We start from the raw sequence: 57,009 nt of genomic DNA, 5'->3' as shown, positions 1-57,009 counted from the left end.
GCCTGCCGAAGGCGTCGCCCTCGGAGTCGATCGGCACCACCCCGGTCTCGGGATGTTTGACCTCGGCGCCGAGGGCGTAGGAATACGGAGCCAGCCGTTGCGGCGGACGGATCGGGGCCAGCTCGATACGGGGATGCACAGTTGCGGTGCCCATCGCCTCGACCGCGGCACGAAAGGAAGCTGGTTCGCCGTCGGAGCCCTCGGTCGATGCGGCGCCGTCGCGGTAGTCGAGCGGTGTCACGAGAGGTGACGGTAGACCTACCGCCCCCGGCGCAGTCGGAGGCGCGCCGCTACGGGTCCGGTGACGCGCCTACGATGACGATGGTGAGCACACAGACGCGCCGCCGGTTGACCGATGCCCCCTTCCTGGCCGCCGCCACCGGCGCCGAGCCGAGCCGGCGTCCGGTGTGGTTCATGCGCCAGGCAGGACGGTCGCTGCCGGAGTACCGGGAGCTGCGCGCGGGCATCGGCATGCTGGAGTCCTGCTTCGATCCGGAACTCGTCTGCGAGATCACCATGCAACCCATCCGCCGCCACGGCGTGGATGCGGCAATCCTGTTCTCCGATATCGTCGTTCCGCTCAAGGCGGCTGGTATCGACCTCGATATCGTGCCCGGTGTCGGCCCTGTCGTCGCCTCGCCGGTGCGCACCACCGCCGACGTGCGCGCGTTGCCGCGGCTGCGCCCAGAGGAGGTCGGGGCCGTGACCGACGGGGTGGGGCTGCTGCTGAATGCCCTGGGTGACACGCCGCTGATCGGGTTCGCCGGTGCGCCGTTCACTTTGGCGTCGTACCTGGTCGAAGGTGGTCCGAGCAAGCATCACGAGCGGACCAAGGCGATGATGCACGCCGATCCGCAGACCTGGCACGAGCTGCTGGGTGTCCTCACCGACATCACCATCGCCTTCCTCCAGGCCCAGCTGGCTGCGGGAGTGGACGCGGTGCAGGTCTTCGACTCGTGGGCCGGTGCCCTGTCCCAGGCCGACTACCGCAGGTTCGTGCTGCCGCATTCGGAGCGGGTCTTCGCCGAGGTCGCCGCGGCCGGTGTGCCGCGCATCCACTTCGGAGTCGGGACCGGTGAGCTGCTCGGTGCGATGGGGGAGGCGGGAGCCGACGTCGTCGGCGTCGACTGGCGGGTACCGCTGACCGAGGCGGTGCGCCGCGTCGGTCCCGGAAAAGCATTGCAGGGCAACCTGGATCCGGCGATCCTGTTCGCCGGGTGGGATGCGGTGGAGGCGGAGGCCCGCCGGATCGCGGCTGAGGCCGATGAGGCGATCACCCTGGGTGCGAGCGGTCATATCTTCAACCTCGGGCACGGTGTCATGCCCGACACCGATCCGGGTGTGATCACCGCGTTGGTCGACCTCGTCCACCAATTGTGATATCGGCCGCATCCGCCGCCGGGCTGTCGAGTCTCGGGCGGATGCGGAATGTATTTTCTCGGCATCGATTCCACGGTGTGACAGCAATTCCCGAACCATGTGTTGACGATGCCGCGTGCCCTTTTCTCGCCTCGAAAAACCGCACGAAACCGCGTAATTAAGAACACCTGCTCGGAATTGGATGACCGGGTCTTCGGCTCGGTAGCTTCGATGTCATGCAGCTGACGCGCTTCACCGATATCGGCCTCCGGGCCCTTATGCGGTTGGCGGTGAGTGACGAGGCCGACAACCGAGTGACCACCCGGTTGATCGCCCGGCAGGTCAACGCATCCGAACATCATGTGTCGAAGGCAGTGACGCAACTGGTTGACCTGGGTTTGGTGGAGGCGCAGCGGGGTCGCTCCGGTGGGCTGTTCATCACCGAGGCCGGGCGTAGCGCGTCGGTCGGTGGACTGGTGCGTGTCCTGGAAGGCGACCGCGAAGTTGTTCTGTGCGAGGGCGATCACCCCTGCCCGCTCGCCGGTTCCTGCCGGTTGCGTCGAATTCTGGCCGATGCCAAGGAAGCGTTCTATCGGGAATTGGACCGGTATACCGTCACCGATCTCGTCACCGGACCGGCCGTCGAATTGCTGCATCTGCTCACCATGCCGTCGGTGAGCGGTAGTTCCGATGTGGAGGAAGATCAATGAACACCGACAGCGTCGTCCGTGCCGAACCCGAACTCGAAGCCGAGTATGCCGAAACGATCCGTGCCACATTGCCCTTGGTCGGCGCCCATATCGATGAGATCACCACGGCGTTTTACCGGCGGCTGTTCGGCAATCATCCCGAATTGATCCGTGACCTGTTCAATCGCGGCAATCAGGCGCAGGGTTCCCAGCAGCGTGCCCTCGCCGCCTCCGTCGCGGCTTTTGCCACCTACCTGGTCGACCCGCAGCTGCCGCACCCAGCGGCGATGCTGTCGCGGATCGGGCACAAGCACGCCTCCCTCGGTATCACCGCCGATCAGTACCAGGTGGTGCACGACAACCTGTTCGCCGCGATCGTCGAGGTTCTCGGCGCCGACGTTGTCACCGAGCCGGTGGCGGCTGCCTGGGATCGCGTGTATTGGCTGATGGCCGACGCGCTGATCGACCTGGAGAAACAACTGTATGTCTCCGCCGGTGTCGAGCCCGGTGACGTCTTCCGGGACGCGGTGGTCGTTGGGCGCGAGGACGATCCCGCCGGCGCCGTGATCTTCACCGTCGAATCGGCCGACTCCGCGGCGCCCTTCCCTGAATTTATGCCGGGACAGTACGTTTCGGTCGGTGTTCGCCTGCCCGACGGCGCGCGCCAGCTGCGCCAATACAGCCTGGTGAACAATCCCGGCGGCGGGCAACTGGCGTTCGCGGTCAAACGCGTTGAGGCCATCGGAGGCTGCCCCGCCGGTGAGGTGTCGAGCTGGTTGCACGACAACCTCGCCGCCGGGGACCACCTCGAGATCACTCTGCCGTTCGGCGATCTGACCGTCGACACCACCACGACCACCCCGCTGGTCCTGATCTCCGCGGGTATCGGCATCACCCCGATGATCGGCGCCCTCGAATACCTGGCCGCGCACGGATCGCCCCGCACGATCCTGGCGCTACACGCAGACCGCACTCCGCGCACCCATCCGCTGCTGGACCGTATGCGCGCCCTGGTCGACCGCCTGGACTCGGCGACCCTCGACCTCTGGTACCAGGACGAGGCGGGCGCCGCGCATCAGGGCCTGCTCGACCTGTCCACGGTCACCCTCCCTGCGGATGCCGACATCTACGTCTGCGGCGCCGACGGATTCCTCGACGCGGTCCGGGTGCAGCTCATCGCGGCGGGCGTATCGGGGGAGCGGGTGCACATCGAACAATTCACGCCGACCGACTGGCGGACGGGCGCCTGCCCGGTGTGAGCCGACCCCGTCGAGCCCTGCCGTCGACCGAAACCGATGGCGGGCGAGGGGTTTCATCCGCGCTCGGCGGTAGGCCGAATCTGTCGGTGCTCGCCATCCGCCTGCGGCCGGTCCTGCCGTGGTCGACCATGGCCAGGGCTCGGACCGCGGACCGCACTCGCTGTGACACCTACCGCATCGCGCACGGTGTGTCCAGCGGATTCGCCAACCGCTACGAGGGCATGACGTGCACAGGGATTACCGTCGGGGTATGAGAATCGCGGTCATCGGCGGTGGTATCAGCGGGTTGGTCTCGGCATACCGGTTGCGTGGGTTGCTCGGGCCGGATGCGGAGATCGTCGTGGTCGAGCGGGGGGAGCGGCTGGGGGGAATTCTCTACACGGGGGAGATCAATGGTGATCCGGTCGATCTGGGCGCCGAGGCATTCGTTGGGCGACGGCCCGAAGTCATCGGACTGCTGTCCGAGCTGGGGCTCGATGATCAACTGGTGCATCCCGCCGGGCTGCGTCCGGTCATCTGGGCCGAGGGCCGCACACACGATATGCCGGCTCGGACTCTGATGGGCATCCCTTCCGATGCCGAATCGCTGCGCGGGCTGGTGTCCGACGAGACCATCGATTGGGTCGCTGCCGAACCCAAGCGCCCCTTCGCCTGGAATCCCGGCGCGGACATCGACGTCTACAGCCTGGTTGCCGACCGGTTCGGCGTCGAGGTGGCCGAACGTAGTGTCGACCCGCTGCTGGGCGGAGTATACGCGGGCAGTTCCCGCTCCATCGGCGTGCGCGCAGCCCTGCCCACCCTTGCCGCCGCCCTGGACAACGGCGCCCCCAACCTCATCCACGCCGTCGCCGCGGCACTTCCGCCGCCATCCGATGCCCCGGTGTTCGGCGGCATCCGGGACGGCTATCGGGTGTTGCTCGAAGCGCTGGCCGAACAATCCGGGGCGAAGTTCGTCACCGGCGCGGCAGCCGATCTCACCAGGTCCGCTGATGGTTGGCGGATCGACCCGCTGGGTGAGGTGGACGCCGTCATCCTCGCCACCCCCGCCCCGGTGACCGCCAGTCTGCTCGACGACGCCGTACCCGCCGCGGCCTCCGCGCTCGCCGACATCGAGCTGTCCTCCTCGGCCGTGGTCGCTTTGGCCTTGCCCCGTGACACGCCACTGCCGCAGAACTCCGGCATCCTCGTCGCCACCGGAGAACCGCTGAGCGCCAAGGCATTCACGCTCTCCAGCCGAAAATGGCCCCACCTCGCCGAACGCGAGATCGCCCTCGTCCGGGCTTCGTTCGGGAAATTCGGTGACGATGCGGTCCTCGCCTGGCCCGACGGTGAACTCGTGGCCGCAGCCGTCGCCGACCTCGCCACCGTCACCGGGGTCCCCGTCTCGCCCCTCTCGGCCACCGTCCAGCGCTGGCCCGGCGCTCTGGCCCAATACGCCCCCGGCCACACCACCCGCGTCGCCGACATCGAATCCGCCACAGCCGAATTCGACACCTTGGCGATCACCGGCGCCTACCTCCACGGCGTCGGTGTCCCCGCCTGCGTGGCCTCCGCTACCGCCGCCGCCCACCACATCGCGGCCGCACTGACCTGACCGGGAGCACGTTCCTCAGGGTGTGCGGTCGAGTTCGATACCGATGGCCTCGGTGAGGAGTTCGCGGGCGCGGTCGAAAGTGATCGACCCGCTGTGCCAGCGTTCGCTGAGTCCTTCGACCAGCGAGGTGAGGCGTTCGGCAGCGGCGGATGAGTCGATCCCGGGATGGATGGTGGAGGTGTCCTTGGCTTGCCGGATCAGGGTTTCGATATCGGTGTTCCACGCCCGCGTGGTGGCGTTCAGGGGTTCGCGCAAATCGGGGTTGAAGACCGCGCTGGCGCGTAGTTCGCCCCAGGCGATGCTCGTTTCGCGGACGTCGTCGGTGTTCTGCAGTTCCAGTAGCAGCATGTGCTCGACCTGTGCGCGCGGGGCGGTGTCGGCGAAGGCCTGATCGGTGTAGGTCTGGGCGCGGTGGTTGATGTGTTCGAGGGCGGCGTGCAGTACGCCCCCGCGATCTTTGAAGTGGTAGTAGATCAGTGCGGTGGACACCCCCGCCTCCGCGGCGAGTTTTTCGATACGAAGTCCGCGCACGCCGTCCTGGGCGATGACGCGGACAGCGGCCTCGAGGATCTGGGTTCGACGCGGTGACACGAGTCCTCACAGTAGGGCGGAGCGCCGCCGACCCGACAGGGTGGTGCCTCGGACCGGCGGCGCGGGTCGGCGAGCCGCGGTTCCCGGACGGGTCAGGCGGCAGGTTCCTGCTGGGTGGTGCAGTGGATGCCACCACCGCCTGCGGCAATGCCATCGATGTTGATCTGGACGATCTCGCGGTCGGGGAACAGTCGTTGCAGGGTGTCGCGGGTGGCCGGATCGGTGTCGGGATCACCGAATTCGGGTGCGATGACCGCGCCGTTGCAGACGTAGAAGTTGATATAGCCTGCGGCGAAGTCGTCATCGGCGAAGGTCTCACGCACCGTGGACGGGCCCTCGAGCACCTCGACTCGGAGCGGGCGGTCGTGCACGTCGGTGGCCTGGTGCAGGATCTCGAGGTGACGACGGGTGACGTCGTAGTCGAAGGAGTCCGGATCGTTGTCCAGCCCGGCCACCACCACGCCGGGGCTTGCGAAGCGGGCGTAGAAGTCGGTGTGGCCGTCGGTGATGTCCTCGCCCGCGATACCGGGTAACCAGATCACCTTCTCGATGCCGAGTAGATACGCCAATTCCTCTTCGACGTCCGTCTTCTTCCAGCCCGGGTTGCGATTGTTGTTGAGCACACAGCTCTCGGTGATGAGCGCGGTGCCCTCGCCGTCGACCTCGATGCCGCCACCTTCGAGCACCAGGTCGGTCTCCAACCGCTCCACCCGAGCCCGATCGGTGACGAATCGGGCCACCTCGGCGTCGCGGCGGTGCTCCTGTTTGTCGCCCCAGCCGTTGAAGTTGACATCGACGCCGGCGCGCCCGCCGCTGCCGTTCACGAACACCGGGCCGGTGTCGCGCATCCACAGATCGTCGATCTCGGTGGGAATCAGCTCGACGTTCGCGTGACCGATGAGGCTCTGCGCCAGCCCCATCTCATCGGGGCGCACCAGCATCGACACCGGTTCGAACCTGGCGATCGTGGTGGCGATGGTGGCGAGATTGCGCTGCACCTCCGGCAGCAATTCCGCGCCCCAGATCCGCTCACTGGCACCGAAAGCCATCCAGGTCCTGGCATGCGGTTGCCCTTCCTCGGGCATCATCCACTGTCTCCCATCGTCGTAGGCGCTACTGGAACCGCTACCGCTGAAGGGCAGTTTCTCGTCGGTGCAACCGGCCAGCAGAAAGCCGCCGAGCGCAGCCATCGAGGTCTGTACAAAGGTGCGTCGCCGCATATCGTCTGCTCTCTTCTCCTGGCTGATGTGCGATGCGCCGAGCGTGGCTCGTCGGATCTCGGCAGCCTCGTCTGGTCGAAGTCGCGTCGCTGATCAATGGGCGACCCTGTCGATCCACACTGTAGGTCCTGACTAAAAATTCAGTCAAGTACGGGACGATGCCGACCTGCTTCGGTCGAACGCGCCTCGTTCGTTCTCGATGGCTGCCCTCGCACCGTTGGCGATGTGGTGGGGATGACGGCGGAGCAAGAAGAGCCGAGTGGCACGATGGGGGTATGGCGCGACTCGATTACCAGGCTCTCAATTCGACCATTCGGTATCTGATGTTCTCGGTGTTCCAGGTGCAACCCGGTGCGCTGGGCGACGATCGGGAAGCGGCGATCAAGGAGGCGCGAGCCTTCTTCGACGGTCTCGCCGACCGCGGGGTCGTGCTGCGCGGCATCTACGACGTTGCGGGCCTGCGCGCCGACGCCGACTTCATGCTGTGGACCCACGCCGAACGGGTCGAGGACCTGCAGGCGGTGTACGCCGACTTCCGTCGCACCACCGCCCTCGGCAAGGCCAGCGCGCCGGTGTGGAGCAATGTGGCCATCCACCGGCCCGCCGAATTCAACAAGAGCCACATCCCGGCGTTCCTGGCCGGCGAGGACGCGGGCAACTACATCTGCGTCTACCCGTTCGTTCGGTCCTACGAGTGGTACCTGCTGCCCGACGACGAGCGCCGCAAAATGCTCGCCGACCACGGCAAGGAAGCCCGCGGCTATCCGGATGTGCGGGCCAATACGGTCAGCTCGTTCGCCCTCGGCGACTACGAGTGGATCCTCGCCTTCGAGGCGCAGGAACTACACCGCATTGTCGATCTGATGCGTGACCTGCGCGCCACCGAGGCACGGCTGCACGTGCGGGAGGAAGTGCCGTTCTTCACCGGCCCGAGGGTCGAGGTGGAGCAGCTGATCACCGCACTGCCCTGAGCTCTGAACGCGCCCGGGTTCTGAGCATGCATGCCCCGAACTTTCGGGGCATGCGTCATCGGCGCGTGGTTGCGTACCGTTTGCGCACGGCGCGTCGGGTTTACTGAGGCGTTGCGGTGTCCGAGGGGTGCAGCCGCAGCGCAATGGAATTGATGCAGTAACGCTTGTCGGTGGGTGTCTGATACCCCTCGCCTTCGAAGACGTGCCCGAGGTGGCTGTGGCAGTGTCCGCACAGCACCTCGACCCGGCGCATGCCGAGCGAATCATCGGCTCGCAGGATCACCGCGTCGGAGTCGGCCGGATCGAAGAACGACGGCCAGCCGCAGTGCGAGTCGAACTTTTCCGTACTGCGGAACAGTTCGGCACCACACGCACGGCAGGCATACACGCCTTCGGTCTTGGTGTCGGTGTATTCGCCGACGAAGGGCCGCTCGGTGGCCGCTTCGCGCAGCACCGCGAACTCTTCGGGCGTCAGCTTCGACCGCCATTGCTGTGGTGTCAGCTGAATCCGCGGGACGGGCAGGGAGGTGTCCGATTCGGAGCTCATCACTCCACGGTAATGCGCTTGTCCTCCGCCGTCGCGGAACCATTGTGCGGTTCCGTGGTGAGCGGGGTCCGTGACGTCGCCTGATCGCCGTCGTCGGCCGTTTCTGTCACCGTCACGGGTGCGGCAGGACCGCGGGGGTCCGGCGCGGTCGCCATCCACGCCGGGTCGATGCCGAACTTCAGTCGTCCCTCTCGTCGCGCGGCCAGATAGCGGTCACCGAGGACACAGAAGACCACGATCAGTAGCAGACTCCAGCCGAAGGTGATGCGCAGGTATTCGAGGTTGCGGCCCAGGCTCTGCCAGCGGTCCGACAGCCATTTGTCGTAACTCATGAATGCGAAGATCGCCAACCAGGCCGGCCAGTTGCGCAGCACCGAATTGCGCAGCACCACCGTCATGAGGAACGGGAACAGCATCATCGAGTAGTACATCTGGCCCAGCGACGACAGGGCGAACAAGGCCGTCAGCAGGACACCGGAGCTGGTGCAGACAAAGAACAGCTCGTCGTGGCGGTAATAGCGGTACAGCAGCCAGAGCGTGATCGCGACGATCACACCGAGGCCGAGACGCATAGTCCAGGTGAGCCATGGCGGCAGGCCGTAGTACTCGGCGTTGCCGGCAATCGCGCTGTTGAAGTAGTCGCGGGTCTCCATGATGTAGGGCCCGGTTCGGCGCAGGAAGTCGCCGGGATCCTTCATCAACGGCCAGGCGATCGCGTTGAGCACGAGCGGCACTCCCAGTGCGGTGATGAACACCTTCCACTGGCCCCGCGCGGCCGCTATCAGCAGTAATGGCACGAGTGTCGGTTTGACCGCGATCGTCAGGCCGAGTATCGCCCCAGACCACAGGTCCCGCCGTTGCAGTAGCAGCATGATGAACAGCAGCTCCGCCAGCAGCAGGCAACCGTTGACGTTGGTGAAGACCAGAGTGTTGATCACCGTCTCGGACATGAACATCGCCAGCAGCAGGGCAGGCGCGGCGATCGACTTCACCGTGTACTTGAACAGACGCAGCAGCAGGTACCAGGCGATCAGGATGGCGACCGCGTTCAGCAGGATGAACAGCCAGCGCGACTTCTCGTAGTCGATGATGGCGATCGGCGCGAAGATGAGGGTGCCGCTCGGCGGATACAGATAGTGCGGGTCGACCGAATCGAAGTTGGCCGTGTAGACCGGACGTCCATTGAGGAAGTCCAGAGAGGCCTGGTAGACCGGCCTGTAATCGTCTGTGACGAAACCATTGACAGCCTTGATGAAGACCCGGTTCAGCACGGTCATGACCGCAAGGGGCCACAGTGCGAACTTGATCACCTCGGCGGTGGTGCGAGCTGTTCGGGGCTCGAGCTGTCGAAGTAACACTGGGGCACGGTACACCGGATCGTGCCCAGATGGTTGCCCGGACCCGCCCTTGCATGCCCCGGACGCGGTGTCCGAGGACGCATCAGACCCCTGCACCCCCATGCCGCTGAGGGCTCTCGATCAGGCCGGGCACGCGGTGCCGTCGGCGGGCAGCTTCGCGCCTTTCAGGTACTCGACCACCGCCCGCTGGGCACATCCGGAGTGATTCGACACCGGATGGCCGTAGCCCTGCCAGGTAAGCGTGGCGTTACGGGCGCCCGCGCGGCCCAGCGCGCCGGTCACCGAGGCCTGTCCGCTACCACTGACCGGATCGGCCACCCCGGCGAGCACCAGCACCGGCAGATCGAGCTTCTCCGGTGGCGCGGGCGGGGTCAGCACGGGCCAGGCCGAGCAGGTCAGCAGGGAGATCGCCGCAGCGCGGCCGAAGACCGGGTACTTGGCACCCCAATCTTCGGAGACCTCGGCGGCCTTGCCCGCGGTGGGCGGCTGCTGGGTGTCGGTGCAGCCGTTGACGAACTGGCCGTCGTCGGCGGTAGCCGAGGTCGCGCGCTGTACCTGGGTCTGTAGTGGCGCCAGATCGCCGCGGTCGGCCGCCGACAGCGCGTCGGCGAGTTCGGTTACCCGGCTGGTCTGGTCGCTGCGCGGACTGCCGAGGAACCCGGTGATCGCCGTGAGCAAGGCGTTTGCCGAAATGTCGCCGAGGTCGCCTGCCGTGGCCTTACCGAGGAGCGAGGTGACCATCGCCCGCGGATCGGGCCCCAGCGAGCACCCGACGCCGACACAACGCTGCGCGAACGCGGTCAGTGCCGCTTCGGCGCCCTGTACCTGCTGTTCGCTCCTGGTCACCGCGTCGACGTCGACCGCATGCGGCGAATCGAGCACCAGCCGTGCCAGATGGTCACCGAACTTGCGGGCGTAGGCCATGGCGACCAGCGCACCATTACCGGTGCCGAGCAGCGAAATGCGTTCGACCTGCCATTGTTTGCGCAGCTGCTCGATATCGTCGGCGGCGTGGGCGGCGTCGAAGGTGCCGTCGTACGGCTGGAGGAAGTCGCGGCAGGCGATGGTGGCGTCCTGGCTCAGCTCGGCCATGGTGGCGATCTGGTCGGTACCGCCGGGCGCGAACTGGGCGTTGTCGTGCATGGCGGTGCGGATCTCGGGCGGCAGACAGTCGATCGGCTGCGAGCTGCCGATGCCGCGCCGATCCACCGCGACGATCGGGCGTTGCGCCAGGATCGCATTCGCGGGCCCGACGGCCAGCCCGGCGAGGGTCGCGGTGGAGGACCGGTCCGCGCCGGAGGTCAACACCAGCGGGGCGGCATCGGCGGGGGTCTGCGGCAGTCGGGCGCGGATGGCGCCGTTGCGGAAGGAGCCGAGAATGGCGCCGGAAGCATCGATGGGCGTCGAATATTCGGCGCATTCGAGCAGCAGACCCTCCGGCGCCGGTCCGAGACCGAGCAGATCGAGGGTCGGTGTGGTGCATTCGCGCCAATTCAGATCCGCCTTGGGCACTTCTGCCTCGGGTGGCGGCTCGGCCGCACCCGAGGTGGTGGCCTCGCCCGCGACAGGCGGACGTTCGATGGCCACGCCGGGACGATCCGAGGGTCCGGCCCCGCATCCGGCGATCATGATCGAAAGTGTCGAGGCCAGCACCACGGCCCGAGTCCAGCGCATGCGTTACACCCTGCCAGGTCTCGTGCCGCGTTTCACAGAGACCCTCAGGTCCGCACCCACCGAGTGAGCATCGTTCCGTCGTCGTCGTGCAGGATGTGGGCCGGCTTCATCGCGGTGCGGAACTCCTCGCCTGACAGCGAGATTCGCCGTGCGGTGCCGCCGATCAGCACGGGCGAGGTGGTCAGGCACAGTTCATCGACACAGCCCGCTTCCAGCAGGTCACCGAACAGGTGCGGTCCACCCTCACACAACACCCGCAGCAGGCCGCGGTCGGCCAGCACGGCCAGGGCGTCGTGCGGTGCGACCGCGAGGTCGCCGGCTTCGATCACCTCCGCACCCGCGTCGGCGAGTAGGCGTTTGCGATCGGCAGGCGCCGCCGCGGTCGTGATGACGAGTGGCGCGCGGGTCGCTGCGCCGGTGTCGTCTGCTTCGGTGAACAGCCGCCCCGCCGCGTCCAACGCGGCACTGGCGGTCACCACCGCGATGGGCGGTGGCGTGCCCTCCCGATTCCCGCCGATCCCGAGATCATGCAGGTGGCGGCGACGAGCCGGATCGGTCTTGGCCGGGCCGTAGTTTTCGGCGCGTACGGTGCCCGCCCCGATCAGCACGACATCGGCCAATTCGCGCAGCATCGCGAAAACCTTGTGGTCGGCATCGGTGCCCAAACCACCCGACACGCCGTCGCTGGTGGCGGCGCCATCGATACTGGAGACGAAATTGGCTCGCACCCAGGGACGGTCGAGCCCGCTCGGATAGCCGTAGAGCCGGGCGAGTTCGTCGTCGGTCAGTCCTGTGAGCTGGATCGCATTGTGGATACGCTGCATGAACACAGATCACACCACGTCATTAGGCTTCGCCCATGCAAGAACGCCTCGTCGATCGCCATCCTGAGGTTCCGGCGGATCAACTCGTCGCCCAGATGGTCCCACCACCCATGTTCGACGAGGTCAGTTTCGCCTCCTACATCCCCGATCCGAACGAACCGAGCCAGGCCGCCGCGGTGAGCAAGGCCGAGGAGTTCTCCTGGCAGGTCGCCAAGATTCACAAGACCGCCTCGAAGAAGGGCCTGTTCGGTAAGAAGAAGCAGGTCGACGGCGCCGGGCTCTACCTCGACGGCGGATTCGGCGTCGGCAAGACCCACCTGTTGGCCTCGATCTTCCACAGCGCGCCCGCGCCCAAATCGTTCGGCACCTTCGGAGAGCTCACCAACCTGGTCGGCGCGCTCGGATTCACCAATGCCGTCGAGCGACTCAGCGCCAACAGCGTGCTGTGCATCGACGAATTCGAACTCGATGATCCGGGTGACACCATGCTGGTCTCGCGCCTGCTGACCGAGCTGTCGGCCAGCGGCGTATCCATTGCGGCGACCTCCAACACCCTGCCGGGCCAACTCGGCGAAGGCCGGTTCGCCGCGCAGGACTTCATGCGCGAGATCAAGAAGCTCGGCGCGATCTTCCAGGCCGTACGCGTCGACGGCCCCGACTACCGTCACCGTGATCTGCCGCCCGCGCCCGAGCCGACCTCGCCGGAGGAGCTCGCCGAACGCGCCGCCGCCACGCCGGGGTCGACGTTGGACGACTACGACCAGCTGCTGAAGCATCTGAGCACCCTGCACCCGTCCAAGTACGGTGCGTTGATCTCCGGAGTCTCGTCGGTCTACATCGGCAACGTGCACCCGGTGACCGATCAGGCCGTGGCGCTGCGCATCGTCGTGCTGGCCGACCGCCTCTACGACGCCAGCGTGCCCGTCACCGTGTCCGGCGCCAAGCTGGATGAGATCTTCTCCAAGGAGATGCTCGATGGTGGCTACCGCAAGAAGTATCTGCGTGCTATTTCCCGGTTGCTGGCGTTGTCGCGGTTCGAAGTGACCGCCTGAACGGCGACGACTCGCCGAAACGGGTTGACCGCACGGTATCCGGCTTGGTTTGCTGGGCGGGAATTGCCGTGGGTCCGCGCGTCGTCGCCGGGGTACCGCGAGCCGATGAGGGGAGCTTCGCGATGGTCAACCGTTCCACCACGGCCGGTCACCGACTGCGTGTCCCGGTCGCACTGGTTGCGGGCGCGGCCATCGCGTTCGGCCCCGCGGCCGGTACCGCGCCTGCTGATCCGCCGGTCGCGTCGGGGACCGTCGCCTTCGACCGCTCCCTGCACCTCGAGGGCGCCCGCAACGCGCGCGATCTCGGCGGCTACCGCACCGTCGACGGCCGGACGGTGCGCACCGGGCTGGTGTTCCGCACCGATCAGCTCGATCACCTCACCCCCGCGGACCTGGCCGAGCTGACCAGGCGCAACGTCCGCGACGTCGACGATCTACGCACCGTCTACGAGCGCGCGCTCGCCCCGGACCGCATCCCGGAAGGCGCGCGGGCGAACTGGTACGACGTGATCGGCGGCGCGCCCCTGCCGGACCTGGTGTCCAGCCTGGCCGGCGGTGGAGACATGTATCGCGCGTTCATCACGACGCCCGGCGCGAACGCGGCCTTCGCCGCGGTGATGCGCGATGTGATCGAGAACGCGCAAGCCGAAGATGGTGGCGCCGTGATGTTCCACTGCACGGCGGGCAAGGATCGCACCGGCTGGACGGCCGCGGTGCTGCTCACCATCCTCGGCGTCGATCGTGCCACCGTGACCGAGGACTACCTGCTGTCGAACGAATATCGCGGCGCCGCACCGGGTGATCTGCTCAACGGTGTCGAAGCCTCCTGGCTCGACGCGGCCTTCGACCAGGCCATCGCCGAATACGGCAGCTTCGACAACTACGTCCGCACCGGCCTCGGGCTCACCGATGCCGAGATCGCGACCCTGAAGGCGCGCATGCTCGCGTGACCGCGGCGATCAGAACACCAGCCGCATCACGTAGTCGTGGTGTACCTGGTTGCCGACGGTGAAAGTCTTGGTGCCGACTCGTTCGAAACCGTGCTTGGCGTAGAAACGCTGCGCGCGGGTGTTCTCCTGATTGACCCCGAGCCACATCCCCGGATAGCCGTCCGCGCGGGCGCGGTCGAGCGCCGCCAGCATCAATGCCGTGGACACACCGGCTCCGTGATGGCCCGGCAGCACGTACATCTTGCTGATCTCCACCACTGGATGCAGATCGACGGCGGTCGCCACCTCCGGGTCGGCCGGCTCACCACCGAACAACATCGCGTAACCCACGATTTCGCCACCCGAGACCGCCTTGAGCACCGTGCGCGCCGGGTCGGTCAGGTATTCGCCGAACCGTTCCCCGGACAGCACCTCGGACAGGAAGATCTCGATATCGTCGGCGGTCGCCCCGGGCGGGCAGGCAAGCGGGAACGTGGCGGCCGCGACGTCGCTGAGGGCTTCGGCGTCCCACAGCCCGGCCTGGTCGACGATGACCGATGTGTTGCTCATGTGTCCAGTATGCGCACGGACCGCATCGAATGCCGGGAGTTCGCCGGGCACGTCAGGGGATCGGCGCTCGGTGTATCGCTATGGCTCCGACCACCGTGTACCGAGTCCTCGAGTCCGCCCGAGCAGGCTTGTCAGCGAGCCCGGCGGACGTCGTGACCGGGGCTCCGCTTTGCTCGCGGGCCGCGGCGACGTAGTCTCCTGCGCATGAGGAGCGGGAACCGTATCGGTATCGTCGGTGCGGGTATCGCAGGTTTGGCCTGCGCGAAAGTGCTGAGTCGGGCGGGCTTTTCGGTCGAGGTGTTCGACCGCACCCCGGACGTCGGCGGGGTGTGGAGCACCACGAGGCATTATCCGGGCCTGCGTGCGCAGACGAGCAAAAACACCTACCACTTCTCCGACCATCCGATGCCTGCGGAATGGCCGCGCGTGCTCGACGGGCAGCAGATGCAGGAGTACCTGGCCGGATACGTGCACCGGTTCGGCTTCGAGAGCGCGCTGCGGCTGCGTACCGAGGTCGTGGCCGCCGATCCGGTGGACGGTGGTTGGCTGCTCGAGATTCGCGACGGCGACGGCATCCACCGCACCTCCTGTGATCACCTGGTGATCGCCAACGGCGTGGCCAGTGAGCCCGCGATGCCGTACTTCCGCGGTGAGGACGCCTATCAGGCGGGTGGCGGCGCGCTCGGGCACGCGTCGCAGTTCGTCGACGTGGAGGCCGTGCGCGATCAGAACGTCGTCATCGTCGGCTACGGACGGTCGGCCTGTGATCTGGCCGAGGCCGTCAGCCACGTCGCGGCCTCGACCACGGTGGTGGCGCGCCGATTGACCTGGAAGGTGCCTCGCAAGCTTGCGAAAGGCATCGACGCCGAGCAGCTCATGCTGACCAGGGCCGGCGAGGCCCACTTCCGTCATCAGGAACCCGGCCGCTTCGAACGGTTCCTGCACGGTCCCGGCCGCTCGTTCCGGGAGAGCAACCTGGATCTGGTCCAGGCACTGGCGGCAAAACGCCTGCGGCTCGACGAGCTCGGGCTGATGCCTCAGAGCCGCATCGAGCACATCGCCGACCAGTCGGTCAGTGTGGCCACCGAGGGCTTCTACGAGCAGGTCGCCGAGGGCCGGATCAGTGTTCGACGCGAGTCGACGATCGCCGAACTGCATATCGGGCAGTCCGGTCCGACGGCGATCCTGTCCGACGGCGAACGGAAACCTGCCGATATCGTCGTCTGCGCCACCGGTTTCCAGCAGCGGGTGCCGTTCCTGACCCCCTACATCCAGCGGCAGCTGACCGACGACAACGGTAACTTCCGCCTGTACCGTCATATTCTGCCGCTCGGTGTGCCCCATCTGACCTTCGCCGGGTACAACTCGTCGCTGATCAGCGCGCTCGGCGCCGAGGTCGGCGCGCACTGGACCGCCGCGCTCTTGGCGGGTGACCTGACGCTGCCCGGCGACGAGGCCATGGCCGAACACACCGATCGTCGTCTGGCCTGGCTGCACGAGCGCACCGGCGGCAAGCATGCGCACGGCACCGCCATCGAACCGTTCGCCATTCAGAATCTCGACGACATGATGGCCGATATGGGAGTGAAGCTGCCGCGAGGTGCTCGCGCCGCGCAGTGGGTGCGCCCGATCCGCCCTGCCGCCTATCAGGTGCTCGGCAACCGCCGTTCCACCGCGTCGGCGCATACCCAAGCGAGCGCGCCGGTGGCCGAGGCCTACGCGGGAGACGCCTGACTCGGCATGCCCGCCGTTTGTGTGTAGCCGAAGCGGTCACACGGATACCGATCTCCCGCGTCCTGGGCGCCGGGTTGCCGTGAGCGGCAAGTTTGCTGATGGCTGCTTGCACTGGTGATAATCCGCCGGTGGAGTCGTTGGATATGAATCTGCTGGTGGCGCTGGACGCGTTGCTGGAGACCAACAGCGTGACGCTGGCCGCCGAACGGCTGCACACCTCCGCGCCCGCGATGAGCCGGACGCTGGCGCGCCTACGCCGGGTGCTCGGAGACCCGCTGCTGGTCCGGGCCGGACGCAACCTGGTACCCACGCCGCGGGCGCTGGAGCTGCGCTACGACGTGAGCCGGCTGGTCGAACAGGGCCGCACACTGCTCACCCCGCGCGCAGCCCTCGATCCCGCGACACTCAAGCGGGGATTCACCATTCGGGCAGGCGATGGTGTGCTCGTCGAACTGTCGGGACCGCTGCTCGCCGCCGTCCGTGCCGAGGCACCCGGTGTCACCGTTCATTTCCTGCCCGACACCTTGGACGGCGCAGGCGCCCTGCGAGAGGGGCGCGCCGATATCGAGGTGGGCGTCATCGACCAGACCGACCCGGAGACCGTCGTGCAACACGTTCTGGTCGATCGATGGGTCGGGGTGGCGGCGCCGGAACACCCGCTGATCACCGACCGGGTCACTGTCGCGGCCTATGCCGGCGCGGCACACCTGAGCATTTCCCGGGTCGGTCGAGCCCGCGGGCCGATCGACGACCGGCTGGCCCTGCACGGGCGCACCCGCCGCGTCGTCGCCACCGTTCCCGACCTCATCACGGCTCTGCTCGCGGTCCGCGCGGGCACGCTGGTCTGCCCGGCCCCGGCCCGCCTCAGCGCGACCCTGCTGCCGCCATTGGGCCTGTGCGCCTTCGATATTCCCCTGCCGCTGCCGGATATTTCGCTCGGCATGGCATGGCATCCACGCAACACAGCCGACGGCGGACATCTATGGTTGCGGGAGCTTATTCGCTCGATCGTGAAACGTGACCCGGCCGCAGAATCCGGCGCGGTCGCGGTCGACATCTCACCGCGGCGGCAGGCGAGTCGCGGGCGAGTCGCATCTGGATAACGCCTGACGGTGAAAGGGTGGCGGGGATCGGCCGGTTGCCGCACCCTGGAAAGTGCCGGTCTGTGCCGGGCAGGTCGCTATGGGATGGGTTAGGTGGGTGGACGCGTGCAGACGAAGCAGCGGACAGACAGTGCGTGCGGGCGCCGGGCAATCCTTGCCGACCTGGGTATATCGGACGGACCTGGGAAAACGCGCCAGGCGCGCGAGTCGCCGGCTGGTTACGGTTGTGGGTGCGCACGGTGTGTAGCCGCGCAGTGGGACGTTCAGCGACTGAAGTTCTGGCTGGCCGCGCGGATGCTCGCATTCGGCGCGGATGAGGCCGTGGTCGACTGCCGTATCGGCTCGATGACCGTCGACGTCTACTGGCGTAAAGGTGACAGCCGATACGCCATCGAGGTGCGCACCGGCCCGCTCACTCAGGAGCTGGCCCAGGCACACACGGATCGGTTGCGCGCCATCGGTTTCACCGGTGTGCTGTGGTTGTGCGCGCCCGGTTTCTGGGTGGCGCAGCTGCCGGCCCTCGGTATCGAGGACCTCGAACCCAATGCCTGCGACTACCGCACCGTGTCGGGTCTGTTGGAGATGGGCTCCGGCCCCCTGGTGACGCCGCGCCAGGAGCCCTACGAGTTGCGCGAGTTCCTGCGTCAGTGGGTCGATGGCGAAGTCGCATGGGGCTACCGCGACGAATTGAGGAAGGGATGGGCATCGGTGACCGATTGGGAGCAGCACACCAAGACGCAGGCGATGATGATCGCCCGGCAGCGCCAGGAGCTGGTGAACCAGCGCACGGCGCTGGCGATGTCACGGAAATCGGTGCGGGACAAAACCAAACAGATCTCCAAGCTCACCCATCGGATGGAGCGCACCGAGCACAACGCCCAGGAGCACGCGGACGCCGTCGCGGAGGTCAACCGCAAGCTCATCGACCAGCAGCGGACCGATCGGGCACTACGGGCTGCGATCGGCAGGCTGCATCAAACCATCAACCATTGGCAGCTGATCACCATTTTCGCGATGATGCTGCTGGTGACGTTCATGACCGCGGCATTGGTGATGCGCTGAGCCGGAACGAGTCACGGTCCACGGACCAGTCGTGGCGGACCACCAGGGCCGTCAGGGTCAACGGATCGAGACCGATCTCCGCACGCAGCTGCCGGATCGCAGGCCAGGACGCCACGCCCTGTTCGACCAGCTCGTCGAGACGGGCGTCCACGGCGGGATCGACGGGAAGATCACGCAGGTCGGTGAGACCGATCCCGGATCCGGTCCAGATCAACAGGCCCCACCCGTTGTCATGGGCATACGCGCGTGCGGCGGCCGCCCGGGCGCGATGACCTCGGAAGGCGATCTGGCCGAGCGGCTGCACGTCGATCAGGACAACGCGACCGTCGGTGAACTGGGCAGCGGTAGTGGGGAAGTGGATGCCTTCCTCCCCATCCAGCTGGTAGAGCACGGCGTCGGGGTGTTCCTGGAAAGTGCTGATCCGTTCGTCGGCATTGAGCACACCGAACAGCCTGGCTTCGAGCCCGGAATCGAAGCCGACATCGCGACCGACCTTGTCCAGGTAGAAGTGGCCGCGTCCATCGTCGTCCCCGTCGAGGGTGCGCGCCGAATCGGTGGGGAGCGCAGTGGGCGAGCCCGCAGCCTGCGGCCACTCGATCCGGTCGAGCCAGGTGCGGTCGTGACCGACGGGGAATGGTGTGTCCTCGTGCAGTCGAGCCAGGCGGTGGTTGGTTTTCTTGCGCCACGCCGCCAGACGCTGGGTGACGAATCCCGCGACACGTTTGGCGTCGGCGGCAGCATGCCCGGCCAAGCGCAGCTTCAGGTAGGAAAGCTCGTTGGCGACGAGATCGGTGGCGGTGACATAGGTTTCGGTCAGCAGCGCCCGCACCAGCTGCTGGTCTTTGGCTGATGTCGGGTATCGTCCGGCGAACTCGGCCGCGGGCAGGTTCCCGGTGAGCTGGGCTTGACGGATCAGTTCGCCGACCGCGCGGGTATGCAGCTGCCGGATCCGGTCGCGGGAGAAGTCGAATCGCGCCCCGATCCTGGTGAGCGTTTCAGGTCGGCCGTTGCCGATGCCGAGGCGCAGCCGCAGGATCTGCGCGCCGCGCGGTCGGTCGACGGCGTAGTCATCGATCAGCCGGGTCAGGCGTTCGTCGATGTCGTCGAGTTCGAAGCTCAGGTGTTCGGCGAGATCGTCGACCATCTCGTCGGCGGTGTCCACGCCATCGGCCTGCTGCGCGCCGTCCTGGTGTTGCCGAGCCCGATCTGTCGCCACCCGCATGACTCCCTGCTGGGGACCGGTTAATCCGGTCGGTGTGCCACTGTCGGCGTCAGCCTAACGGTGGGGGCCGACGAGTCGGTTCGTCCGATCAGCGTCGTTCCTTGTCCTTAGCGAACATGGTTGCCAGATCGACCAGTCCGAGCACGATCAGCACGATGCCGAGGGGCCCGCCGCGGAACCAGAGGAATTCGGTGTCCCTGGCGAACAACCACAGCATCACCCCCGCGAGGACGAGCAAGGCGCCGACGATACCAGTCATTCGCTTCTGCATGACTCTCATCCTGTAGCGGTGCGGTTGTCGGCGCATCGGCCTCGAGGATTGGTTTCCGATCATCACTTCGTAGGATCTCGGGCACAGCAGCCCAGTCCGGAAAACACGAAAGCCCCGGTGTGAACCGGGGCTGACCTGCTATTGCGATGGTGCGCGATACTGGGATTGAACCAGTGACCTCTTCCGTGTCAGGGAAGCGCTCTCCCGCTGAGCTAATCGCGCGAGGTGGAGACGGGAATCGAACCCGTGTGCACGGCTTTGCAGGCCGTTGCCTCACCACTCGGCCACTCCACCGCGCAAAGGGGGACGGCGAATAATTATTGCCTGGCCCTACCTCTCGAGCGGATGACGGGATTCGAACCCGCGACCCTCACCTTGGCAAGGTGATGCGCTACCAGCTGCGCTACATCCGCATTTTGCATCCCGGTGGCGGGTTGTTCGCCTCCGTGGTGCGAGACAGAACATTAGCCGACATTCGGCGCAACCTACAAATCCGCTGGTAGATGGGGTGGAAAACGAATTACACGGGGGTAGTTCGGGTGCGGTCCGTACTCGTGTTGTTCGCCGGCCGATCGTGCGACCTTCGCTCGGTTCGGATCGACACTGCCGGTGGCGGCGCATGCGGTCTATGTGGTGGTGGCGCGGGGCGGCATCGCATGGCCGGTGTCGGATCATCTTCGTTGCCGGGTCGGCCTGCGGAGGAATGTCCTCGGGAACGCTTCGCTGCAGCGGGGTGTCGAGACGTGGCAGTCGGGAACGATCATCCGGGCGTGCTGGGGGAGGGGCGATTTGGTGGTCGCCGGGGGCGCCGTGCTAGGATTCCTACTCGTTCGGACGGCGCCCGCGGCGCGGTCCGAAGGGCCGTGTAGCGGCCGAAGAATGGTCCCATAGCTCAGCGGGAGAGCGTCCGCCTCACACGCGGAAGGTCGCTGGTTCGAAACCAGCTGGGACCACCGAGCAAGCCCCCGGTCGGATTCCGATCGGGGGCTTTGTCGTTGTGGCGCTGTGCGCCAACGCTTCCCACGGCTGGCGACCTCTGGGTGTGGTCTGTGTCACAGTTTGATAGCGGTTGTCATATTCGGGCCCCAAAGCCTTTTCGGGGGCTTTGGTAAGTCTTTACTATCGATCTGTTCCGCGTTGCCCGGCCGTCATAGTCAGCACGATGAGTCCGCGCTACCGCCCCGCCCGCGCTCGATCTCGATGCCAGTGCATGTTCCACCGATGAACCGGATCGGTATTCGCCGAGCCGGCGAAGGAGAAATATGTCGACCGACACCGATCCCGCATCACGGACGTCGCCACGCCCCGGCCGCCCGCTCCGGCCGCCTCGCCCCGCCTGTCGCGATGTTCCTGACCAGGCGAATTCCATCGCAGCGCAGAATCTTCGGATGGCCGCCCGTGCGGCGGGTGTCCGGCGCGTGCTCGCCGTTCGGATGCTGCTGAACATCACGAGATGACCGCCATCCGGCTGCTCTTATCGTGTCCGGCGCGCGAGTGGTGACGTGGGCCGCCGGCCTCGCTCATGGCTGCCTGAGCGACGTGTATGTCACGTAATAAGTGGACGTGTCATGTGATGTGACTCACGCATCCGTCCGATTGTGGCACTACGTACGAAATGTCCGCTTCTCAGGCTTTGCTAAGTCTTTACCAATATCATTGACGCGGTTTAAATCTCGGCCCGTCGCCGTGCCGGGAGCCTCTTCACCGCGAGATGCCGGTTCGCGGTCCTTGCCCGACTGGACATGTTGATCGTCAACCGACCTCGGCGTTTGCCGAGTCGGCGAAGGAGAACAATGGCTACCAAGATCGATCCGAACCCACCGCTGTCGCCGCCAGGTGACCCGGCACCCGGATCCACCCTGTCCGACCGTTTGTCCTCGATCCTGCGCTACGATCTGCCCTCTTCGATTGTGGTCTTCCTAGTCGCGCTGCCGCTGTCGCTCGGCATCGCCATCGCCTCCGGTGCGCCTGTCGCCGCCGGTCTCATCGCCGCCGTTGTCGGCGGCATCGTCGCCGGCTCACTCGGCGGCTCCGCACTCCAAGTGAGCGGCCCGGCCGCAGGTCTCACCGTCATCGTCGCCGAATCCATCAACCAGTTCGGCTGGCGCGTCACCGGTTTCATCGTCGTCGCGGCCGGTGTGTTACAGATCCTGTTCGGCCTGAGCCGAATTGCCCGTGCCGCACTGGCTGTCGCTCCCGTTGTGGTGCACGCGATGCTCGCCGGTATCGGTGTCACCATCGCGTTGCAGCAGGTTCATGTGCTGCTCGGCGGTGATTCGGAAAGCTCGGCCTGGGCCAACATCACCTCCCTACCCGCACAGCTCGGGTCGGTGCACATCGGCGGCGCCTTCGTGGGCCTGGTCGTCATCGCCGTCATGCTCGGCTGGAAGTACATGCCCGAACGCGTCCGGGTGGTGCCGGGCCCGCTGGTGGCGATCCTGCTGGCCACCGTGCTCTCCCTGGTCCTGCCCACCGATGTCCAGCGCATCGAGCTGAACGGCTCGCTGTTCGACGCGATCGGGCTGCCCGCGCTGCCGAGCAGCGACTGGGCCGGTGTCGCGCTGATGATTCTCACCTTCGCGCTGATCGCCAGCGTGGAAAGCCTGCTGTCGGCAGTCGCGATCGACAAGATGCACACCGGTCCGCGGGCGAACTTCGACCGGGAGATGATCGGTCAGGGTTCGGCCAACGTGGTGTCGGGTCTGCTCGGCGGTCTGCCCGTCACCGGTGTCATCGTGCGCAGCTCGACCAATGTGGTGGCCGGTGCCCGCAGCCGGGCTTCGGCGGTCCTGCACGGCGTCTGGGTGCTGCTGTTCTCGGTCGCTTTGGTCGGGCTGGTGCAGCAGATCCCGATGGCCGCGCTTGCCGGATTGCTGATCGTGATCGGCGTGCAGCTGGTCAAGACCGCGCACATCAAGCTGGCGCACCGCACCGGCGATCTGATCGTCTACGCGGTGACCCTCGCCGGGGTGGTTTTCCTCAACCTGCTCGAGGGTGTGCTGATCGGTCTGGCGCTGGCGTTCGCGCTGCTGCTGTGGCGCATCGTGCGCGTGACCGTCGAGGCCAAACCGCTGGCGGGCAGCGACCGGTGGTTGGTGAGCATCGACGGATCATGCACCTTCCTCGCACTGCCGAAGCTGTCGACAACCTTCGCGAAGGTTCCCGCTGGAGTGGACGTCACCGTCGAGATGACCGTCGACTTCCTCGATCACGCCGCCTACGAGGCCATCATCGACTGGGCACGCCAGCACGAGGCCAACGGTGGCACGGTTGATTTCGTGGAGATCGGCGCGGCGCGTATGGAAGCCGCGACCAGCGCACCGCCGGCCCGCAGCTTCGGCCGCGTTGTCCTCGACGATGTGCTCGGCCCGTGGCGGGTGAGCGACCGCAAGGAGAAGAAGGGCAGCGACGATATCCACGATCCGATCGTCAGCGGGATCGCCGCCTACCACCGCGGACACGCGCATCTGGTGCGGCCGCATCTGGACGAGCTGCGTGACCGGCAGGATCCGGATTCGTTCTTCCTGACCTGCTCGGACTCGCGGATCGTGCCCAACATCATCACCAACAGCGGTCCCGGCGACCTGTTCACCGTGCGCAATGTGGGCAATCTCGTGCCCGAGCACGGCGACGCCTCGGTGGAATCGGCGCTGGTGTTCGCGTTACAGAACCTCTGCGTGCGCTCGGTGGTCGTCTGCGGTCATTCCTCCTGCGGGGCGATGACCGCACTGCACTCCGGGCAACCGTGCGGGCCCGAGATCGACAGCTGGCTCGAGCACGCGCGGCCAAGCCTCGACCGGTTCCGCGACGGACACCCGGTCCGCCGGGCGGCCGAGGCCGCCGGTTTCGGTGAGGTGGACCAGCTCAGCATGGTCAATATCGCGGTACAGCTCGAGCATCTGCACCGGCATCCGGTGGTGAGCCGCGCGGTCGCCGAGCGTGGGGTGACGGTGTCGGGTCTGTTCTTCGATATCGCCAGCGCAAGGGTGATCGAGGTCAGCGTCGACGGGATCGCCCATATCGACGAGTCCGGTCGTCGCGTCGCAACGCAGCTGGTGTGACCGGCGGGGAGCGCGATCGCCAGGACCACCCGCCCCGCGACCCGGCGGGGCGGGTGCTCGGCCGGGCGGGGTCTCTTCGAGGATTCTGTCCGGCAGGGCCCAATTAGGCTGGGATCGTGAGCATCGAGCTGGACCCGCAACCGCCCACCGAGCCGAAGTCCTGGCGCGCCTTCCGGGACCGGGTTTCTGCGCGTCCTACCCTGAACCTCGCCTACCGGATCGGGGTGGCGCTGGCCGGAACCGTCGTGCTCGTCATCGGCATCGTCGCGATTCCCTATCCCGGACCGGGCTGGGCGATGGTTTTCGCCGGTCTCGGCATCCTGGCCACCGAATTCTCCTGGGCACGACGTGCCCTCGGCTGGCTGCGGGACCGATACCGGCAGGTCATGGCGTGGTACGGCGGGCGGGGAACGGTCTTCAAGGTGCTTGCCGCGCTGGCCACCGCTGCGCTAGTCGTGGCGACACTGTGGGTTCTCGGAACGTTCGGATTGATCGGCGGCTGGATCGGAGTCGAGTGGCAATGGTTGCACAGTCCCCTGATGTCGTGAGCACGGTTGCGGGCCGGATGCTCACCGACCCGGACTGGCTGACGGCACGCATCGCCGAGATGGGGCGATCGTGGGGGACCGACACACCGCGCGTCGGTGCCACCCTGTGGTGGTGCATGGTGGCCTCGGCGCTGGTGGAGCCGCTCGCGCGGGCCTACGCCGCGGGCGAGCGCGCACCCGTGGCGCAGCTCGATCGCATCGGCTGCGAGGTGCGCCCGGACGGTGGTGTAGACCGGATCGTCTTCGCCGGATCGGCTGAGAGCACCGCCGAGACCGTCGGCTCGAAGACCGACCTCCCCGACGGCTCGACCGACAGCAGCGTGGACGCCGGTGGTTCGGCGACCGGCAGCTGCGCCGGGTTCACCGAGGACTGTGCCGGCGTCATCGGCTCAGCGGCCGGCAGTGCGGAGATCGAACTCACCGACGCCCCGGACGTGCCGGCCATATCGACGCTGCCCGATAAAGAGCAGTCCGACGCGGGCAGGGCACTGCGGGAAACCTTGACCGCGGTGATCGCGCAGGTAGCGGCAGTGTCCGGGGCCCGTGCGCCGGCGCTGTGGGCGGTGGTCGCCGACGCGATCGGCAATCGGGCCATCGACGCAGGCCTCCCGGAGGCAGGGACGCGGCTGGCGGCCGAGATCGGCGGCAGGCTGCCCGCACCGCGGTTCGTCGACATCGGCGAACGCACTTTCGTGCGCCGGATCTCCTGCTGCCTGGTCTACGAGGTGCCCGGCTGCCAGATGTGCACCAGCTGCCCGAAACGCCCGAGTGCTGAACGTCAGCAGTTACTCGCCGAGCTGGCCGCGCGGGACTGATCGTCGGCCGCACCGACTCGAGGGGCACAGCGACCCGCCGTACCGAACGGTAGTGGGGCCGTCGGGCCGGGCTCGCCGCCCCGGTCCGTCGACGCATGGTCACGTCTGTCCCGATAGCATGGTCGCGGCCGGGTACCGTCCGGCCTGCGATCGACGGACCAGCCGTCACCCTCCGGGTTGAGCCCGGGAAACGGCGGTCTGCAACCGGAGCGAGCCGGAACGACACCGGACCGCGGAAACCAAGGAGAGTCAGAGCCGTGACCACCACAGCGCCCCTCAGCCCAGCCGCCCTCGTCCGGGTGCCGGCCGGGACTACGGCGGGTGCCGCGGTGCGTGAGGCGGGCCTGCCGACCAAGGGACCGGAGACCATCGTCGTCGTCTGTGACGCCGCCGGCGACCTCAAGGACCTGTCCTGGACCCCAGACGTTGACGTCGAGGTGACCGCGGTCGCCGCCAATACCGAGGCGGGCCGCAGCGTCATCCGGCATTCGGCCGCCCATGTGCTTGCCCAGGCCGTGCAGCAGGAGTTCCCCGAGGCCAAGCTCGGCATCGGCCCACCGATCAAAGACGGCTTCTACTACGACTTCCGCGTCGACAAGCCGTTCACCCCGGAGGATCTGGCCAAGCTGGAATCCAGGATGAAGAAGATCATCAAAGGCGCGCAGCGGTTTTCGCGCCGGGTGGTCGAGGTCGAGGAGGCCAGGGTCGAGCTGGCGAACGAGCCGTTCAAGCTCGAATTGATCAGCGACAAATCCGGTATCGACGATCCCGAGGTGATGGAGGTCGGCGGTAAAGAGCTGACCATCTACGACAACCTCGACCCGCGTTCGGGGGAACGCGTGTGGGGCGATCTGTGCCGCGGCCCGCATATCCCGACCACCAAGTTCATCCCTGCGTTCAAGCTCACCCGCAGCTCCGCCGCCTATTGGCGTGGTGATCAGAACCGCGAGGATCTCCAGCGTGTCTACGGCACCGCCTGGGAGTCGTCGGAGGCGCTCGACGAGCACATGCACCTGCTGGCCGAGGCCGAACGTCGCGACCACCGCAAGCTCGGCCTGGAGCTGGACCTGTTCAGCTTCCCCGACGAGCTCGGCTCCGGTCTGCCGGTGTTCCACCCCAAGGGCGGCATCATCCGCAAGGAACTCGAGGAGTACTCGCGGCGGAGGCATGTTGCCGCAGGCTACGAGTTCGTCAATACCCCGCACATCACCAAGGGGCATCTGTTCGAGGTGTCCGGTCACCTCGACTGGTACCGCGACGGCATGTTCCCTGCCATGCACCTGGACGCGGAGTACAACGAGGACGGCACCGTCCGCAAGCCCGGCCAGGACTACTACGTCAAGCCGATGAACTGCCCGATGCACAACCTGATCTTCCGGTCCCGTGGCCGGTCGTATCGGGAGCTGCCGCTGCGGCTGTTCGAGTTCGGCTCGGTCTACCGGTACGAGAAGTCCGGTGTGGTACACGGTCTGACCCGCGTGCGCGGCATGACCCAGGACGACGCGCACATCTACTGCACCAAAGAGCAGATGCACGCGGAGCTCACCAACACCCTGCACTTCGTGCTCGACCTGCTCAAGGATTACGGCCTCGACGACTTCTACCTGGAGCTGTCCACCAAGGACCCGGAGAAGTTCGTCGGCGCCGACGAGATCTGGGAGGAGGCCACCGAAACCCTGTCCAAGGTGGCCGCGGCCTCCGGTCTCGACCTGGTGCCCGATCCGGGCGGCGCCGCGTTCTACGGCCCGAAGATCTCGGTGCAGGCCAAGGACGCCCTCGGGCGGACCTGGCAGATGTCGACCATCCAGCTCGACTTCAACCTGCCCGAACGGTTCAACCTGGAATACACCGCCTCCGACGGCACCAAACAGCGCCCGGTGATGATCCACCGCGCCCTGTTCGGTTCCATCGAGCGGTTCTTCGGTGTGCTCACCGAGCACTACGCGGGCGCATTCCCCGCCTGGCTGTCGCCGGTGCAGGTGGTCGGCATCCCGGTCGCGGAGGCCTTCGCACCGCATCTGGACCGGGTGATCGAATTGCTGCACGAGGCCGGGGTGCGTGCGCACGTGGATCGCAGCGACGACCGGATGCAGAAGAAGATCTTCAACAACACCGCCCAGAAGGTGCCGTTCATGCTGCTGGCCGGTGAGCGTGACGTCAACGCCGACGCGGTCAGCTTCCGGTTCCGCGACGGCACCCAGGTCAACGGCGTCCCGGTGGCTGATGCGGTGGAGACCATCGTGGACTGGATTGCCCGGCGCGACAACGCGTCTCCGACGGCGGAGGGCTTCGAGATCCGTACCGCCGGTGGCGGTGAGCGTCGATGAGCGATACCGGCGCCGCCGCGCTTCGGGGCACCGAGAACGGCGGCGACATCGTTGACCGCGGTCCGGGGGAACCGGACCGGCTGCAGCGGTTGTGGACGCCCTACCGAATGTCGTATATCGCCGAAGCTGCCACCGCGCCGCCCAAGGATGCGACCGGCCACCCGTTCACCGATATCCCGAAGATGACCGATGAGGACGGTCTGGTGGTCGCCCGAGGTGAACTGGTGTACGCGGTGCTCAACCTGTACCCGTACAACCCCGGCCACATGATGGTGGTCCCGTACCGGCGGGTCGCCAACCTGGAAGACCTCACTGACGCCGAGAGCGCCGAACTGATGGCGTTCACCCAGCAGGCCATCCGGGTGATGAAGCGGGTGTCGCGGCCGCACGGCTTCAACGTCGGACTCAACCTCGGCGGCGTCGCGGGTGGATCGCTGGCCGACCATCTGCACCAGCACATCGTGCCGCGGTGGGGTGGTGACGCGAACTTCATCACCGTCGTGGGCGGGGTCAAGGTGATGCCTCAGTTGCTCAGGGAGACCAGGGCACTGCTCGCCGCAGCCTGGGACGAGGAGTAGATCGGTGCTCAGCATCTTCGGTCGTGCGACGTTCGCCAAAGCGACGGCGCCGCTCGGGAGGGCACTGGTGCGCACCGGCCTCACCCCGGACGCGATGACTCTCATCGGGACGGCAGCCTCGATCGCTGCGGCGGTCACGCTGTTCCCGTCCGGTCACCTGTTCTGGGGAACGATGGTGATCTGGCTGTTCGTCATGTTCGACATGCTCGACGGGGCGATGGCACGGGCCCGCGGCGGCGGCACGAAATACGGTGCGGTGCTCGACGCCACCTGTGACCGGGTCGCCGACGGCGCGATCTTCGGGGGTCTGGCCTGGTGGGCGGTCTATCACGAGCACAGCAAGCCGCTGTTCTTCGCTACCCTGGTCGTGCTGGTGACCTCGCAGGTGATCTCGTATGCCAAGGCGCGGGCCGAAGCCAGCGGATTGTCGGCCGACGGCGGTCTCATCGAGCGACCAGACCGGCTGGTCATCGTGCTGGTGGGCGCCGGATTCACCGGCATCGGCGGATATTGGGGGATCGGATGGCTGACCTGGGCGGTGTACGTCGCGATGTGGCTCCTCGCGGTGTTCAGCATCGTGACGGTGTTTCAGCGGGTGCTGGCGGTGCGCGCGTCGCCGGGGGCGCGCGAGATCATTCCGATGGCGCGTCCGCAGGAGCCGGCCGAGGACTCGACGGAGCGGCAGTCGTGACCGCGACCGCCACCCGCCCGCGGACAGCACAGGCCCTCGACGGCATTGCCGCACGCATCAAGAGCGGGCTCAGCGACCGCGGTTACGCGACAGGCTGGCGGCTGGTGCGGGCCCTTCCGGAGCCGGTCGCGCGCAGGCTGTTCGATTGGGGCGCCGACCGCGTGGTGCGAGATGGCGGTCCGGAGCAACTGCGCCGCAATCTTGCTCGTGTGCTCGGGGTCGCACCGGAGGTGGTGCCCGACGAGCTGATCCGCGCGAGCATGCGCTCCTACGCGCGCTATTGGCGCGAGGCGTTCCGGTTACCGGCTATGGACCATGCCGCGCTGGCTTCCCCTGGCCGGATCCCAGTGGAGGGCCTTGCACATCTGGACGCCGCGCTCGCCGGAGGTCGGGGCGGGATTTTGGTGCTGCCACATTCGGGTAACTGGGATATGGCTGGCATGTGGCTGGTGCAGAACTATGGCACCTTCAGCACCGTCGCCGAGCGGTTGCAGCCGGAATCGCTGTTCGAACGGTTCGTCGCATACCGGGAGAGCCTCGGCTTCGAGGTGTTCGCGCTGACCGGTGGCGAGCAGCCGCCGTTTCCGCAGCTGGCGGCGCGATTGCGGGAGAACAAGATCGTCTGCCTGATGGGTGAGCGTGATCTGACCGGCAAGGGCGTTCCGGTGGATTTCTTCGGTGAGCGCACCTGGATGCCCGCCGGGGCGGCGAAGCTGGCGATCGAGACCGGTGCTGCGCTGATGCCGGTGCACGCCTGGTTCACCGCCGACGAGTCCGGGCATGAGGGTTGGGGTATGAAAGTTGATGCCCCGCTGGATATTTCGGGTGGTGTCGGTCCGGCCACGCAGGCGCTGGCCGATCGCTTCGCAGCGAATATCGCAGCACATCCCGCCGACTGGCACATGCTGCAACCGCTATGGGAAAGCGATCTGTCCGAACAGCGACGCGCCAGAATCGCAGCCGCGCAGGCGGATCTGGACGATCCGGGCTTACGCGGCGGCGGCATCGACGGGGGAGACGCGCAGCGATGAAGATCGGCATGGTCTGCCCCTATTCGTTCGACGTCCCGGGCGGTGTGCAGGCACATGTGGTCGAGCTGGCACGGGTGATGATCGAGCGCGGGCACAAGGTGAGTGTCCTTGCGCCCGCATCGGATTCGACGCCGCTGCCGGAGTTCGTCGTATCGGCCGGCCGTGCGGTGGCGATCCCGTACAACGGCTCGGTCGCGCGGTTGTCGTTCGGGCCCACCGCCTACACCCGGATCCGCCGCTGGATCGACGGCAACGATTTCGACGTGCTGCATATCCACGAGCCGAACGCGCCGAGCCTGTCCATGCTCGCCCTCAAGATCGCCGAAGGTCCGATTGTGGCGACCTTCCACACCTCGACGACGAAATCGCTGGTGCTCAGCACCTTTCAGGGTGTGCTACGTCCGTATCACGAGAAGATCAGCGGCCGGATCGCGGTGTCGGAGCTGGCGCGGCGTTGGCAGGTCGAGGCGCTGGGGTCGGATGCGGTGGAGATCCCCAACGGGGTCGACGTGCCGGCATTCGCGCGTGCCCCGATGCTCGACGGCTATCCACGCAGGGGCGGCACGGTTCTGTTCCTCGGCCGCTACGACGAACCGCGTAAGGGCATGGAGGTGCTGCTCGGCGCATTGCCCGCGCTGGTGCGCAGGCATCCGGAGATCGAGATCCTGATCGTCGGTCGCGGCGACGAGGAACGGCTGCGCAAGGAGGCGGGCCCGCATGCCGGGCATCTGCGATTCCTCGGGCAGGTCTCCGATGCGGAGAAGGCCTCGGCGATGCGGAGCGCAGACGTCTATGTCGCGCCGAACCTGGGTGGTGAGAGCTTCGGCATCATCCTGATCGAGGCGATGGCCGCGGGTACCGCGGTTGTCGCCAGCGAACTCGATGCGTTCCGCCGGGTGCTGCGCGACGGGCTCGCGGGACTGCTGGTGCCGGTGGGTGATTCGACGGCGCTGGCCACCGCGCTGGACACCGTGCTCACCGATGACGCCCGCCGCGCGGAACTGGTGCGGGCGGCGACGCAGGTTGTCGGCGAATACGACTGGCCGGTGGTGGCCGAACAGATTCTGCGGGTGTACGAGACGGTGACCGTCGGCGACATCCGGGTAAGGGCAGCCGGATGATCACCTTTTCCGCGACAACCGTTCTCGTCCTCGCCCTGATCGCCGCGGTGGTCGTGGCCATCGGCCTGTGGGCCTATTCCACCGCCAACCGGCTCGACCGGCTACACGTGCGGTCGGATCAGTCCTGGCAGGCGCTCGACGGTGCGCTGGCACGCCGTGCGGTGGTCGCCCGAGCGGTGGCGATGGCGATCGCGGGTCCGGTCTCCGATCCGGTGCTCACCGACCAGGCCAAGCAGCTGTCCACGCTGGCGGACCGCGCCGAACGCGCCGGCCGGACGGACCGGGAAACAGTCGAGAATCAGCTCTCGGCGGCACTGTCGTCGGTCGACATCGGGCAGCTGCGCCCCCAGCTGGTGGCCGAGCTGGCCGACGCCGAGGCCAGGGTTCTGATCGCGCGGAGGTTCCACAACGACGCGGTCCGCGACACTCTCGCGCTGCGCACTCGGCGTCCGGTGCGGATCCTGCACCTGGGCGGTACCGCGCCGCTGCCGACCTATTTCGAGATCACCGAGCGCGCCACTCCCGCCGCGGCGACCGGACTCGAGGTCGACACCATCCGCACCTCCTCCCGTGCGGTCCTGATCGACGAACAGGGCCGCGTGCTGTTGATGCGCGGCAACGATCCGAAAGTGCCGGAGGTGTCGTTCTGGTTCACCGTCGGTGGCGGTGTGGAACCAGGGGAGAGCCTGCGGGACGCGGCGGTCCGCGAGATCCACGAGGAAACCGGCTTCACCGCCGATCCGACCGCGCTGCGTGGGCCCATCTGGCGACGTGTGGCGGTGTTCCCGTTCAACGGTGAGCTGATCCGCTCCGAGGAGCTGTTCTTCGCCCTTCGGGTGCCGATGTTCGATCCGCGACCCGCCAATCTCACCTATGTCGAGCGGCGTTCGATCACCGGACATCGCTGGTGCACCGCGGCCGATATCGCCGCACTCGACGCGTCCGGCGAAACGGTGTACCCGTACCACCTGGATGAACTCATCGCAGAAGCCGCGGCCGCGGCGGCCGCCGCGGCCGACCCAGAGGTCCGTTCCATCCGCTGAGACGGCGATTTCCTCGATCACTGTGACCGGATTCACCGCCGTGTTACCGTCGATGCGGTTTGGCAGGCCGAGCGAGGGTCGACTCGGTGGGTGGAGGTGAGTAGTACGTGTCGTACATCCTGTTCGATTTCCTGATGCCGATCATCGGCCCCGCCGCGGCGGAGTATTGGGCGACGTTGCTGGTGATCAACCCGATCTGATCCGGCGCGGGTAGTTCGCCGGGTCCGCGGAAGCCGGATCGGGCCCGGCGAATTCGACTCCATCAACGAGCCCGATCGGTCCAGTCCGGCCCGATGGCAGTGAACGTGCTGGTCGCGGCAAGGCCAGTCGTCTCCAACTGGCTATCAATGGCTGTTCGGGGCACGCCTAGAATCGTGTCGTTCTACCGCTGACGACCACATAGGCGCACATGACACAGGAGTTTGCCGTGACCACGCCCGAGACCACCAAGACCACCGAGGCGACCCGTGAGGCGGGTACCGCCCGCGTGAAGCGCGGTATGGCCGAAATGCTCAAGGGCGGGGTGATCATGGACGTCGTCACCCCGGAGCAGGCCAAGATCGCCGAGGACGCCGGCGCGGTCGCTGTCATGGCGCTCGAGCGGGTACCCGCCGATATTCGCGCCCAGGGCGGTGTGTCCCGGATGAGCGATCCGGACATGATCGACGGCATCATCTCCGCGGTGTCGATCCCGGTGATGGCCAAGGCCCGCATCGGCCACTTCGTGGAGGCGCAGATCCTGCAGAGCCTCGGCGTCGACTACATCGACGAGTCCGAGGTGCTGACCCCCGCCGACTACACCAACCACATCGAGAAGTGGAACTTCACGGTTCCGTTCGTCTGTGGTGCCACCAACCTCGGTGAGGCCCTGCGCCGCATCACCGAGGGCGCGGCCATGATCCGCTCCAAGGGCGAGGCAGGCACCGGTGACGTCTCCAACGCCACCACGCACATGCGCCAGATCCGCCAGGAGATCCGCAAGCTGTCGTCGCTGCCCGCCGACGAGCTCTACGTCGCCGCCAAGGAGTTGCAGGCACCGTACGAGCTGGTCCGTGAGGTCGCCGAGACGGGCAAGCTGCCGGTCGTGCTCTTCACCGCGGGCGGTATCGCGACCCCGGCCGACGCGGCGATGATGATGCAGCTCGGTGCCGAGGGCGTGTTCGTCGGCTCCGGCATCTTCAAGTCCGGCAACCCGGCCCAGCGCGCTGCCGCCATCGTCAAGGCCACCACCTTCTACGACGATGCCGACGTGCTGGCCAAGGTGTCACGTGGCCTCGGAGAGGCCATGGTCGGCATCAATGTCGAGGACATCGCGCAGCCGCACCGCCTGGCCGAACGCGGTTGGTGAGTCTGCGCCCGCATCAGGGTTGACGAGGTTTCTCAGGAGCGGGTGTCACGCCGGACGGCGGGCACCCGCTCCGTTGCGTTCGGATGGTCGACGACCTGTCATGGCGGCACGACCATCACGGCGGCCGTTGCCACCGGCACGGACCGAATTCTGCGGTGCCGTGGTACTTTCCGGGTCTCGGCGAACCCGGTCTCGGAGTTCCACGACACAGGGGAAATGCGTAGATGAACCTTCAGGGGACCCGCCTTCTCGCGATCGCAGGGACGGCGGTGGCGCTGGCACTCAGCGCCGCAACCGCTGCCGCCGACAGCGAGCGTCCGCCGCTCCCGACCGCCGCGGACCTCGACGACCAGCTGACCACTGGCCTCGACCCGGCGACGCGGGTGTTGGCGTGGATCCACCCGGTCCGCAACGAGCACAAGCTCGCGTTCGTGCAGGGCGCACAGGCCGATCCGGAACTGCCGTATCGGCTGGCGCAGACGGTGCATGAGGCCGGGGCACAGCTGCGTGTGGTCGACGTGGACCCGGATCCCTTCGGTGACGCCGTCTACGCGAAGGCCGACGTCACCCTCGACGGCCAGACCAGCCAGGTCGAGATCCCGTTCGTGGTCGAGGACGGTACCTGGAAGGTTCAGCTGGTCTGGGCCTGCACCATGCTGTCGATGCTCGGTGAGCAGTCGCCCACCTGCGCCTGAACGCGTCATCGCAGTCCCGCGCGCTCGGTTCATTCCCGGTCCCGCGCGTCCTGCCGACGGGGTCGCGGTCCGGTGTGACCGTCATCATCGTGGTCCGCCTCGCGCGGCGCCCCCTGCCGGACCAACCCTGACTGCGTGCGAACATAGAGATCCCGTCGGGGACCGGCCGGTACGAGTTGCCGTCCGATCGCCCGCACGGTTGCGCAGTACTCACACGACCGGCCAGTGGCGCGGAGAGGCGGAGAAGTTGGCGACCATCGAAGAAGCGCTGGAGATCGATCGGCTCGAGCGAGACATCTTTCGGGGAGCCTCGCCCAAGACCCAGCTACGGCGAACCTTCGGCGGTCAGGTCGCGGGCCAGGCCTTGGTCTCGGCTGTCCGCACGGTCGATCCGCGGTTCCAGGTGCATTCGCTGCACGGCTATTTCCTGCGTCCGGGCAACCCCGATCAGCCGACCGTATACCTGGTCGAACGCATCCGGGACGGTCGCTCCTTCGGCACCCGCCGGGTGACCGGGGTACAGGACGGTGCCGCCATCTTCACCATGTCGGCGTCGTTCCACGTCGGTGACGAAGGCCCCCAGCACCAGGACGAGATGCCCGTGGTGCAGGCGCCGGACGATTTGCCCGACGCGAAGACCACCATGAGCCCCGAACGGCTGTGGGCCATGCGGGAATGGGAGCACTGGGACATCCGCCCGGTCCCGCAGGAGTCGGTCACCCAGCGGCCGGGAGTGGTGTCCCCGCAGCAGGTGTGGTTCCGCTACCGGCACCCGCTGCCCGACGATCCGCTGTTCCACGTCTGCACCCTCGCCTACATGAGCGATATGACACTGCTCGGATCGTCGAAGGTCACACACCCAGACGAACCCACCCAGGACGCCTCGCTCGACCACGCCATGTGGTTCCTGCGCCCGTTCCGTGCCGACGACTGGCTGCTCTACGACCAGTCCTCGCCGTCGGCGGGCTTCGGCCGCGCTCTCACCGGCGGCAAGATCTTCAACCGCGCAGGGGAACTGGTTGCCTCCGTGGTTCAGGAAGGGCTGATCCGCACACCGCGCGAGAAGTAGACGCGACGCCCGGGTGTCGGACCGCCTGGACGCGGAGATGGCACACGATGGTGTCGGGTCCGTAGGAAACCGACCCCATCGCGCCAGCGAGAGTCCGGACAAACCCGTCGGGACGGTCAGCCCACGGCGTGCGGCGGGTCCCTCCCCGCGCTGCACCGGCCCGGCGACGGCAACACAGTAGTCATGTCAGTGAGTGTCGGCCCGGGTGTGGCGATCACCGGCCGGGCTTGACACAACGTTGACAACAACCGTGAGCAGGCCCACAACGCGACGTCTCGTAAGCTCTGCGGGGTGAACGGTTCAGCGGTCGCCGTGCCCGCGGCGCAGACCTCGGCGCGCGAGAGCGCGCAGCCGGCCATCGGTGTGCTTGCCCTGCAGGGTGATGTGCGCGAACATGTGTCGGCGCTGGAGCGCTGCGGTGCGCGCGCGGTGCTGGTGCGCCGGGTGGAAGAACTCGCGTCCGTCGACGGACTGGTGCTGCCCGGTGGGGAATCCACCGCGATCAGCAAACTGCTCGAGGTGTTCGAACTGCTGGAACCCTTGCGCGCCCGGCTGCGTGACGGGCTGCCTACCTTCGGGTCGTGCGCGGGCATGATTCTGCTCGCCGACGAGGTGCTCGACACCCGTCCCGATGCCAACCACCTGTCCGGAATAGATATGACGGTGCGGCGCAACGCTTTCGGTCGTCAGGTCGATTCCTTCGAAACCGATCTGGCGTTCGCCGGACTCGACGACGGGCCGGTCCGCGCGGTGTTCATCCGGGCGCCGTGGGTCGAGCGGGTCGGCGACGGCGTCGAGGTGCTGGCGCGGGTGCCGAACGGTCCGGCCGCGGGCAAGATCGTCGCCGTGCGCCAGCGCAACGTGATCGCGACGTCGTTCCATCCCGAAGTCACCGGCGACCTGCGGGTGCACCGGATGTTCGTCGATCTGGTTCGCACCGCCTGACCCGGTCGAGGACCGGAGGCGGCTCCATGCCCGGCCTGAGCCGGCGAATCGGAATCGGCTGTTCAGGGCCGCCAGGCCCCGCCCCGTATGCCCGCCGAGTAGGCTGGTCGAGTTGTCCGCCCGGCACAGCCGGTACCGTAGACGACCACACGTGCCATCGACCTGAAGGAAGTAGGGGAATGAGCGGCCACTCCAAATGGGCCACCACCAAGCACAAGAAGGCGGCGATCGACGCGAAGCGCGGCAAGCTCTTCGCCAAGTTGATCAAGAACATCGAGGTGGCGGCCCGGACAGGTGGCGGTGACCCGGATGGCAACCCGACCCTGTATGACGCCATCCAGAAGGCGAAGAAGTCGTCGGTCCCCAACGACAACATCGAGCGCGCCCGCAAGCGTGGCGGCGGCGAGGAGGCCGGCGGCGCCGACTGGCAGACGATCATGTACGAGGGTTACGGCCCCAACGGTGTCGCCGTGCTGATCGAGTGCCTCACCGACAACCGCAACCGCGCGGCCGGCGAGGTTCGTGTCGCGATGACCCGCAACGGCGGCAATATGGCCGACCCGGGTTCGGTGTCGTACCTGTTCCACCGCAAGGGCGTCGTCACACTGGACAAGAACGGCCTGTCCGAGGACGACGTGCTGATGGCGGTGCTGGACGCAGGTGCCGAAGAGGTCAACGACCTCGGTGAAGCCTTCGAGATCATCAGCGAGCCCGGCGACCTGATCGCGGTGCGTTCGGCACTCCAGTCCGCGGGTATCGATTACGACTCCGCCGAGTCCGGCTTCCAGCCCTCGGTCAGCGTCGCGGTCGACGCCGACGGCGCACGCAAGGTCTTCAAACTTGTCGACGCCCTCGAAGACAGCGACGACGTGCAGAACGTTTACACCAACGTCGACGTCTCCGACGAGGTACTCGCCGAATTGGACGATTAGGCCCGAACGTTCGCCGACTCGTCGGCGACGAGGGTTCGAGGCCCCCGCAACGATGTGCGCATCGTTGCGGGGGCTTTCTGTACCGGTGCCGTCGGCGTCAGCGGCTGAACCGCGACACGGTGGCTCAGCTGGTCTGCTGTTCGTAGTACTCCTTCATCGCCGGGTAGTAGTCGTCGAAATCGGGGCGATCCGTGCCGGTGCGGGCGGCGCCGAGCATGTCGAGATAGAACTCCCAGCCGGGGCCAACCTGTGGCGCCTGGGCGATCTCGTCGCCGGTGCGCAAGTGGTGGGTGAAGCGCAGTTCGGTGGTGCCATCGGTCTCGGTGAGCTCCACATCGAGGAACCAGGATCCGGCCTCGTCTTCGGCGGAGACGCCTAGGTGGCGGGGTGGCTCGCAGGCATCGATGCGCATGTCCATCCATGGCTCGTCGTCTTCGAACACCATCTGCACCTTGATGGTCTTACCGGCGCCCGCCTCTCCCTCCCAGGGGCCGAACCAGCGCGCGGTACGGTCGGATTCGGTGATGCTGGCCCACACGTCCTCGATCGGGGCGCGGTAGCTGCGGGTCAGCACCAGGTCACGGCCGGTCTGCGCGGGGAAAAGTCGTCCGGTGGGTCGGGGGGTCATGCGGTGTTCTCCTGTGTCGTCGCGCGGTCCGCGGTCCGGCGTTCGCGCCTGGTCCGGTAGACCTCGGTGTCGAGTGCGTCGAGGTGGCGTTCCCAGGTGGTCGGCTGGGCGAATCCGGTCAGCCAGTCGGTGAGAGCGGCGAGTGGCGCGGTGTCGAGCCGGTAGTAACGCTGTCTGCCGACGAGTTCGTCGCGTACCAGGCCGCTTTCGCGCAGAACGCGCAGATGCCTGCTGATCGCCGGCCTGCTGATGGTGAAGTGCCCGGCGATCTCACCGGCGGTGAGCCGGGTGCCGCGTAGCATCTCCAGGATCTCCCGGCGTACCGGATCGGCGATCGCGCCCGCCACTTCGTCCACAGTAAAAGTGTAACCAGTCGGTTACGCATTTGTCCATCGATGGGCACGTGAAACAGCGGGTTTGTGGCGGCGGCTCAGCGCCGCCGCCTGCTGGGATGTTGCGGGATCACTCCGCGATTTCGGTGCGATCGCTCCAGGAGTAGACCGGCAGCCGACCCTCGGGTGTGTCCTGCTCTCGTCCGGTGGTCTTGAAATGTTCGTAGCCACCTCTGAACGGGATCTTCAACTCGAACCCGGGCGGAGTGATCGGCACGATACGTTCGGGCAGGTCCTGCGGCCCGCCCTCGAGGACAGCCTTGGCGCCAATGCTCATCCTCGGATGGTAGAAGCGTGAACGCTCCGAATGCGGGACATTCGCCATCGGTGCGCGCATCGGTTTGCCAACGATATGTCCGGGCGGTGCCCGGATCCACGCGGAAACCGGTGGCGAGGCCGCGGTATGCCGGTGAGAATCGAGGAATGGTCGAGCTCCTATTCGTGCGCGGGGACATCACCGAACAGGAGGTGGACGCGGTGGTCAACGCCGCGAATTCGTCGCTGCTCGGTGGTGGCGGAGTCGACGGCGCCATCCACCGTCGCGGCGGGCCCGAGATCCTGGCCGACTGCCGCAAACTCCGCGCCTCCCACTACGGCAAGGGCCTGCCGACGGGCCAGGCGGTAGCCACGACGGCGGGAAACCTCCCGGCCCGCTGGGTCATCCACACCGTGGGCCCGGTGTGGTCGGCCGGTGACGACCGCTCCGCCCTGCTGGCCTCCTGCTACCGCGAATCCCTGCGGGTCGCCGATGAGCTCGGCGCGGGCACCATCGCGTTTCCGGCGATCTCGACCGGCATCTTCGGCTGGCCGATCGACGACGGTGCCCGCATCGCTATCGAGACGGTTACCCACACCAGCACTTCGGTACGCGAGGCCCGCTTCGTTCTGTTCGATGACCGCGCCTACGCCGCCTTCGCCGCACACGCGCCGGACTGAACCGATGCACCGCCGCTCGTTCTGCCGTGTGAATCCGCTGAAGCGGGTCCGCGTCACCGACTGGTCGACGCCCATAGGGCTGGCTAGTACCGTGCTGGGAGATCGGCTTTTTGGTTCGGGACTTCATCGTCGGCGCCCGCGTCAGGTGTCCGATATCCGCCAGGGAAAGGCAGGACTATGACCGCAACGATCGGTAAGGTCACCGTGCTCGGCACGGGCGTGCTCGGTTCGCAGATCGCTTTCCAGACCGCCTACAGTGGCTTCGACGTGGTCGCCTACGACATCGACGATGCGGCGGTCGACAAGGCGAAGTCCCGACTCGACGATTTGGTGCAGACCTACCGCGACGAGGTGGCCGGTGCGTCCGACGGCAACGCCGAGCAAGCGCGGGCCCGGATCCGGCTCACGTCCGACCTCGCGGATGCGGCGCGCGAAGCCGATCTGATCATCGAGGCGATCCCCGAGGTCCTGAAGATCAAGATCGACACCTACACCGAGCTGGGCGCGCTGGCTCCCCAGTCGACCATCTTCGCCACCAACTCCTCGACACTGCTGCCCAGCGATATGAAGGACGCGACCGGCCGACCCGACCGATTCCTCGCGCTGCACTTCGCCAACCGGGTGTGGACGTCCAACACCGCCGAGGTGATGGGTACCGCAGACACCGATCCGCAGGTGTACCGCACGGTGGTGCAGTTCGCGAAGGACATCGGCATGGTGCCGATCGAACTGCACAAGGAAAAGGCAGGCTACGTACTCAACTCGCTGCTCGTGCCGTTCCTGAACGCCGCGGGCGAGCTGGTGGCCAACGGCTATGCCGAACCCGAGACCGTCGACACGACCTGGAAGATCGCCACCGGCGCACCCATAGGGCCGCTACAGATCTTCGACATCGTCGGGCTCACCACCGCCTACAACATCTCCGCACACGGTGACGAGGCCGCACAGCGATTCGCCGCGTACCTGAAAGAGAACTACATCGACAAGGGCAAACTCGGCGTAGCCACAGGTGAGGGTTTCTACAAGTATCCGAGCAAGTGACCGCGGGCCCGTGCAAGTAGCCGTCTGCGGGCCCAGTGCCTGCACCGACGCCGACGCCGCACACGCGCGTGCGGTCGGGCGGCTGCTGGGGGAGGCCGGTGCGACCGTATTGTGCGGTGGCGGCACCGGTGTCATGGCCGCGGTCGCCGAAGGTGCTTCACGCGCTGGTGGATTGGTGATCGGCGTGCGTCCCGACACCGACCGTGGCGGAGTGTGCGCCGGCCTGTCGGCAGTGCTCTATACGAATATGGGCGAGGCACGCAACGCGATCCTGGTGCGGTCGGCAGACGCCGTCATCGTGATCGGCGGATCGTGGGGCACGCTGTCGGAACTGGCGCTGGCCCGCCATCGCGCCACCGTCCCGGTTGTTTCCCTCGGCGGCTGGCGGGTGCTCGACGCCGGCGGCGAGCCACTGAACATCGGGCTGATCGCCGAGGACCCCGCCGATGCCGTCGCGCTGGCACTCGCGGGCAGGCCACCTCGCGCTCGATGATGCGCGATCCCCGATGCCTCGGACCGCACGCGGGAAGCGGATGGCCGGCCCCACGAAGGAACCGGTGAGCGCGATGTCGACGTGGTCATTGGTGTCGGGTCCGCTGCCGATCGCGCTGTCGCTGGCGGCGATCGTTGGGCTGGCCTGGCTGCTCACCGGTCGCCGGCGGCCCGGCCTCCGGGCGGTGGCGGGCTGCGTGGTGGCGGCCATCGCGATCACCGCCGGCGGTGCGTACCTGGTGCGCTCGGTGTGGCGACTGATTCCCGACCCGCTCGGGGCGGCGGTCTACGGCTGCCTCGGCCTCGGGGTTTTCGTGGTCCTTCTCGGCATGGCGCATGCCTTCCGGTGGCGCGGGCGCATCCGTACCGGAGTTGTCGCGATCGCTGTGGCCGTTGTCCTTGCCGCCTGTGCGAATCAGGTCAACCTGATCTACGACGCCTATCCGACTGTCGGTGCGGCGCTCGGCACCCAGCGGTTGAACGAAATCCCGTTCAGCGATGTCACCGCGGCGAACCGGCTGCGTCCTGACCTCGACCCGGTCGAAACCGGCTGGACAGCGCCCCCGGGACTGCCCACCGCCGGGCGGCTCACTCATGCCGCGATACCGGGCACCGCCTCTGGATTCGATGCTCGCCCGGCCGAAATCTATCTGCCGCCTGCCTATTTCGCCGATCCGCGACCGCAGCTGCCGGTGCTGGTATTGCTCGCCGGTCAGCCGGGCAGCCCGCGTGACTGGGCGACCAGCGGTGACCTGCCCGCGACCATGGACGAATTCGCCCGCGTCCACCAGGGGCTGGCGCCGATCGTCGTGGTCGCCGACGGCACCGGCAGCACCTGGAACGACCCGCTGTGTGCCGACGGTCCGCGTGCACGGGTCGCGACCTACCTGACCGCCGACGTCCCCGACTGGGTCCGTGCGCACCTGTCGGTCGATCCCGATCCGGAGGCCTGGGCAGTGGGCGGGCTGTCCTACGGCGGAACCTGTGCGCTGCAATTGGCCGCCGGGTACCCGCAGGTGTACCCGACCTTCCTGGCCATGTCGGCGGAAGCCGAGCTGAATCTCACCGACCGCGAGCACACCCTCGGCGTCTTCGACGGCGACACCGCAGCCTATGCCCGCGCAAACCCGCACGACCTGCTGGCCGAGCGCCGCTTTCCGGGTAGTGCAGGGGTTTTCGTCGTCGGCAGCGACGACACGGACACCCTTTCCGGTTCGCGAAGCGCCTATCAGGAAGCTCGGGCTGCAGGGATGGATGTCGGTTACCTCGAACTGCCCGGCGGCCACGATTGGCGGGTGTGGTCGACCGGGCTGGCCAGGGAACTACCGTGGCTGGCCGGGCGCGTGGGGCTTATCGCCAGATGAACCCCACGCCCCGGCCGGATCGCGGCGCCTCAGCGGGTAGTGCGGCGCCGTAGCAGCAGCACGAGCACGACGACCGCCGCGATGACGGCGACACCGAGTGCGGTCGCGACCCACACCACCGCCGGCACGCCGCCGTCATCGCCGGAGTCTGCGCCGGCGCTCACCTCATCTCGATCGGTGGCCCGCGCCGACTTGCCTTCCTTACCGAAGGTCTCGCCGGTGCCATTCCGATATTGCGGTCCGGGTTCCGGATCGCCGGTGACGGTGAGCTCCAGCTCGACCGGCACCGGTGCCGCGCGCTTCTCTGGGCTGACCGTCTGCCCGGCCTTGACCGAGATGTAGTACCAGCCCGCGACGGACTGGGCGACGAGCTTGCCACCCTCTTCCCGGTTCAGGTAGCGGACGGGTGCGGTGGCGAGCTCCTTGCCGGACGGCAGAACCTGTTCGGAACCGCCATAGGCGCCGGTGTCGGAGTCGATCTCCGCGCGATACGGCGAGTAGAGCGTGGTCTCGACATTGGAGACGTTGTCGCTGCCGCGACCAGGGGTCTCGCCGAACCGCACCCGATAGGACAGGCCCTGGCCCCAGTCGAGTCGCACGCGATAGAAGACGAACTCACCGCGCTGCACAGTGTCGGTGAACCGGCCGGACCCGGGCAGTGTCGCCGCCACATTGAAGGAACCACCGCCGACGACAGGTACCACCGGCCCGGTCGGCGCGGTGAACTCGACCGGCTCCGACACCGCCGGTGCTCCCGGATCTGACACGGCGGACTCGACACCGACCGAGATCTCGAGTGGCAGTTGGGCAGGTACGCCCTCGGATACCGCACCCCACTCGAGGGTGAAGTAGTAGCGTCCGCCGCCGTAGCATGCCTCGTTGCCGCCCGAGCTGGGTTCGGCCGCTCCGTCCCAGACCGTACTGACAGTGAGCGCGACACCATCGTCGGCGCTACCGGTCAGCTCCTTCTCCGTGACTCCGCAATCCGAGCCGTCGGTGCCGAACACCTTCAGATCGATCCGGTTGACCGACGACCAATCCCCGTCGTGGCGCGGGAACGAGATCGTACCGGTGAAGTACGCGGTCGCCCCGTCCGGCACATCCACCGCGTAGTAGCGCGGCTGCTTGTGGCCGATCACGTCGAGGTACTGGCCGGGCGCGGCGACCGGCGCGCTCTGATAATCGGGGGTGCCCTCGATCGGAGTGCCGATCGCGGCGTAATTGCGCAATGCCGCCGCACTCACCCGCGGCAGGGCCTGTTCGAGGGATTTGCCGTCGACGGCATCGGTGTAGGTGCCGCCGGTGCTCTGCGCGATGCAGGTCAGCTGGGCGCGCGAGGGATCGTCGACCCCGAAGCCGATGGCGTGCACGACGAGATCGGTGCCCTGCGCTTCGAGCTCTCGGGCGACCTCACACGGATCGGGCGGTGTGCAGGTGTCCAGGCCGTCGGAGACCAGCACGATCGACTTCGCCCCGCCCTTCGGCAGCGCGTCGTTCGCCCTGCGCAGCGATTCACCGATCGGCGTATAGCCGCGCGGAGTGATCTGATCGACCGCCGACGTCAGCGCCGACCTGTCGATGGTCTCGGCGGGTTGCAGGATGCGGACGTCGCGGCAGCCCGCGTCTTTCTCCGCATCCGAATTACCGGTCTCGGTGCCGTAGACGGTCAGACCGACCGTGGATGCCTCGGGTGCGGCGGCGACGAAGGTGCGCACCGCGGTTTTCGCGGCGTCCATCTTCGTGCCGCCGCCCGGATCGGCCGCCAGCATCGATCCCGACGCGTCGAGCACGAGCATGGTCGGCGCGTATTCGGGCTGCTGTGGCTCGGACGACTGTTGGGCAATAGCTGGGGCGGCGACCGGGACCAGGCCGATCGCACATGCCGCGGTGATTGCGGCGATCTTCGCCAAGGTGGACACGCTCGTACAACTCCGTTCACTGCTGCCGCGTTCGGCATAACACGGCGGCACGGAACCCTACGTGTCTCGGACGGCTCCGGCCAGACATGGGAACCGGGGTGGCCGAGGTGGCCGTGTCGCTGGAACCACGCCCGCCGGATGTGCACTAGACTTCGAACAACTGTTCGCGTGTCCGAAGGGGTGTTTTCCGTGCGGGTGATGGGTGTCGACCCCGGGCTCACTCGATGCGGGCTCAGCATGGTCGAAGGCGGCGTGGGCAGAAAGGTCACCGCACTCGACGTCGATGTCGTGCGCACCCCCGCGGATATGGAGCTGGCGTTGCGGCTGATGGCGGTCGCCGATGCCGCCGAGCACTGGATGGACACCCACCGTCCCGGCGCGGTGGCGATCGAGCGGGTCTTCGCTCAGCACAATGTGCGCACCGCGATGGGCACGGCACAGGCGGGTGGGGTGATCGCCCTGGCTGCTGCACGACGTGGCATTCCCGTCGCCTTCCATACCCCCAGCGAGGTGAAGGCCGCCGTCACCGGCAACGGCTCCGCCGACAAAGCCCAGGTGACGGCCATGGTTACCCGAATTCTCGGGCTGCGGGTCGCGCCTAAACCCGCCGACGCCGCCGACGCACTCGCCCTTGCCATCTGTCATTGTTGGCGTGCGCCGCTGATGGAGCGCATGGCCCGCGCCGAAGCCCAAGCCGAGCAGGCACGCAGGCGGTACGCCGAGAAGCTGGATCGACAACGAAAGGCGGTGCGCCGGTGATCGCGTCGGTACGCGGTGAGGTACTCGAGATCGCGCTCGACCATGTGGTGGTCGAGGCCGCGGGCGTCGGCTACCGGCTCAACGCCACCCCGGCCACCCTCTCCGGCCTCACTCGCGGGGAACAGGCGCGGCTGTACACGGCGATGATCGTCCGCGAGGACTCGATGACGCTGTACGGATTCGCCGATACCGAGGTACGTGACCTTTTCGGTCTGCTGCAAACCGTATCCGGTGTCGGCCCCCGGCTGGCCATGGCTGTCCTAGCGGTACTCGAACCCGAAGCGCTGCGCAAGGCACTGGCCGAAAGCAATGTCGCCGCGCTCACCCGGGTACCCGGTATCGGCAAACGCGGCGCCGAGCGCATGGTCGTCGAACTGCGCGACAAGGTGAATCTGGTTCCGGTGCAATCCGGCCCGCCCGGCAGCGGGCCCGCGGCTGTGGTCACACCCGTGCGTGATCAGGTCGTCGAGGCGCTCACCGGGCTGGGGTTCCCGCTCAAACAGGCCGAACAGGCCGTCGACGCCGTCCTGGCCGAGGACCCGGCCGCTACCACGTCGGTCGCATTGCGTGCCGCACTCGGCATGCTGGGCAAGAACCGGTAGGCGCGCATGGACTACGACGAGCACGACAACGACGAATCCCCGGTCAGCGCACACTATTCCAGCGCCGACGGCGATATCGAGACCAGTCTGCGCCCGAAATCGCTGGACGATTTCATCGGCCAGCCGCGGGTGCGTGAACAGCTCGCGCTGGTACTGCGCGGGGCGCGCGGGCGCGGTGGCACCCCCGACCACATCCTGCTGTCCGGCCCGCCCGGACTCGGCAAGACCAGCATGGCGATGATCATCGCCGCCGAACTCGGCACCGCCCTGCGGATCACCTCCGGCCCCGCGCTGGAGCGCGCCGGTGATCTGGCGGCCATGCTGAGCAATCTGGTCGAGGGCGATGTGCTGTTCATCGACGAGATCCACCGGATGGCACGGCCCGCAGAGGAAATGCTCTACCTGGCGATGGAGGACTTCCGGGTCGATGTCGTCGTCGGCAAAGGCCCGGGCGCCACCTCGATCCCGCTGGATATCGCGCCCTTCACGCTGGTCGGCGCCACCACCCGCTCCGGTGCGCTTACCGGTCCACTGCGTGACCGCTTCGGCTTCACCGGCCATATGGATTTCTACGAACCGAGCGAACTGCTCGGCATTCTGCTGCGGTCGGCGCGCATCCTCGGCGTCGATATCGACCATGACGCCGCCGCCGAGATCGCTGGGCGTTCCCGCGGCACCCCGCGCATCGCCAACCGGCTGCTGCGCCGCGTCCGCGACTATGCCGAGGTCCGCGCCGACGGCCATATCACCAGGCCCATCGCCGCGGCCGCACTACAGGTGTACGACGTCGATGCGCTCGGACTCGACCGGCTCGACCGCGCGGTGCTCGGCGCCCTGGTCCGCGGCTTCGGTGGCGGACCGGTCGGCGTGTCGACGCTCGCGGTCGCGGTGGGGGAGGAGGCCGCCACCGTCGAGGAGGTCTGCGAACCGTTCCTTGTTCGCGCGGGCATGGTGGCGCGCACGCCGCGCGGCCGTGTCGCGACGGCGACCGCGTGGGAGCATCTCGGGCTCGTCCCACCGCCCGACCTGGTCTTCGGGTCGATCGAAGTCCGTGGGCGCGAACCACATCCAACGCTCGACCTGTTCGACTGAACGTCGATCTCGATCGACAACCTGGCGTACCGGCAGCATCGAGTACGTCGCTGGTCGACACACCTCGTGCCGCGCGACCGTGCGCCGAGGCGGTTGCCGACTCGACGGTGCCGTGCGGGTTCTCGCCGCAGGTGCCGGTGTTCAGCGCAGGTAGACGGGCTGGTGGAGGGCGGTGACCACGAGATCCAGAAACGCGTCCACCTCGTCGCGCTGGTATCCGCGCACACCCAGGCGTGCCACCGTGAACCGCACAGCCCGCACATCGTCGACGGTCAGGCTGCCAGGGCCGCCGTGTGCCAGCGTCGCCGCCACCAGATCGAGGAAGGCGTCCACCTCTTCCATGTGGTAGCCGCGCTGCTCGAGTGGTGCAGGGGTGAACCGCATCCGGTGCACGTCGCCTGGTGTCAGCAAGGTGGCAGGCGCGGGTGGCGGTACTGCCGCGGGCACCGGCCGAACTCCACGCTGGCGGAACTCGAGTTCGGCATGCACCCTGTCGAGGAACTCGTCCACCTGCTCGACGCGATAACCACACCGCCCGCCACGTGGTGCGCCGAAACTGACCTGGCGCAGGTCGTCCGCGGTGAGTGCGCCGCCACCACCGAGGGTGGCGGCGACCAGTTCGAGGAATGCGTCGACCTCGTCGGTGTGGTAGCCGCGGCGTCCGGGCGGGGTCAAAGCGAACGTCGTCCGTCCGACATCCTCGGGAGTCACGGGCGTCATTGTGACAGCACCCGTGCCGGATTACCGTGCTTCCGGCCAGTTTTCGAGCGCCACGGCCCAGGCTACGGTTTACGCACACCCTCGATCAGCAGGCGGCGGATCGCCTCGTTGAGGGCGGTGATGGCGGCCTCGTCCAGATCGCGCAACCCGTGCACCACGCCAGCCATCAGCATTCCGGTCACCGCCCGCGCGGTGTTCACGGTATCGAGGTCCTCGCGCAGATAGCCCAGCTCGACACCGTGCTCGAGATAGCCCGCGGTCAGTGAGTCGGCGGTATCGAGCAGCCCGTACAGGCGTTCGGTGAGCTCGTCGTCGATCCCGGTGGCATGGAACAGCAGCAACTGCGCCACGCGCCGGTCCTCGATCAGGATGTGGGTCAGCGCGGTGCCGATCCGGTCGATCTGCTCGCGGTACTCCTCGAGGCTGGTCGCGGCGTCGGGCGCGTTCTCGGTGCCGAGGGCCACGATGATTCTGGCCGCCAGATCGTCGATGACGTGGTCGATGATGTCGCGCTTATTGCTGAAGTACCGGTAGAAGGTGCCGTGCCCGATCCCCAGGTGAGCGGCGATATCGGCGATACCGGTCGCGTGATAGCCCTTTTCGGCGAAACACACGAAAGCGGTATCGATGATCTCTCGGCGCAGTTCGGCCTTGCGGCGCTCGGCACGCGTGGATGGCTTCGTCACACCCATGATGATACTGTCGTCACAAACGGAATGATGTGTCATTCCCGGAGAGTCGGTTCAGATATCAGGAGGTTCGGCGTGGCGCCTCAGTTCGATGCGATCGTGGTCGGTGCGGGTTTCGGCGGAATGGGAGCGGGCATCGAGCTCGACCGGCTCGGCCTGAGTAATTTCGTCATCCTGGAACGCGAGGACGATCTCGGCGGTACCTGGCATGTGAACCGGTATCCGGGCCTTGCCGTCGATATCGCGTCGGTGACCTATTCCTATTCCTTCGAACCCAACCCGTACTGGTCGCGGCTGTTCGCGCCGGGTGCCGAGTTGAAGAAGTACGCCGAGCACGTGGCCGACAAGTACGGCCTACGCCGTCGGATGCGCTTCGGCACCGTCGTCGACGGCGCCCGCTGGGACGAAGAAGAACAGCAGTGGGTGGTCTCCATCGCCGGTGGGGAAACCCTCACCGGCCGCTACCTGCTGGCCGCCACCGGCTTCCTGTCCCAGCCCTACACGCCGCCGTTCCCCGGTATCGAGTCCTTCGCCGGCAAGATCATCCACACCACCGCGTGGGACGACGAGGTCGATCTCACCGATCGCAAGGCCGCGGTGATCGGTACCGGCGCCACCGGCGTGCAGCTGGTCCCCGAGGTGGCCAAGAAGGTTCGTGAGCTGACCGTCTTCCAGCGCACCCCGATCTGGGTGGTGCCCAAGGTGGACGCGCCGATCCCTGCCCCGGTGCAGAAGCTGTTCGCCTCGGCGCCGGTGACGCAGAAGGCCGCGCGGCTGGTCAACACCAGCATGCTCGAGGCTTTGATGGTGGTCGGCGTCCTGCACTTCAAGCAGGCCAAACTCATGAACAAGGGTGCGGCGCTGCTGGCCAAGGCCCATCTGCGTGCCCAAGTCCGCGATCCGGAGATCCGCAAACAGCTCACCCCGCACTACGACTTCGGCTGTAAGCGACCCACCTTCTCCAACCATTACTTCACGACCTTCAACGAACCGCATGTCCGGTTGGAAACCAACTCGATCGAGCGGATCGAACCCGACGGCATCGTCACCGCCGATGGTCACAAGACCGAGATCGACACCCTCATCCTCGCCACCGGGTTCAACCTGTGGGATGTGAACTTCCCGGCCATCGAGATCATCGGACGCGACGGGGTGAACCTCGGAAAGTTCTGGCGCGACAACCGATTCCAGGCCTACGAGGGCATCACCGTGCCCAAGTTCCCCAACTTCCTCAGCCTCAACAGCCCCTATTCCTACAGCGGGCTGTCCTACTTCACCACCATCGAGGCGCAGATGAAGCATATGGGCAGGCTGTTCGCCGAGCTGTTCCGTCGTGGCGAGACCACCTTCGAGGTCACCGAGCGTGCCAACACCGAGTTCCTCGACCGTGTGACCACCAAACTCGACAACTCGGTGTTCTACGGCGGTGACTGCGCCACCGCACGCAGTTACTACTTCAACCAGCATGGTGAGGCGGCCCTGCTGCGCCCGACCAGCACCGTCAACGCGCACCGGGAAGCGGTGAGCTTCCCGCTCGACGACTACAGCTACGGCCACAGCGCCTGATATGTCCGCACCCGAGCCCCGCCACCGATGTTTCGGTCGCGGGGCTCGCTGCCGCGCGCTACCGTGCAGGATGGCTCGCACGTCCCTCCAGGGTGTGCGGGTGTGGTGCCGGTGACCGAAGCTGGCAGACTGTGTGAGTACCTGTCCATTCCCACCCACAGACTAGGGACTGACTTCGACGATGGAACTGCTGTTTCCGCTGCTGCTGGTAGCCCTGCTCGTACCGATGTTCCTCGGTGTCCGCCGCCAGAAGCGGGAAGCCGAGAAGGTCGCCACGATGCAGGAAGGCCTGAAGGTCGGCGACCAGGTCATCACCACGTCGGGTCTGTACGGCACCGTGGTCGAGGCTGATGAAACGACCGTCGACCTCGAGATCGCCGAGGAGGTCGTCACCACCTGGCTGCGTCAGGCGATCCGTGAGGTTCGCATCGACGACGAGGCCGATGAGACGACCGGTGACACCGAGGCCGATGAGGCGCCCGGTACCACCACCGAGGAAACCGCCGAGCAGACCGAAACCCGGCTGACCAAGGACTGACCGTCCGCGTACGCGCCGGATGCCCACCTGCGGACACCGCACGGCACCCGGCGTCATCGGCGTGTGTCCCGCCTGTTCCACCTCGACTTCCGCCTAGGAGATGACCAACTGTGCCACCTTCCCAGGGATCGGCGCATCCGTTCAGGTTGCTCGGTGTCTATGCCGCGCTGCTGGCCGTGATCTACGCGCTGGTGTTCTTCACCGGTGACAAATCCCCGACACCCAAGCTCGGCATCGACCTGCAGGGTGGCACCCGGGTCACGCTGACCGCCCGCACGCCGGACGGCAGCAAGCCGAGCCAGGACAGCCTGAAGCAGGCTCAGGGCATCATCGAGAACCGTGTCAACGGTCTCGGTGTCTCGGGATCCGAGGTCGTCATCGATGGCGACAATCTGGTGATCACCGTGCCCGGCGACGACAGCCAGCAGGCACGCTCGCTGGCCACCACCGCCAAGCTCTACATCCGCCCCGTCCTGCAGGCCGCGCCCGCGACCGGTGCGCAGACGCCGCAGCCCGGCCAGGGCGCTCCGGCGCCCACCCCCGGCACGACCGGTCAGGCACCCGCGCCCGCTCCCGGTGGCACCGCGCCCGCACCGGCGACCGGGCAGGCGCCCGTGCCGCAGAACCGGGTGTTCCCCGCGCAGGCGCCGACCGAACCGACGCAGCCGCCGGCACCGCCTGCTGACGATGCGGATCTGACGCCGCAGGAGCAGACACAGCAGGAGATCACGGCTGCCAAGGCGATCCGGCAGAGCGACGACCCGGCGACGCAGCAGGCCGCAATGGCGTCGATGGATTGCAGCAAGCCGGATCCGCTGGCCGGTAACGACGATCCCACCAAGCCGCTGGTGACGTGTTCAACGGATGGCACCGAGGTTTACCTGCTCGGTCCGAGCCGTATCGACGGCCAAGAGATCAAGGACGCCACCTCCGGTCTGAACCAGCAGCAGGCACGCCACGAAGTCACCCTGGAGTTCAAGTCCAGTGGCAGCGAGGCGTGGGCCGATCTCACCGGTGAATACGTCTACAAGCGAGTGGCGTTCGTGCTCGACTCGCAGGTGGTCAGCGCGCCGGTGGTGCAGCAGGGCCCGCAGCAGGGTGGTAGCACGCAGATCTCGGGCAACTTCACCGCCTCGAGTGCCAAGGAGCTGGCCAACACGCTGAAGTACGGCTCGCTCCCGCTGTCGTTCCAGACCTCGGAGGCCGAAACGGTTTCGGCGACACTCGGTCTGTCCTCACTGCGCGCGGGTTTGATCGCCGGTGCGATCGGCATGGTCGTGGTGCTGCTGTACTGCCTGCTCTACTATCGGATGCTCGGTTTCCTGGCGGGATTGTCGCTGGTCGCGGCCGGATTCGCGGTGTACGGCCTGATCGTGCTGCTCGGCCGCTGGATCGGGTTCACCCTCGACCTGGCCGGTATCGCCGGTCTGATCATCGGTATCGGTATGACCGCCGACTCGTTCGTCGTGTTCTTCGAACGCATCAAGGACGAGATGCGTGAGGGCCGCAGCTTCCGTTCCGCGGTACCCCGCGGCTGGGCCCGTGCGCAGCGCACCAACCTCTCGGGTAAGACGGTCAGCCTGATCGCGGCCGTCGTCCTCTACATCCTGGCCGCCGGGCAGGTCAAGGGCTTCGCCTTCACCCTCGGCCTCACGACCGTGCTCGACGTGATCGTGCTCTATCTGGTCACCGCACCGCTGATGATGCTGGCCTCACGGTCGCCGTTCTGGGCGAAACCGTCGGTGAACGGTCTCGGCGTGATGCAACAGATAGCCAGGGAACGCGGCGCGGGCGGACCGGCGCTGGTGAAGGAGACCGCACGATGAGCACTTCGAGCCCGACTCTGGAACCGGACGCCCCCAACCGTCCGTCCGCCCCGAAGCACGGCTTCTTCGAACGTCTCTACACCGGTACCGGTGGTTTCGAGATCGTCGGCCGTCGCCGGTTCTTCTACATGCTGAGCGCGGCGTTCCTGTTGCTGTCGCTGCTGAGCATCGCCGTGCGCGGCTTCACCCTCGGCATTGATTTCGCGGGTGGTTCGCGCATCCAGTTGCCCGCCTCCGACACCGCGACCACCCAGCAGGTCGAGGACGTCTACACCGAAACGATCGGCCATGAGCCGGTCACGGTGCAGAAGGTCGGTTCTGGCGACTCCGCGACCATCCAGGTCCGTTCCGAGAGCTTGGATCTGGAGCAGACCGTGGCGCTGCAGACCGCTCTGTTCGACGAGTTCCAGCCGAAGAACGCTGACGGCGAGGTGACGCGCAACGCGATCAGCATCGCCGAGATCAGCGAGACCTGGGGCAGTCAGATCACCAGACAGGCGGTGATCGCGCTGCTGGTCTTCGTCGTCTTGACGATGATCTATATCGCGATTCGCTTCGAACGAGATATGTCGATCGCTGCGATCTCGTCGCTGTTCTTCAACCTGGTCGTCACCGCGGGTATCTATTCGCTGGTCGGGTTCGAGGTCACCCCTGCCGCGGTGATCGGTTTGCTGACCATCCTCGGTTTCGTGCTCTACGACAACGTCGTGGTGTTCGACAAGGTCGAGGAGAACACCCGCGGCGTGCTGCATCTGACCCGGCGCACCTACGCCGAACAGGCGAACCTCGCCGCCAACCAGACCCTGATGCGCTCGATCAACACCACCGTGATCGGCATCCTGCCCATCATCGGCATGCTGGTCATCGCGGTGTGGCTGCTCGGTGTCGGCACGCTGAAGGATCTGGCGCTGGTGCAGCTGGTCGGCATGATCGTCGGCGCGTACTCCTCGATCTTCTTCGCTGTGCCGGTGCTGGTGTCGATCAAGGAACGCTGGGGCCCGGTAGCCGCGCACACCAAGAAGGTACTGGCCAAGCGCTCCGGTGCGGCGGGTGCCAAGGCCGCAGCGGCGGGTGAGCATCGCGCCGGGTCCGCGGCAGGCCGCGAGGTCTCCGAGACACCGCGACGCACCCGCGACACCGGCCCGCGCGCCGGTGCTCGGCCGAGCGGAAAACGACACCGGAAGAGCCACTGACGACAGGGGGTTCGGTTCATGCGACAGCCGCGAGGTTTCGCGCGCCGGCCGCATCGCCTACTCGCGGCCGCGGTCGCCGGGGCGGTGGTGGCCGGGCTGGCGGCCGGATGTTCGAGTGAGAGCCAGGTCCCGTCCATCGGGTTCGCCGTCGACGCGGCCGTCGCCAGCTACAACGGCGGCAGCACGCTCGGCGCGAGCACCGGCGCCACCGCGGTGTTCGGGCGGGTACTGACCGGCTTCTTCTATACCGGCCCCGACGGCCAGCAGATCGCCGACACCGATGTCGGCACGGCCAAGGAGGTGCCGGGGGAGTCGCAGACCATCCAGTACCGGCTCAATCCCGACGGTGTCTATTCCGATGGCGTACCCACCTCGTGTGACGACCTGATCCTGGCCTGGGCGGCCCGCAGCGGCCGGTTCACCAGGCCCGGCGACGGTGGTCCGCTGCCGCTGTTCGACGCTGCGAGCACCGCCGGATACGAGGACATCGAGCGGGTGGAATGCCTGCCCGGGTCCAAGGACGCCACGGTCGTGTTCCGGCCGGACCGCCGCTACCTCGACTGGCGGAACCTGTTCACCGCGGGCGAGCTGATGCCTGCCCATATCGCGGCGCGGGCGGCGAACGTGCCGAACGTGGTGTCGGCGATGCAATCGGGCGATCCGAGTGCCATCCAGCGGTTGGCCGATTTCTGGAACAGCGGCTGGACGCTGGCGCCGGGCGAGTTCGACGCGAGCCGGTTCCCCTCGTCGGGGCCGTACCGGATCGAGTCGTTCACTGCGGACGAAGGCCTGGTTCTGGTGGCCAACGAACGCTGGTGGGGCAATAAGCCCGAGACCGGCCGGGTCGTGGTGTGGCCCAAGTCGACGGATTTGGCGGCCAAGGTGGGCGAGGGTGCGGTGAGCGTGGTCGATATCGGGGCCGGGTCGGTCAAGGATCTCGACCTGGGTGGCTTCTCCGTGCAGCAGGTGCCTGGACGCGGCGCCGAGCAACTGGTGCTGTCAACCGGTGGCGTACTCGCCTCGGTCGATGCCCGGCGTGCCCTTGCCCTGTGCGTGCCGCGCCGTGCCCTGTTCGACGAGATCGGCAAGGTGCCGGAGGCGCCGGAATCCGGCCTGGGCTCGGGTCCGCTGAACTCCCATATCGTCCAACAGGATTCGCTCTACTATCCGGCTGTCTCCGGCGCCGCCGAGCCTTTCCTCGCCGCCGACATCGAGGGGTCGAAGGCGGCCCTCGCGGCAGCTGGGGCACCGGAACTGACCATTCGCGTCGGCTATCAGACCCCCGATGATCGCCGCGCACGCACCATCGCCACGATCGCCGAATCCTGCAAACCCGCAGGTATCACTGTGGTCGATGCGGGTGCGCCCGATTTCCGCGCCTCGCAGTTGGCCGCGGGCGGAGTAGATGCCGTGCTGGCCGGTACCGCCGGTGTTCCCGGCCCCGCGGGCTCGTTGGACGGTGTGGCCGCGACCAGCGCGTTGCGGACCGGTAGCGGGCTGAATTTCGGGCGATTCGGTAACGGCCGTTACGATGCGATCACCGATCAGCTTGCGGCCGATGACAACTCGACCGCACGGCTGAATCTGCTCACCGAAGCCGAGAACCTGCTGTGGGCGCAGATGCCGAGCATCCCGTTGTTCGCCACGCCGCGCACCATCGCCTTCGGCGGCGGTTTGCAGAACGGCATCGCGGCCCCCACCCAGGCGGGTACCGGTTGGAACATGGACCGGTGGGTACTGAAGCGGTGACAAGGTGTTGTGGGTGATGTGACTATGGAGAGGTGTCGATGAGCAAGCACGCGGCGATCGAATCCGACGACGCAGTCGCCGAGCGGACAAGCAAGGCCGCGGGGGTCGTCCAGAAGCTGACCCGCTGGCGCGACGATTTCCCGGAGCCCGGCGTCCGCTTCGCCGACCTCACCCCCGTCTTCGCTGATCCCGAAGGCTTTCGCACCGTCATCGACTGCCTCGCCGCCAGCGCCCCCGATGCCGACCTGGTCGCTGCTGTCGACGCCCGCGGCTTCCTGCTCGGCGCTGGCGTGGCCGCCACCCTCGGTACCGGTGTGCTCGCCGTACGCAAGGCGGGCAAACTGCCGCCGCCGGTCGTCACCCGCGAATACGACCTCGAATACGGTAAGGCGGCTCTGGAGATCCCCGCCGACGGCGTCGATCTGGCCGGCCGCAAGATTCTGCTCCTCGACGACGTCCTCGCCACCGGCGGCACCCTCGCTGCCGCGGCCGACCTGTTCACCCAGGCCGGAGCCGAGATCGTCGCGGCTGCGGTCGTTCTTGAACTGGAATCGCTCGGTGGGCGCAAGCGTCAGGGTGATTACCCGCTGACGTCGATCGTCACCGTCTGAGCGCACTCCGCAGCAGGCCACGGAGGTGACCAAAGTGAACGAAATTTCGGCTACCGGTGGGTAGAGTGCCTGGTCAGGAAGTGCGCTCCCCGCACGCGCGGGGATGAGCCCGGCTACCGCCGCATCGACGACTGGCGCAAACGGCGCTCCCCGCACGCGCGGGGATGAGCCCCCATCCAGATCAACCTTGGCTTGGGCGTCCGAGCGCTCCCCGCACGCGCGGGGATGAGCCCGCCACCGCGAACGCCTCGGCGATATCCGCCCGGCGCTCCCCGCACGCGCGGGGATGAGCCCAAGCCCGCCGAAACACCCTCCCTCCCAGGCAAGCGCTCCCCGCACGCGCGGGGATGAGCCCTCGCCGACATGCGGGCCGGCCGCATGAGCAACGCGCTCCCCGCACGCGCGGGGATGAGCCCGCTACCCGGCCCGACCATGGTTCACGCCGCGAGCGCTCCCCGCACGCGCGGGGATGAGCCCAGCGGCGACGCCGCAAGGCTGAGGCGGCCGAGGCGCTCCCCGCACGCGCGGGGATGAGCCCCGGGCGCCCCGCCAGATTCTGCAGCAAGAGTTGCGCTCCCCGCACGCGCGGGGATGAGCCCCCAGCAAGCCAACAAACGAGCCGCCGCCCAACGCGCTCCCCGCACGCGCGGGGATGAGCCCCGATAATGCATCGCTGCGAGTGCGATGTCGTCGCGCTCCCCGCACGCGCGGGGATGAGCCCTACGCGGGGCGCCGAGCTGCGCCCGCGCCAATGCGCTCCCCGCACGCGCGGGGATGAGCCCGTGCGCGTGTATCGGCGCATGCGCCGCCAGGAGCGCTCCCCGCACGCGCGGGGATGAGCCCGTGACCAGCGTCACGCGATGGCCCGGGGTCGAGCGCTCCCCGCACGCGCGGGGATGAGCCCCCCACCGGCGGCGCGGCGGTCGCGGCGATGACGCGCTCCCCGCACGCGCGGGGATGAGCCCTCGCCCCGCACGAGATCGCCGAACAGATCTCGGCGCTCCCCGCACGCGCGGGGATGAGCCCGAGGCGCGACCTTCGCCAGTCACGACAATTGCGCGCTCCCCGCACGCGCGGGGATGAGCCCCCGTGCCCGGCTGCCTTGCCGAGGTGGTCGACGCGCTCCCCGCACGCGCGGGGATGAGCCCACGTCGGGGGTCACGCTGCGCGCTGCATTCACGCGCTCCCCGCACGCGCGGGGATGAGCCCGGCGCGCACCCGTCGCCGGTCGGGATCGTGCTGCGCTCCCCGCACGCGCGGGGATGAGCCCGATCAAGATGTGGCCGTTCTACTACGGAATGAGCGCTCCCCGCACGCGCGGGGATGAGCCGGTACGCGTCCTTCTCCTCGACGCGGATCGTGCGCTCCCCGCACGCGCGGGGATGAGCCCAGGGTCCAGACGAGCAGGAAGATATCCAGGATGCGCTCCCCGCACGCGCGGGGATGAGCCCTCCGGCGGGAACGAAGGTGTCGGACTCCTACAGCGCTCCCCGCACGCGCGGGGATGAGCCCGTGCCCTGTGGATCAGCGTGTGAATTCGCCCAGGTCCTCGATGTATTCGCGGTATTCGGTCTCGGCGTGGTCGAGCAGGCGGGTGATCTCGGTTCGTAGGGCGGGGGTGGTGGCGGGGCGGACGGTGCGGGTGCGGGTGCCGGTTTC

At 67.3% G+C, this 57,009-nt stretch carries 54 protein-coding genes, 4 tRNA genes and 1 CRISPR repeat array (1 of these 59 only partly in view); of the genes, 39 read left to right on the top strand and 19 right to left on the bottom strand.

Annotated elements, in window-relative coordinates; all coding sequences use genetic code 11:
- On the bottom strand, positions 1 to 154 hold the start of the coding sequence (locus GV792_RS25260; protein ID WP_048834261.1) for a DUF3000 domain-containing protein. 398 nt of this gene lie to the left of the window's left edge; only the first 154 of its 552 coding nucleotides appear in the window; the start codon lies at positions 152 to 154; its stop codon lies beyond the left edge, outside the window.
- 161 nt (positions 155 to 315) lie between these two features.
- On the opposite strand from GV792_RS25260, the gene hemE reads away from it, so the two are divergent.
- The 5 genes from hemE to GV792_RS25235 all read left to right on the top strand — a co-directional run bounded on the left by hemE (position 316) and on the right by GV792_RS25235 (position 4,901).
- Positions 316 to 1,380 (top strand): uroporphyrinogen decarboxylase, encoded by a 1,065-nt coding sequence (hemE, locus tag GV792_RS25255; RefSeq protein ID WP_163827137.1) that lies wholly within the window; start codon positions 316 to 318, stop codon positions 1,378 to 1,380.
- 215 nt (positions 1,381 to 1,595) lie between these two features.
- A complete protein-coding gene (locus GV792_RS25250) occupies positions 1,596 to 2,069 on the top strand; it encodes an RrF2 family transcriptional regulator (protein ID WP_163827106.1) in 474 nt (157 codons plus the stop codon).
- The gene (locus GV792_RS25245; protein WP_163827104.1) at positions 2,066 to 3,307 is read left to right on the top strand and encodes a globin domain-containing protein; all 1,242 of its coding nucleotides are present in this window, start codon (positions 2,066 to 2,068) and stop codon (positions 3,305 to 3,307) included. Before GV792_RS25250 ends, GV792_RS25245 begins: the two co-directional genes overlap by 4 nt.
- On the top strand, positions 3,304 to 3,561 hold the full coding sequence (locus tag GV792_RS25240; protein ID WP_163827102.1) for a hypothetical protein: 258 nt from the start codon (positions 3,304 to 3,306) through the stop codon (positions 3,559 to 3,561). The genes GV792_RS25245 and GV792_RS25240 overlap by 4 nt, the downstream gene beginning before the upstream one ends.
- Positions 3,558 to 4,901 (top strand): protoporphyrinogen oxidase, encoded by a 1,344-nt coding sequence (locus tag GV792_RS25235; protein ID WP_163827100.1) that lies wholly within the window; start codon positions 3,558 to 3,560, stop codon positions 4,899 to 4,901. The genes GV792_RS25240 and GV792_RS25235 overlap by 4 nt, the downstream gene beginning before the upstream one ends.
- A gap of 15 nt (positions 4,902 to 4,916) precedes the next feature.
- On the opposite strand, the gene GV792_RS25230 is transcribed toward GV792_RS25235, so the two are convergent.
- A complete protein-coding gene (locus GV792_RS25230) occupies positions 4,917 to 5,492 on the bottom strand; it encodes a TetR/AcrR family transcriptional regulator (RefSeq protein WP_163827099.1) in 576 nt (191 codons plus the stop codon).
- Positions 5,493 to 5,584: 92 nt separating this feature from the next.
- Complete coding sequence (locus GV792_RS25225) at positions 5,585 to 6,712, bottom strand: agmatine deiminase family protein (RefSeq protein ID WP_218579961.1); 1,128 nt, start codon at positions 6,710 to 6,712, stop codon at positions 5,585 to 5,587.
- 275 nt (positions 6,713 to 6,987) lie between these two features.
- Here GV792_RS25225 and hemQ point away from each other — a divergent pair, with 275 nt between their 5' ends.
- Entirely contained in the window at positions 6,988 to 7,683 is a 696-nt protein-coding gene (hemQ, locus tag GV792_RS25220; protein WP_163827097.1) for a hydrogen peroxide-dependent heme synthase, read from the top strand.
- A 100-nt stretch (positions 7,684 to 7,783) separates the two neighbouring features.
- Here the strand turns inward: hemQ and msrB are convergent, their stop codons facing one another.
- The 4 genes from msrB to GV792_RS25200 all read right to left on the bottom strand — a co-directional run bounded on the left by msrB (position 7,784) and on the right by GV792_RS25200 (position 12,086).
- A complete protein-coding gene (msrB, locus tag GV792_RS25215; RefSeq protein ID WP_163827095.1) occupies positions 7,784 to 8,230 on the bottom strand; it encodes a peptide-methionine (R)-S-oxide reductase MsrB in 447 nt (148 codons plus the stop codon).
- Complete coding sequence (locus GV792_RS25210; RefSeq protein ID WP_309138702.1) at positions 8,230 to 9,588, bottom strand: glycosyltransferase family 87 protein; 1,359 nt, start codon at positions 9,586 to 9,588, stop codon at positions 8,230 to 8,232. The genes msrB and GV792_RS25210 overlap by 1 nt, the downstream gene beginning before the upstream one ends.
- A 120-nt stretch (positions 9,589 to 9,708) precedes the next feature.
- Positions 9,709 to 11,262: an alpha/beta hydrolase gene (locus GV792_RS25205; protein WP_175583206.1), complete on the bottom strand. Its 1,554-nt coding sequence runs from the start codon at positions 11,260 to 11,262 to the stop codon at positions 9,709 to 9,711.
- Between the two features lie 44 nt (positions 11,263 to 11,306).
- Positions 11,307 to 12,086 carry a pyrimidine reductase family protein gene (locus GV792_RS25200; protein WP_163827131.1) on the bottom strand — a complete coding sequence of 260 codons (780 nt, stop codon included), beginning with the start codon at positions 12,084 to 12,086 and terminating at the stop codon, positions 11,307 to 11,309.
- 35 nt (positions 12,087 to 12,121) lie between these two features.
- Here GV792_RS25200 and zapE point away from each other — a divergent pair, with 35 nt between their 5' ends.
- Both zapE and GV792_RS25190 read left to right on the top strand, forming a co-directional pair.
- On the top strand, positions 12,122 to 13,138 hold the full coding sequence (gene zapE, locus GV792_RS25195) for a cell division protein ZapE (protein ID WP_163827091.1): 1,017 nt from the start codon (positions 12,122 to 12,124) through the stop codon (positions 13,136 to 13,138).
- A 122-nt stretch (positions 13,139 to 13,260) separates the two neighbouring features.
- A complete protein-coding gene (locus GV792_RS25190; protein ID WP_163827089.1) occupies positions 13,261 to 14,088 on the top strand; it encodes a tyrosine-protein phosphatase in 828 nt (275 codons plus the stop codon).
- A gap of 9 nt (positions 14,089 to 14,097) precedes the next feature.
- On the opposite strand, the gene GV792_RS25185 is transcribed toward GV792_RS25190, so the two are convergent.
- On the bottom strand, positions 14,098 to 14,637 hold the full coding sequence (locus GV792_RS25185) for a GNAT family N-acetyltransferase (RefSeq protein WP_163827086.1): 540 nt from the start codon (positions 14,635 to 14,637) through the stop codon (positions 14,098 to 14,100).
- A 204-nt stretch (positions 14,638 to 14,841) separates the two neighbouring features.
- Here GV792_RS25185 and GV792_RS25180 point away from each other — a divergent pair, with 204 nt between their 5' ends.
- The 3 genes from GV792_RS25180 to GV792_RS25170 all read left to right on the top strand — a co-directional run bounded on the left by GV792_RS25180 (position 14,842) and on the right by GV792_RS25170 (position 18,536).
- The gene (locus GV792_RS25180) at positions 14,842 to 16,371 is read left to right on the top strand and encodes a flavin-containing monooxygenase (protein ID WP_163827084.1); all 1,530 of its coding nucleotides are present in this window, start codon (positions 14,842 to 14,844) and stop codon (positions 16,369 to 16,371) included.
- 128 nt (positions 16,372 to 16,499) lie between these two features.
- The gene (locus tag GV792_RS25175) at positions 16,500 to 17,474 is read left to right on the top strand and encodes a LysR family transcriptional regulator (RefSeq protein ID WP_175583207.1); all 975 of its coding nucleotides are present in this window, start codon (positions 16,500 to 16,502) and stop codon (positions 17,472 to 17,474) included.
- Between the two features lie 294 nt (positions 17,475 to 17,768).
- Complete coding sequence (locus tag GV792_RS25170; protein ID WP_163827080.1) at positions 17,769 to 18,536, top strand: bestrophin-like domain; 768 nt, start codon at positions 17,769 to 17,771, stop codon at positions 18,534 to 18,536.
- Here the strand turns inward: GV792_RS25170 and GV792_RS25165 are convergent.
- The 5 genes from GV792_RS25165 to GV792_RS25145 form a co-directional block, all read right to left on the bottom strand.
- Entirely contained in the window at positions 18,508 to 19,752 is a 1,245-nt protein-coding gene (locus tag GV792_RS25165) for a sigma factor-like helix-turn-helix DNA-binding protein (protein ID WP_309139154.1), read from the bottom strand. The genes GV792_RS25170 and GV792_RS25165 overlap by 29 nt on opposite strands.
- 94 nt (positions 19,753 to 19,846) lie before the next feature.
- Entirely contained in the window at positions 19,847 to 20,029 is a 183-nt protein-coding gene (locus GV792_RS25160; protein ID WP_163827078.1) for a hypothetical protein, read from the bottom strand.
- 147 nt (positions 20,030 to 20,176) lie between these two features.
- A tRNA-Val gene (locus GV792_RS25155) sits at positions 20,177 to 20,251 on the bottom strand.
- A 1-nt stretch (position 20,252) separates the two neighbouring features.
- Positions 20,253 to 20,323 (bottom strand) — tRNA-Cys (locus GV792_RS25150).
- Positions 20,324 to 20,369: 46 nt separating this feature from the next.
- Positions 20,370 to 20,442: transfer RNA gene (locus GV792_RS25145), tRNA-Gly, on the bottom strand.
- 468 nt (positions 20,443 to 20,910) lie between these two features.
- Between GV792_RS25145 and GV792_RS25140 the strand changes: the two genes are divergently transcribed.
- The 15 genes from GV792_RS25140 to GV792_RS25070 all read left to right on the top strand — a co-directional run bounded on the left by GV792_RS25140 (position 20,911) and on the right by GV792_RS25070 (position 37,233).
- A tRNA-Val gene (locus GV792_RS25140) sits at positions 20,911 to 20,982 on the top strand.
- A gap of 840 nt (positions 20,983 to 21,822) precedes the next feature.
- Positions 21,823 to 24,090: a SulP family inorganic anion transporter gene (locus tag GV792_RS25135; RefSeq protein WP_163827075.1), complete on the top strand. Its 2,268-nt coding sequence runs from the start codon at positions 21,823 to 21,825 to the stop codon at positions 24,088 to 24,090.
- 116 nt (positions 24,091 to 24,206) lie between these two features.
- Positions 24,207 to 24,638, top strand: a complete 432-nt coding sequence (locus GV792_RS25130; protein WP_163827073.1) for a TIGR02611 family protein — start codon at positions 24,207 to 24,209, stop codon at positions 24,636 to 24,638.
- Positions 24,635 to 25,453 (top strand): (2Fe-2S)-binding protein, encoded by an 819-nt coding sequence (locus GV792_RS25125; protein ID WP_309138711.1) that lies wholly within the window; start codon positions 24,635 to 24,637, stop codon positions 25,451 to 25,453. Before GV792_RS25130 ends, GV792_RS25125 begins: the two co-directional genes overlap by 4 nt.
- Before the next feature lie 257 nt (positions 25,454 to 25,710).
- Entirely contained in the window at positions 25,711 to 27,780 is a 2,070-nt protein-coding gene (thrS, locus tag GV792_RS25120) for a threonine--tRNA ligase (protein ID WP_163827070.1), read from the top strand.
- A complete protein-coding gene (locus tag GV792_RS25115; protein ID WP_163827068.1) occupies positions 27,777 to 28,358 on the top strand; it encodes an HIT family protein in 582 nt (193 codons plus the stop codon). Before thrS ends, GV792_RS25115 begins: the two co-directional genes overlap by 4 nt.
- Positions 28,359 to 28,362: 4 nt before the next feature.
- Entirely contained in the window at positions 28,363 to 29,049 is a 687-nt protein-coding gene (gene pgsA, locus GV792_RS25110) for a phosphatidylinositol phosphate synthase (RefSeq protein ID WP_163827066.1), read from the top strand.
- Positions 29,050 to 29,105: 56 nt separating this feature from the next.
- Positions 29,106 to 30,080 (top strand): phosphatidylinositol mannoside acyltransferase, encoded by a 975-nt coding sequence (locus tag GV792_RS25105; RefSeq protein WP_163827125.1) that lies wholly within the window; start codon positions 29,106 to 29,108, stop codon positions 30,078 to 30,080.
- Positions 30,077 to 31,201: a glycosyltransferase family 4 protein gene (locus GV792_RS25100; protein ID WP_163827063.1), complete on the top strand. Its 1,125-nt coding sequence runs from the start codon at positions 30,077 to 30,079 to the stop codon at positions 31,199 to 31,201. The genes GV792_RS25105 and GV792_RS25100 overlap by 4 nt, the downstream gene beginning before the upstream one ends.
- Positions 31,201 to 32,244, top strand: coding sequence for an NUDIX hydrolase (locus GV792_RS25095; RefSeq protein ID WP_163827123.1), 1,044 nt, complete (start codon positions 31,201 to 31,203; stop codon positions 32,242 to 32,244). The genes GV792_RS25100 and GV792_RS25095 overlap by 1 nt, the downstream gene beginning before the upstream one ends.
- A 409-nt stretch (positions 32,245 to 32,653) precedes the next feature.
- Entirely contained in the window at positions 32,654 to 33,592 is a 939-nt protein-coding gene (gene pdxS, locus GV792_RS25090; RefSeq protein ID WP_163827061.1) for a pyridoxal 5'-phosphate synthase lyase subunit PdxS, read from the top strand.
- 224 nt (positions 33,593 to 33,816) lie between these two features.
- Positions 33,817 to 34,287 carry a hypothetical protein gene (locus GV792_RS25085; protein WP_163827059.1) on the top strand — a complete coding sequence of 157 codons (471 nt, stop codon included), beginning with the start codon at positions 33,817 to 33,819 and terminating at the stop codon, positions 34,285 to 34,287.
- A gap of 247 nt (positions 34,288 to 34,534) precedes the next feature.
- A complete protein-coding gene (locus tag GV792_RS25080; protein WP_163827057.1) occupies positions 34,535 to 35,356 on the top strand; it encodes an acyl-CoA thioesterase in 822 nt (273 codons plus the stop codon).
- Positions 35,357 to 35,647: 291 nt separating this feature from the next.
- Positions 35,648 to 36,301, top strand: a complete 654-nt coding sequence (pdxT, locus tag GV792_RS25075; RefSeq protein ID WP_309139153.1) for a pyridoxal 5'-phosphate synthase glutaminase subunit PdxT — start codon at positions 35,648 to 35,650, stop codon at positions 36,299 to 36,301.
- 179 nt (positions 36,302 to 36,480) lie between these two features.
- Entirely contained in the window at positions 36,481 to 37,233 is a 753-nt protein-coding gene (locus GV792_RS25070; RefSeq protein ID WP_163827055.1) for a YebC/PmpR family DNA-binding transcriptional regulator, read from the top strand.
- A gap of 124 nt (positions 37,234 to 37,357) precedes the next feature.
- On the opposite strand, the gene GV792_RS25065 is transcribed toward GV792_RS25070, so the two are convergent.
- The 3 genes from GV792_RS25065 to GV792_RS25055 form a co-directional block, all read right to left on the bottom strand.
- A complete protein-coding gene (locus GV792_RS25065; protein ID WP_163827053.1) occupies positions 37,358 to 37,861 on the bottom strand; it encodes an SRPBCC family protein in 504 nt (167 codons plus the stop codon).
- A complete protein-coding gene (locus tag GV792_RS25060; RefSeq protein ID WP_163827051.1) occupies positions 37,858 to 38,217 on the bottom strand; it encodes a metalloregulator ArsR/SmtB family transcription factor in 360 nt (119 codons plus the stop codon). The genes GV792_RS25065 and GV792_RS25060 overlap by 4 nt, the downstream gene beginning before the upstream one ends.
- Positions 38,218 to 38,323: 106 nt before the next feature.
- The gene (locus GV792_RS25055; RefSeq protein ID WP_163827049.1) at positions 38,324 to 38,530 is read right to left on the bottom strand and encodes a DUF5988 family protein; all 207 of its coding nucleotides are present in this window, start codon (positions 38,528 to 38,530) and stop codon (positions 38,324 to 38,326) included.
- Positions 38,531 to 38,676: 146 nt separating this feature from the next.
- Between GV792_RS25055 and GV792_RS25050 the strand changes: the two genes are divergently transcribed.
- From GV792_RS25050 to GV792_RS25035, 4 genes are all read left to right on the top strand, one after another.
- The gene (locus GV792_RS25050; protein WP_163827047.1) at positions 38,677 to 39,189 is read left to right on the top strand and encodes an O-acetyl-ADP-ribose deacetylase; all 513 of its coding nucleotides are present in this window, start codon (positions 38,677 to 38,679) and stop codon (positions 39,187 to 39,189) included.
- A gap of 177 nt (positions 39,190 to 39,366) precedes the next feature.
- Positions 39,367 to 40,230 carry a 3-hydroxyacyl-CoA dehydrogenase gene (locus tag GV792_RS25045; RefSeq protein WP_163827045.1) on the top strand — a complete coding sequence of 288 codons (864 nt, stop codon included), beginning with the start codon at positions 39,367 to 39,369 and terminating at the stop codon, positions 40,228 to 40,230.
- A 10-nt stretch (positions 40,231 to 40,240) separates the two neighbouring features.
- A complete protein-coding gene (locus GV792_RS25040) occupies positions 40,241 to 40,723 on the top strand; it encodes an SLOG cluster 4 domain-containing protein (protein ID WP_163827043.1) in 483 nt (160 codons plus the stop codon).
- 73 nt (positions 40,724 to 40,796) lie between these two features.
- Positions 40,797 to 42,086: an alpha/beta hydrolase gene (locus GV792_RS25035; protein ID WP_163827041.1), complete on the top strand. Its 1,290-nt coding sequence runs from the start codon at positions 40,797 to 40,799 to the stop codon at positions 42,084 to 42,086.
- Between the two features lie 29 nt (positions 42,087 to 42,115).
- Here GV792_RS25035 and GV792_RS25030 read toward each other — a convergent pair whose 3' ends face one another.
- Positions 42,116 to 44,005 (bottom strand): vWA domain-containing protein, encoded by a 1,890-nt coding sequence (locus GV792_RS25030; RefSeq protein WP_309138523.1) that lies wholly within the window; start codon positions 44,003 to 44,005, stop codon positions 42,116 to 42,118.
- Between the two features lie 189 nt (positions 44,006 to 44,194).
- On the opposite strand from GV792_RS25030, the gene ruvC reads away from it, so the two are divergent.
- The 3 genes from ruvC to ruvB are packed head-to-tail and all read left to right on the top strand — an operon-like array spanning position 44,195 to position 46,458.
- A complete protein-coding gene (gene ruvC / locus GV792_RS25025) occupies positions 44,195 to 44,764 on the top strand; it encodes a crossover junction endodeoxyribonuclease RuvC (protein ID WP_163827116.1) in 570 nt (189 codons plus the stop codon).
- Positions 44,761 to 45,366 carry a Holliday junction branch migration protein RuvA gene (gene ruvA, locus GV792_RS25020; RefSeq protein ID WP_163827039.1) on the top strand — a complete coding sequence of 202 codons (606 nt, stop codon included), beginning with the start codon at positions 44,761 to 44,763 and terminating at the stop codon, positions 45,364 to 45,366. Before ruvC ends, ruvA begins: the two co-directional genes overlap by 4 nt.
- Positions 45,367 to 45,372: 6 nt before the next feature.
- Entirely contained in the window at positions 45,373 to 46,458 is a 1,086-nt protein-coding gene (gene ruvB / locus GV792_RS25015) for a Holliday junction branch migration DNA helicase RuvB (RefSeq protein ID WP_163827037.1), read from the top strand.
- 141 nt (positions 46,459 to 46,599) lie between these two features.
- On the opposite strand, the gene GV792_RS30160 is transcribed toward ruvB, so the two are convergent.
- Positions 46,600 to 47,178: a DivIVA domain-containing protein gene (locus tag GV792_RS30160; RefSeq protein WP_163827035.1), complete on the bottom strand. Its 579-nt coding sequence runs from the start codon at positions 47,176 to 47,178 to the stop codon at positions 46,600 to 46,602.
- A 62-nt stretch (positions 47,179 to 47,240) separates the two neighbouring features.
- The gene (locus GV792_RS25005; RefSeq protein ID WP_256667917.1) at positions 47,241 to 47,870 is read right to left on the bottom strand and encodes a TetR/AcrR family transcriptional regulator; all 630 of its coding nucleotides are present in this window, start codon (positions 47,868 to 47,870) and stop codon (positions 47,241 to 47,243) included.
- Between the two features lie 72 nt (positions 47,871 to 47,942).
- Here GV792_RS25005 and GV792_RS25000 point away from each other — a divergent pair, with 72 nt between their 5' ends.
- The 6 genes from GV792_RS25000 to GV792_RS24975 all read left to right on the top strand — a co-directional run bounded on the left by GV792_RS25000 (position 47,943) and on the right by GV792_RS24975 (position 55,350).
- Complete coding sequence (locus GV792_RS25000; protein ID WP_163827031.1) at positions 47,943 to 49,433, top strand: flavin-containing monooxygenase; 1,491 nt, start codon at positions 47,943 to 47,945, stop codon at positions 49,431 to 49,433.
- 181 nt (positions 49,434 to 49,614) lie between these two features.
- Entirely contained in the window at positions 49,615 to 49,971 is a 357-nt protein-coding gene (gene yajC, locus GV792_RS24995) for a preprotein translocase subunit YajC (protein WP_163827029.1), read from the top strand.
- A 110-nt stretch (positions 49,972 to 50,081) separates the two neighbouring features.
- Complete coding sequence (secD, locus tag GV792_RS24990) at positions 50,082 to 51,797, top strand: protein translocase subunit SecD (protein WP_163827027.1); 1,716 nt, start codon at positions 50,082 to 50,084, stop codon at positions 51,795 to 51,797.
- Entirely contained in the window at positions 51,794 to 52,990 is a 1,197-nt protein-coding gene (gene secF, locus GV792_RS24985) for a protein translocase subunit SecF (protein ID WP_163827025.1), read from the top strand. The genes secD and secF overlap by 4 nt, the downstream gene beginning before the upstream one ends.
- 18 nt (positions 52,991 to 53,008) lie before the next feature.
- The gene (locus GV792_RS24980; RefSeq protein WP_163827023.1) at positions 53,009 to 54,739 is read left to right on the top strand and encodes an ABC transporter substrate-binding protein; all 1,731 of its coding nucleotides are present in this window, start codon (positions 53,009 to 53,011) and stop codon (positions 54,737 to 54,739) included.
- Positions 54,740 to 54,777: 38 nt separating this feature from the next.
- The gene (locus tag GV792_RS24975) at positions 54,778 to 55,350 is read left to right on the top strand and encodes an adenine phosphoribosyltransferase (RefSeq protein ID WP_175584773.1); all 573 of its coding nucleotides are present in this window, start codon (positions 54,778 to 54,780) and stop codon (positions 55,348 to 55,350) included.
- 82 nt (positions 55,351 to 55,432) lie between these two features.
- Positions 55,433 to 56,862: direct repeats of the CRISPR family, unit length 29 nt; unit sequence GCGCTCCCCGCACGCGCGGGGATGAGCCC.
- Between the last annotated feature and the right edge of the window lie 147 nt (positions 56,863 to 57,009).

It is taken from the genome of Nocardia cyriacigeorgica (assembly GCF_010868145.1).
GTDB lineage: Bacteria > Actinomycetota > Actinomycetes > Mycobacteriales > Mycobacteriaceae > Nocardia > Nocardia cyriacigeorgica_D.
This window is presented reverse-complemented; position numbering and strand designations above follow the sequence as displayed.

What these genes read in the sequence shown, in the direction of transcription:
- hemE (WP_163827137.1), top strand. Translation starts at nt 316, where the DNA reads ATGACGATGGTGAGCACACAGACGCGCCGCCGGTTGACCGATGCCCCC.
- GV792_RS25250 (WP_163827106.1), top strand. Translation starts at nt 1,596, where the DNA reads ATGCAGCTGACGCGCTTCACCGATATCGGCCTCCGGGCCCTTATGCGG.
- GV792_RS25245 (WP_163827104.1), top strand. Translation starts at nt 2,066, where the DNA reads ATGAACACCGACAGCGTCGTCCGTGCCGAACCCGAACTCGAAGCCGAG.
- GV792_RS25235 (WP_163827100.1), top strand. Translation starts at nt 3,558, where the DNA reads ATGAGAATCGCGGTCATCGGCGGTGGTATCAGCGGGTTGGTCTCGGCA.
- GV792_RS25225 (WP_218579961.1), bottom strand. Translation starts at nt 6,712, where the DNA reads ATGCGGCGACGCACCTTTGTACAGACCTCGATGGCTGCGCTCGGCGGC.
- hemQ (WP_163827097.1), top strand. Translation starts at nt 6,988, where the DNA reads ATGGCGCGACTCGATTACCAGGCTCTCAATTCGACCATTCGGTATCTG.
- msrB (WP_163827095.1), bottom strand. Translation starts at nt 8,230, where the DNA reads ATGAGCTCCGAATCGGACACCTCCCTGCCCGTCCCGCGGATTCAGCTG.
- GV792_RS25205 (WP_175583206.1), bottom strand. Translation starts at nt 11,262, where the DNA reads ATGCGCTGGACTCGGGCCGTGGTGCTGGCCTCGACACTTTCGATCATG.
- GV792_RS25200 (WP_163827131.1), bottom strand. Translation starts at nt 12,086, where the DNA reads ATGCAGCGTATCCACAATGCGATCCAGCTCACAGGACTGACCGACGAC.
- zapE (WP_163827091.1), top strand. Translation starts at nt 12,122, where the DNA reads ATGCAAGAACGCCTCGTCGATCGCCATCCTGAGGTTCCGGCGGATCAA.
- GV792_RS25190 (WP_163827089.1), top strand. Translation starts at nt 13,261, where the DNA reads ATGGTCAACCGTTCCACCACGGCCGGTCACCGACTGCGTGTCCCGGTC.
- GV792_RS25185 (WP_163827086.1), bottom strand. Translation starts at nt 14,637, where the DNA reads ATGAGCAACACATCGGTCATCGTCGACCAGGCCGGGCTGTGGGACGCC.
- GV792_RS25180 (WP_163827084.1), top strand. Translation starts at nt 14,842, where the DNA reads ATGAGGAGCGGGAACCGTATCGGTATCGTCGGTGCGGGTATCGCAGGT.
- GV792_RS25170 (WP_163827080.1), top strand. Translation starts at nt 17,769, where the DNA reads ATGCTCGCATTCGGCGCGGATGAGGCCGTGGTCGACTGCCGTATCGGC.
- GV792_RS25160 (WP_163827078.1), bottom strand. Translation starts at nt 20,029, where the DNA reads ATGCAGAAGCGAATGACTGGTATCGTCGGCGCCTTGCTCGTCCTCGCG.
- GV792_RS25135 (WP_163827075.1), top strand. Translation starts at nt 21,823, where the DNA reads ATGGCTACCAAGATCGATCCGAACCCACCGCTGTCGCCGCCAGGTGAC.
- GV792_RS25115 (WP_163827068.1), top strand. Translation starts at nt 27,777, where the DNA reads ATGAGCGATACCGGCGCCGCCGCGCTTCGGGGCACCGAGAACGGCGGC.
- GV792_RS25100 (WP_163827063.1), top strand. Translation starts at nt 30,077, where the DNA reads ATGAAGATCGGCATGGTCTGCCCCTATTCGTTCGACGTCCCGGGCGGT.
- pdxS (WP_163827061.1), top strand. Translation starts at nt 32,654, where the DNA reads ATGACACAGGAGTTTGCCGTGACCACGCCCGAGACCACCAAGACCACC.
- GV792_RS25085 (WP_163827059.1), top strand. Translation starts at nt 33,817, where the DNA reads ATGAACCTTCAGGGGACCCGCCTTCTCGCGATCGCAGGGACGGCGGTG.
- GV792_RS25070 (WP_163827055.1), top strand. Translation starts at nt 36,481, where the DNA reads ATGAGCGGCCACTCCAAATGGGCCACCACCAAGCACAAGAAGGCGGCG.
- GV792_RS25065 (WP_163827053.1), bottom strand. Translation starts at nt 37,861, where the DNA reads ATGACCCCCCGACCCACCGGACGACTTTTCCCCGCGCAGACCGGCCGT.
- GV792_RS25055 (WP_163827049.1), bottom strand. Translation starts at nt 38,530, where the DNA reads ATGAGCATTGGCGCCAAGGCTGTCCTCGAGGGCGGGCCGCAGGACCTG.
- GV792_RS25050 (WP_163827047.1), top strand. Translation starts at nt 38,677, where the DNA reads ATGGTCGAGCTCCTATTCGTGCGCGGGGACATCACCGAACAGGAGGTG.
- GV792_RS25045 (WP_163827045.1), top strand. Translation starts at nt 39,367, where the DNA reads ATGACCGCAACGATCGGTAAGGTCACCGTGCTCGGCACGGGCGTGCTC.
- GV792_RS25035 (WP_163827041.1), top strand. Translation starts at nt 40,797, where the DNA reads ATGTCGACGTGGTCATTGGTGTCGGGTCCGCTGCCGATCGCGCTGTCG.
- ruvB (WP_163827037.1), top strand. Translation starts at nt 45,373, where the DNA reads ATGGACTACGACGAGCACGACAACGACGAATCCCCGGTCAGCGCACAC.
- GV792_RS30160 (WP_163827035.1), bottom strand. Translation starts at nt 47,178, where the DNA reads ATGACGCCCGTGACTCCCGAGGATGTCGGACGGACGACGTTCGCTTTG.
- GV792_RS25005 (WP_256667917.1), bottom strand. Translation starts at nt 47,870, where the DNA reads ATGGGTGTGACGAAGCCATCCACGCGTGCCGAGCGCCGCAAGGCCGAA.
- yajC (WP_163827029.1), top strand. Translation starts at nt 49,615, where the DNA reads ATGGAACTGCTGTTTCCGCTGCTGCTGGTAGCCCTGCTCGTACCGATG.
- secF (WP_163827025.1), top strand. Translation starts at nt 51,794, where the DNA reads ATGAGCACTTCGAGCCCGACTCTGGAACCGGACGCCCCCAACCGTCCG.
- GV792_RS24980 (WP_163827023.1), top strand. Translation starts at nt 53,009, where the DNA reads ATGCGACAGCCGCGAGGTTTCGCGCGCCGGCCGCATCGCCTACTCGCG.
- GV792_RS24975 (WP_175584773.1), top strand. Translation starts at nt 54,778, where the DNA reads ATGAGCAAGCACGCGGCGATCGAATCCGACGACGCAGTCGCCGAGCGG.